The organism is Geobacillus sp. YF-1, from assembly GCF_052692335.1.
Window position 1 is genome coordinate 15,001 of the sequence record NZ_CP199850.1, and the last position, 57,671, is coordinate 72,671.

At 52.6% G+C, this 57,671-nt stretch carries 52 protein-coding genes, 4 tRNA genes, 5 rRNA genes, 1 other RNA gene and 1 other annotated feature (2 of these 63 only partly in view); of the genes, 59 read left to right on the forward strand and 3 right to left on the reverse strand.

All coding sequences use genetic code 11. The features are described from left to right. Both ACTVIM_RS00055 and rrf (ACTVIM_RS00060) read left to right on the forward strand, forming a co-directional pair. Nucleotides 1–364 (forward strand): 23S ribosomal RNA (locus ACTVIM_RS00055); it begins 2,566 nt to the left of the window's first position. A gap of 222 nt (nt 365–586) precedes the next feature. Continuing rightward, nucleotides 587–703: ribosomal RNA gene (gene rrf, locus ACTVIM_RS00060) — 5S ribosomal RNA — on the forward strand. Nucleotides 704–843: 140 nt separating this feature from the next. Here rrf (ACTVIM_RS00060) and ACTVIM_RS00065 read toward each other — a convergent pair. After that, nucleotides 844–1,836 (reverse strand): YaaC family protein, encoded by a 993-nt coding sequence (locus tag ACTVIM_RS00065; RefSeq protein ID WP_033018347.1) that lies wholly within the window; start codon nt 1,834–1,836, stop codon nt 844–846. Nucleotides 1,837–1,961: 125 nt separating this feature from the next. Here ACTVIM_RS00065 and guaB point away from each other — a divergent pair, with 125 nt between their 5' ends. The 5 genes from guaB (at nt 1,962) to serS (ending at nt 8,070) form a co-directional block, all read left to right on the forward strand. Beyond that, nucleotides 1,962–3,428 (forward strand): inosine 5'-monophosphate dehydrogenase, encoded by a 1,467-nt coding sequence (guaB, locus tag ACTVIM_RS00070; RefSeq protein WP_445613311.1) that lies wholly within the window; start codon nt 1,962–1,964, stop codon nt 3,426–3,428. Nucleotides 3,429–3,531: 103 nt separating this feature from the next. Beyond that, nucleotides 3,532–4,890: a D-alanyl-D-alanine carboxypeptidase family protein gene (locus ACTVIM_RS00075; protein ID WP_445613312.1), complete on the forward strand. Its 1,359-nt coding sequence runs from the start codon at nt 3,532–3,534 to the stop codon at nt 4,888–4,890. Nucleotides 4,891–5,018: 128 nt separating this feature from the next. Continuing rightward, nucleotides 5,019–5,903: a pyridoxal 5'-phosphate synthase lyase subunit PdxS gene (pdxS, locus tag ACTVIM_RS00080; protein WP_033018342.1), complete on the forward strand. Its 885-nt coding sequence runs from the start codon at nt 5,019–5,021 to the stop codon at nt 5,901–5,903. Nucleotides 5,904–5,927: 24 nt separating this feature from the next. Continuing rightward, nucleotides 5,928–6,515 carry a pyridoxal 5'-phosphate synthase glutaminase subunit PdxT gene (gene pdxT / locus ACTVIM_RS00085; protein WP_445613313.1) on the forward strand — a complete coding sequence of 196 codons (588 nt, stop codon included), beginning with the start codon at nt 5,928–5,930 and terminating at the stop codon, nt 6,513–6,515. Nucleotides 6,516–6,520: 5 nt separating this feature from the next. Beyond that, nucleotides 6,521–6,740, forward strand: a binding site (T-box leader). Nucleotides 6,741–6,795: 55 nt separating this feature from the next. Continuing rightward, a complete protein-coding gene (gene serS, locus ACTVIM_RS00090) occupies nt 6,796–8,070 on the forward strand; it encodes a serine--tRNA ligase (protein ID WP_445613314.1) in 1,275 nt (424 codons plus the stop codon). A 246-nt stretch (nt 8,071–8,316) separates the two neighbouring features. On the opposite strand, the gene ACTVIM_RS00095 is transcribed toward serS, so the two are convergent. After that, the gene (locus tag ACTVIM_RS00095; protein WP_445613315.1) at nt 8,317–9,609 is read right to left on the reverse strand and encodes a LysM peptidoglycan-binding domain-containing protein; all 1,293 of its coding nucleotides are present in this window, start codon (nt 9,607–9,609) and stop codon (nt 8,317–8,319) included. An 85-nt stretch (nt 9,610–9,694) separates the two neighbouring features. Here ACTVIM_RS00095 and tadA point away from each other — a divergent pair, with 85 nt between their 5' ends. The 20 genes from tadA to rsmI all read left to right on the forward strand — a co-directional run bounded on the left by tadA (nt 9,695) and on the right by rsmI (nt 26,785). After that, nucleotides 9,695–10,192: a tRNA adenosine(34) deaminase TadA gene (gene tadA / locus ACTVIM_RS00100; RefSeq protein ID WP_445613316.1), complete on the forward strand. Its 498-nt coding sequence runs from the start codon at nt 9,695–9,697 to the stop codon at nt 10,190–10,192. 38 nt (nt 10,193–10,230) lie between these two features. Continuing rightward, an RNA gene (gene ffs / locus ACTVIM_RS00105) (signal recognition particle sRNA large type) lies at nt 10,231–10,495 on the forward strand. 111 nt (nt 10,496–10,606) lie between these two features. Then, nucleotides 10,607–12,286, forward strand: coding sequence for a DNA polymerase III subunit gamma/tau (gene dnaX, locus ACTVIM_RS00110; RefSeq protein WP_033842752.1), 1,680 nt, complete (start codon nt 10,607–10,609; stop codon nt 12,284–12,286). 22 nt (nt 12,287–12,308) lie between these two features. Continuing rightward, nucleotides 12,309–12,635: a YbaB/EbfC family nucleoid-associated protein gene (locus tag ACTVIM_RS00115; RefSeq protein WP_033018335.1), complete on the forward strand. Its 327-nt coding sequence runs from the start codon at nt 12,309–12,311 to the stop codon at nt 12,633–12,635. Between the two features lie 9 nt (nt 12,636–12,644). Further along, entirely contained in the window at nt 12,645–13,241 is a 597-nt protein-coding gene (gene recR / locus ACTVIM_RS00120; RefSeq protein WP_033018333.1) for a recombination mediator RecR, read from the forward strand. A 22-nt stretch (nt 13,242–13,263) separates the two neighbouring features. Continuing rightward, complete coding sequence (locus tag ACTVIM_RS00125; protein ID WP_033018348.1) at nt 13,264–13,515, forward strand: YaaL family protein; 252 nt, start codon at nt 13,264–13,266, stop codon at nt 13,513–13,515. A 284-nt stretch (nt 13,516–13,799) separates the two neighbouring features. Then, nucleotides 13,800–14,063 carry a pro-sigmaK processing inhibitor BofA family protein gene (locus ACTVIM_RS00130; RefSeq protein WP_033018332.1) on the forward strand — a complete coding sequence of 88 codons (264 nt, stop codon included), beginning with the start codon at nt 13,800–13,802 and terminating at the stop codon, nt 14,061–14,063. Between the two features lie 467 nt (nt 14,064–14,530). Further along, a 16S ribosomal RNA gene (locus ACTVIM_RS00135) occupies nt 14,531–16,088 on the forward strand. A 228-nt stretch (nt 16,089–16,316) separates the two neighbouring features. Further along, nucleotides 16,317–16,390, forward strand: a tRNA-Ile gene (locus ACTVIM_RS00140). 10 nt (nt 16,391–16,400) lie between these two features. Continuing rightward, nucleotides 16,401–16,476 (forward strand) — tRNA-Ala (locus ACTVIM_RS00145). A gap of 227 nt (nt 16,477–16,703) precedes the next feature. Then, nucleotides 16,704–19,632 (forward strand): 23S ribosomal RNA (locus tag ACTVIM_RS00150). A gap of 222 nt (nt 19,633–19,854) precedes the next feature. Continuing rightward, nucleotides 19,855–19,971 (forward strand): 5S ribosomal RNA (rrf, locus tag ACTVIM_RS00155). The 16S, 23S and 5S rRNA genes sit together here with 2 tRNA genes alongside, the layout of an rRNA operon. A 161-nt stretch (nt 19,972–20,132) precedes the next feature. Continuing rightward, on the forward strand, nt 20,133–20,339 hold the full coding sequence (locus ACTVIM_RS00160; RefSeq protein WP_033017933.1) for a sigma factor G inhibitor Gin: 207 nt from the start codon (nt 20,133–20,135) through the stop codon (nt 20,337–20,339). Between the two features lie 297 nt (nt 20,340–20,636). Further along, complete coding sequence (locus ACTVIM_RS00165) at nt 20,637–22,079, forward strand: aminotransferase class I/II-fold pyridoxal phosphate-dependent enzyme (RefSeq protein ID WP_445613317.1); 1,443 nt, start codon at nt 20,637–20,639, stop codon at nt 22,077–22,079. 16 nt (nt 22,080–22,095) lie between these two features. Continuing rightward, nucleotides 22,096–22,725: a dTMP kinase gene (gene tmk / locus ACTVIM_RS00170; RefSeq protein WP_033017936.1), complete on the forward strand. Its 630-nt coding sequence runs from the start codon at nt 22,096–22,098 to the stop codon at nt 22,723–22,725. A gap of 80 nt (nt 22,726–22,805) precedes the next feature. After that, entirely contained in the window at nt 22,806–23,798 is a 993-nt protein-coding gene (holB, locus tag ACTVIM_RS00175) for a DNA polymerase III subunit delta' (protein WP_033017938.1), read from the forward strand. Nucleotides 23,799–23,812: 14 nt separating this feature from the next. Then, a complete protein-coding gene (locus ACTVIM_RS00180; RefSeq protein WP_033842745.1) occupies nt 23,813–24,640 on the forward strand; it encodes a PSP1 domain-containing protein in 828 nt (275 codons plus the stop codon). Between the two features lie 61 nt (nt 24,641–24,701). Next, on the forward strand, nt 24,702–25,019 hold the full coding sequence (gene yabA, locus ACTVIM_RS00185; RefSeq protein WP_445614278.1) for a DNA replication initiation control protein YabA: 318 nt from the start codon (nt 24,702–24,704) through the stop codon (nt 25,017–25,019). A 56-nt stretch (nt 25,020–25,075) separates the two neighbouring features. Next, a complete protein-coding gene (locus ACTVIM_RS00190) occupies nt 25,076–25,825 on the forward strand; it encodes a tRNA1(Val) (adenine(37)-N6)-methyltransferase (RefSeq protein WP_445613318.1) in 750 nt (249 codons plus the stop codon). A 54-nt stretch (nt 25,826–25,879) separates the two neighbouring features. After that, a complete protein-coding gene (rsmI, locus tag ACTVIM_RS00195; RefSeq protein ID WP_445613319.1) occupies nt 25,880–26,785 on the forward strand; it encodes a 16S rRNA (cytidine(1402)-2'-O)-methyltransferase in 906 nt (301 codons plus the stop codon). Between the two features lie 19 nt (nt 26,786–26,804). On the opposite strand, the gene ACTVIM_RS00200 is transcribed toward rsmI, so the two are convergent. Further along, nucleotides 26,805–27,101 carry an AbrB/MazE/SpoVT family DNA-binding domain-containing protein gene (locus ACTVIM_RS00200; RefSeq protein ID WP_033017948.1) on the reverse strand — a complete coding sequence of 99 codons (297 nt, stop codon included), beginning with the start codon at nt 27,099–27,101 and terminating at the stop codon, nt 26,805–26,807. Between the two features lie 499 nt (nt 27,102–27,600). Here ACTVIM_RS00200 and metG point away from each other — a divergent pair, with 499 nt between their 5' ends. The 32 genes from metG to tilS all read left to right on the forward strand — a co-directional run. Next, on the forward strand, nt 27,601–29,553 hold the full coding sequence (metG, locus tag ACTVIM_RS00205) for a methionine--tRNA ligase (RefSeq protein ID WP_445613320.1): 1,953 nt from the start codon (nt 27,601–27,603) through the stop codon (nt 29,551–29,553). Between the two features lie 127 nt (nt 29,554–29,680). Beyond that, nucleotides 29,681–30,451 carry a TatD family hydrolase gene (locus ACTVIM_RS00210; RefSeq protein WP_445613321.1) on the forward strand — a complete coding sequence of 257 codons (771 nt, stop codon included), beginning with the start codon at nt 29,681–29,683 and terminating at the stop codon, nt 30,449–30,451. A gap of 202 nt (nt 30,452–30,653) precedes the next feature. Continuing rightward, the gene (locus tag ACTVIM_RS00215; RefSeq protein WP_033022411.1) at nt 30,654–31,865 is read left to right on the forward strand and encodes a G5 and 3D domain-containing protein; all 1,212 of its coding nucleotides are present in this window, start codon (nt 30,654–30,656) and stop codon (nt 31,863–31,865) included. Between the two features lie 493 nt (nt 31,866–32,358). After that, on the forward strand, nt 32,359–32,922 hold the full coding sequence (rnmV, locus tag ACTVIM_RS00220; protein ID WP_033022423.1) for a ribonuclease M5: 564 nt from the start codon (nt 32,359–32,361) through the stop codon (nt 32,920–32,922). Next, nucleotides 32,915–33,793, forward strand: a complete 879-nt coding sequence (gene rsmA, locus ACTVIM_RS00225) for a 16S rRNA (adenine(1518)-N(6)/adenine(1519)-N(6))-dimethyltransferase RsmA (protein WP_445613322.1) — start codon at nt 32,915–32,917, stop codon at nt 33,791–33,793. The genes rnmV and rsmA overlap by 8 nt, the downstream gene beginning before the upstream one ends. A gap of 290 nt (nt 33,794–34,083) precedes the next feature. Next, nucleotides 34,084–34,983, forward strand: coding sequence for a sporulation peptidase YabG (yabG, locus tag ACTVIM_RS00230; RefSeq protein WP_033022408.1), 900 nt, complete (start codon nt 34,084–34,086; stop codon nt 34,981–34,983). Nucleotides 34,984–35,164: 181 nt separating this feature from the next. After that, entirely contained in the window at nt 35,165–35,422 is a 258-nt protein-coding gene (veg, locus tag ACTVIM_RS00235; protein ID WP_011229553.1) for a biofilm formation stimulator Veg, read from the forward strand. Nucleotides 35,423–35,856: 434 nt separating this feature from the next. Further along, nucleotides 35,857–36,036: a small, acid-soluble spore protein, alpha/beta type gene (locus ACTVIM_RS00240; protein WP_165570950.1), complete on the forward strand. Its 180-nt coding sequence runs from the start codon at nt 35,857–35,859 to the stop codon at nt 36,034–36,036. 196 nt (nt 36,037–36,232) lie between these two features. Further along, nucleotides 36,233–37,105, forward strand: coding sequence for a 4-(cytidine 5'-diphospho)-2-C-methyl-D-erythritol kinase (gene ispE, locus ACTVIM_RS00245; protein WP_033022404.1), 873 nt, complete (start codon nt 36,233–36,235; stop codon nt 37,103–37,105). Nucleotides 37,106–37,160: 55 nt separating this feature from the next. After that, nucleotides 37,161–37,982 (forward strand): pur operon repressor, encoded by an 822-nt coding sequence (purR, locus tag ACTVIM_RS00250; protein WP_445613323.1) that lies wholly within the window; start codon nt 37,161–37,163, stop codon nt 37,980–37,982. Nucleotides 37,983–38,020: 38 nt separating this feature from the next. Then, nucleotides 38,021–38,395 carry a RidA family protein gene (locus ACTVIM_RS00255; RefSeq protein ID WP_033022396.1) on the forward strand — a complete coding sequence of 125 codons (375 nt, stop codon included), beginning with the start codon at nt 38,021–38,023 and terminating at the stop codon, nt 38,393–38,395. A gap of 124 nt (nt 38,396–38,519) precedes the next feature. Then, a complete protein-coding gene (gene spoVG / locus ACTVIM_RS00260) occupies nt 38,520–38,810 on the forward strand; it encodes a septation regulator SpoVG (RefSeq protein ID WP_033022394.1) in 291 nt (96 codons plus the stop codon). 132 nt (nt 38,811–38,942) lie between these two features. Beyond that, nucleotides 38,943–40,319: a bifunctional UDP-N-acetylglucosamine diphosphorylase/glucosamine-1-phosphate N-acetyltransferase GlmU gene (glmU, locus tag ACTVIM_RS00265; protein WP_144972298.1), complete on the forward strand. Its 1,377-nt coding sequence runs from the start codon at nt 38,943–38,945 to the stop codon at nt 40,317–40,319. Between the two features lie 12 nt (nt 40,320–40,331). Then, on the forward strand, nt 40,332–41,279 hold the full coding sequence (locus tag ACTVIM_RS00270; RefSeq protein WP_144972300.1) for a ribose-phosphate diphosphokinase: 948 nt from the start codon (nt 40,332–40,334) through the stop codon (nt 41,277–41,279). A 76-nt stretch (nt 41,280–41,355) separates the two neighbouring features. Then, complete coding sequence (locus ACTVIM_RS00275) at nt 41,356–41,988, forward strand: 50S ribosomal protein L25/general stress protein Ctc (RefSeq protein WP_445613324.1); 633 nt, start codon at nt 41,356–41,358, stop codon at nt 41,986–41,988. 60 nt (nt 41,989–42,048) lie between these two features. Then, complete coding sequence (gene pth, locus ACTVIM_RS00280; RefSeq protein ID WP_033022381.1) at nt 42,049–42,609, forward strand: aminoacyl-tRNA hydrolase; 561 nt, start codon at nt 42,049–42,051, stop codon at nt 42,607–42,609. Between the two features lie 75 nt (nt 42,610–42,684). Further along, nucleotides 42,685–42,915: an anti-sigma-F factor Fin family protein gene (locus ACTVIM_RS00285; protein ID WP_033022379.1), complete on the forward strand. Its 231-nt coding sequence runs from the start codon at nt 42,685–42,687 to the stop codon at nt 42,913–42,915. Between the two features lie 72 nt (nt 42,916–42,987). Then, a complete protein-coding gene (gene mfd, locus ACTVIM_RS00290) occupies nt 42,988–46,521 on the forward strand; it encodes a transcription-repair coupling factor (RefSeq protein ID WP_445613325.1) in 3,534 nt (1,177 codons plus the stop codon). A gap of 211 nt (nt 46,522–46,732) precedes the next feature. Continuing rightward, nucleotides 46,733–47,269, forward strand: a complete 537-nt coding sequence (spoVT, locus tag ACTVIM_RS00295; protein ID WP_033022422.1) for a stage V sporulation protein T — start codon at nt 46,733–46,735, stop codon at nt 47,267–47,269. Nucleotides 47,270–47,441: 172 nt separating this feature from the next. Next, nucleotides 47,442–48,992, forward strand: a complete 1,551-nt coding sequence (locus tag ACTVIM_RS00300; protein WP_445613326.1) for a putative polysaccharide biosynthesis protein — start codon at nt 47,442–47,444, stop codon at nt 48,990–48,992. A 6-nt stretch (nt 48,993–48,998) separates the two neighbouring features. Continuing rightward, a complete protein-coding gene (gene mazG / locus ACTVIM_RS00305; protein WP_445614279.1) occupies nt 48,999–50,468 on the forward strand; it encodes a nucleoside triphosphate pyrophosphohydrolase in 1,470 nt (489 codons plus the stop codon). Between the two features lie 2 nt (nt 50,469–50,470). Next, nucleotides 50,471–50,752, forward strand: coding sequence for an RNA-binding S4 domain-containing protein (locus ACTVIM_RS00310; protein ID WP_033022369.1), 282 nt, complete (start codon nt 50,471–50,473; stop codon nt 50,750–50,752). A 181-nt stretch (nt 50,753–50,933) separates the two neighbouring features. Further along, on the forward strand, nt 50,934–51,239 hold the full coding sequence (gene yabP / locus ACTVIM_RS00315) for a sporulation protein YabP (RefSeq protein WP_033844726.1): 306 nt from the start codon (nt 50,934–50,936) through the stop codon (nt 51,237–51,239). Beyond that, nucleotides 51,236–51,868, forward strand: coding sequence for a spore cortex biosynthesis protein YabQ (gene yabQ / locus ACTVIM_RS00320; RefSeq protein ID WP_144972311.1), 633 nt, complete (start codon nt 51,236–51,238; stop codon nt 51,866–51,868). Before yabP ends, yabQ begins: the two co-directional genes overlap by 4 nt. A 15-nt stretch (nt 51,869–51,883) precedes the next feature. Further along, nucleotides 51,884–52,255, forward strand: a complete 372-nt coding sequence (locus tag ACTVIM_RS00325) for an FtsB family cell division protein (RefSeq protein WP_445613327.1) — start codon at nt 51,884–51,886, stop codon at nt 52,253–52,255. Nucleotides 52,256–52,373: 118 nt separating this feature from the next. Further along, on the forward strand, nt 52,374–52,772 hold the full coding sequence (locus ACTVIM_RS00330) for a S1 domain-containing RNA-binding protein (protein ID WP_033022363.1): 399 nt from the start codon (nt 52,374–52,376) through the stop codon (nt 52,770–52,772). Nucleotides 52,773–52,952: 180 nt separating this feature from the next. Next, nucleotides 52,953–53,029, forward strand: a tRNA-Met gene (locus tag ACTVIM_RS00335). Nucleotides 53,030–53,044: 15 nt separating this feature from the next. Beyond that, nucleotides 53,045–53,116, forward strand: a tRNA-Glu gene (locus ACTVIM_RS00340). Nucleotides 53,117–53,312: 196 nt separating this feature from the next. Next, the gene (spoIIE, locus tag ACTVIM_RS00345; protein ID WP_445613328.1) at nt 53,313–55,790 is read left to right on the forward strand and encodes a stage II sporulation protein E; all 2,478 of its coding nucleotides are present in this window, start codon (nt 53,313–53,315) and stop codon (nt 55,788–55,790) included. Nucleotides 55,791–55,856: 66 nt separating this feature from the next. After that, nucleotides 55,857–56,597 (forward strand): vWA domain-containing protein, encoded by a 741-nt coding sequence (locus ACTVIM_RS00350; protein ID WP_033022359.1) that lies wholly within the window; start codon nt 55,857–55,859, stop codon nt 56,595–56,597. Beyond that, nucleotides 56,560–57,537: a protein kinase domain-containing protein gene (locus ACTVIM_RS00355; RefSeq protein ID WP_445613329.1), complete on the forward strand. Its 978-nt coding sequence runs from the start codon at nt 56,560–56,562 to the stop codon at nt 57,535–57,537. Before ACTVIM_RS00350 ends, ACTVIM_RS00355 begins: the two co-directional genes overlap by 38 nt. A gap of 79 nt (nt 57,538–57,616) precedes the next feature. Beyond that, a protein-coding gene (gene tilS / locus ACTVIM_RS00360) for a tRNA lysidine(34) synthetase TilS (protein WP_033022355.1) crosses the window boundary here: on the forward strand, nt 57,617–57,671 show its start. It continues 1,340 nt past the right edge of the window; only the first 55 of its 1,395 coding nucleotides appear in the window; it begins with the start codon at nt 57,617–57,619; its stop codon lies beyond the right edge, outside the window.

A 57,671-nucleotide genomic window follows, 5' to 3' on the forward strand; every position in this document is an offset into this window, starting at 1 on the left:
TCCCAAGGGTTGGGCTGTTCGCCCATTAAAGCGGTACGCGAGCTGGGTTCAGAACGTCGTGAGACAGTTCGGTCCCTATCCGTCGCGGGCGTAGGAAATTTGCGAGGAGCTGTCCTTAGTACGAGAGGACCGGGATGGACGCACCGCTGGTGTACCAGTTGTCCCGCCAGGGGCACCGCTGGGTAGCTATGTGCGGACGGGATAAGCGCTGAAAGCATCTAAGCGTGAAGCCCCCCTCAAGATGAGATTTCCCATCGCGTTAGGCGAGTAAGATCCCTCGAAGATGACGAGGTCGATAGGTCCGAGGTGGAAGCGTGGCGACACGTGGAGCTGACGGATACTAATCGATCGAGGGCTTAACCTAGAAAAGCGGAGGACCCCCGCCGATCGGCGAAACGCGCTGGAGGGCCTGCGAGGAGGCTATACCGCCATAGCAGGATCGAAGCGTCGCGAGCCGATGGCGGCCGGAGCTAGACAGTACGAAGCGCGGCTTCTTCCGACGGTTATCTAGTTTTGAAGGAATGAGTTCCTTCTTGACAGGAATTGATTTTCTGGTATAATGATTCATGAAAAACGGAATCGCTTGCCTAGTGGTGATAGCGGAGGGGAAACACCCGTTCCCATCCCGAACACGGAAGTTAAGCCCTCCAGCGCCGATGGTAGTTGGGGCCAGCGCCCCTGCAAGAGTAGGTCGCTGCTAGGAAAAAAATCCCTTGTCGACATGAACATCGACAAGGGATTTTTTGTTTGGTTTGACCGTTATGTTTCGTACTGTAAAGAAATAGTTTGTTCTCAGCCAACGCAGAGTGGCAGCCGTTACTGCGGGTTGGATCATAACGGCATTTACGCATCGGCTGAGCAGCTGTTCCATTTTTGCATCAAGTATTCATTCACGAGCCATGGAACTTTTTTCGCTGACACGGTGAGAAATTCGACAATAAAAATATACGCTTTGCTTGGATAGGAGTGAAGAAGCTCGCACCACCACTCGGTTTCATACCGAGAAATCATGCTCAAATTGTACAACAATAAATAGTGAGCATGTATTTCCGGTAACAAAAAAATTTTTTCTTTCTTGACCGCGATTCGATAGGTGCCATCAAGCTGAAAGAAAAATGGTCCCTCCCCGACCGGGGAAAGCGGCGCTGTCAGTTGAAAACGTAGCCATTCTCCTTCTTCATTGACAAATGTGATCGCCTTTCCTTGCCCCTCTTCCCGTAGGTATTGAAGGAAGCGAGTCAATGGCATGTGATAATAGTCTAAAATGGCTTTTGGGATGGCTACCATTGGAGGGGAGACAGTATGTACAACCGGCAAAGACAACTGCTTTTTTCGTCCACTTAAGAGGAAAAAGGTGTCATGCAATTCGCCGATCCGTTGCAGCAACGCCCCCATCCGAAACTTCTCCCCGGCTTCCTGTTTCACATGAAACATTTTTTCAGAAAAATGAGTGAATAAACCGTTTTTTTGTACTTTTACCTCATCATCAAGAAATTCATAACCTTGCTTTTTCCGTTTCCTTGCTGATACACCGTGGGCGAGGACTGACGTCGACTCAGGATAATCGGGATCAACGGTAAGCAGACATGCTTTTAAAAGCTGCACCATACCATAAAACAACAACACCGGCTTGATTGACAGCGGTGCCTGTTGAGCCGTAGCATAAAAGTTCTGCCCGTGCTCCAAATAATATAAAAACGGGTAGCAGTTCGTATAGCTGCGCTGAACAGCATCTTCGCGATGCAATTGTTTGTAGCATTGCTGCAAAAATTGGCGAGCGGTGTCAGCGGATTGGAAAACGGAAAGGCGGGGTTGTTTGTTGTTATTTCCGAACATTTTATCCCCCCTGTTACTAGATGATGAACAAATAACTGAAAAGTTGAACATTTCCCTGATTCCTTGACAGTAGTTTAACCAGTTGTTAAGCTACTAATAATATTTCCGGACAAGGGGGAGAAAACATGTGGGAAACGAAATTTGCAAAGGAAGGTTTGACGTTTGACGATGTTCTTCTCATCCCAGCCAAATCAGACGTATTACCGCGCGACGTTGATGTGACGACAAAATTGAGCGATACCCTGCAGCTGAACATCCCCATTATTAGTGCCGGCATGGACACTGTGACGGAAGCCGAGATGGCCATTGCCATGGCTCGGCAAGGAGGACTTGGCATTATTCATAAAAATATGTCCATTGAGCAGCAAGCCGAACAAGTTGACAAAGTGAAACGCTCAGAGCGGGGGGTTATTACCGATCCCTTTTTCTTGACACCTGACCATCAGGTGTATGACGCGGAACATTTAATGAGCAAATACCGGATTTCAGGTGTGCCGATCGTCAACAATGCTGAAGAACAAAAGCTTGTTGGCATCATTACGAACCGCGATTTGCGTTTCATTCAAGATTACTCGATAAAAATTTCCGAGGTAATGACGAAGGACCATTTAATCACTGCTCCGGTTGGAACAACGTTGGAGGAAGCGGAGAAAATTTTGCAAAAACATAAGGTTGAAAAACTGCCTTTGGTCGATGAAAACGGAGTGTTGAAGGGGCTCATCACCATTAAGGATATTGAAAAGGTGATCGAGTTTCCTAACTCGGCAAAGGACGCTAAAGGACGGCTTGTTGTCGGTGCAGCCGTAGGGGTGACAGCCGACACAATGATCCGCGTCAAAAAGCTTGTTGAGGCGGGAGTCGACGTCATTGTTGTCGACACAGCGCACGGTCACTCCAAAGGTGTTCTTGAGACGGTAGCGAACATTCGTCGTCAATACCCAGACTTGAACATTATCGCTGGCAATGTCGCGACAGCTGAGGCGACGCGCGATTTAATTGAGGCGGGGGCGAACATTGTCAAGGTTGGAATTGGACCGGGATCCATTTGTACGACGCGGGTTGTCGCCGGGGTCGGTGTTCCACAAATTACGGCGATCTACGACTGTGCGACAGAGGCGCGCAAACACGGCGTTCCCATTATCGCTGATGGCGGGATTAAATACTCCGGTGACATCGTGAAGGCGATCGCAGCTGGAGCGCATGCCGTCATGCTTGGAAGCTTGCTCGCCGGCGTTTCGGAAAGCCCGGGAGAGACAGAAATTTATCAAGGCCGCCGCTTTAAAGTATATCGGGGCATGGGATCGGTCGCGGCGATGGAGCGCGGCAGCAAAGATCGCTACTTTCAAGAAGATGCGAAAAAGTTCGTTCCCGAAGGCATTGAGGGGCGCGTGCCATACAAAGGACCGCTCGCCGATACGATTTACCAGCTCGTCGGCGGACTGCGCGCCGGTATGGGCTATTGCGGGACGAGAAACTTGGATGAGTTGCGGGAGAAAACGCAATTTATCCGCATGACGGGCGCAGGGTTGCGCGAAAGTCATCCGCACGATGTACAAATTACGAAAGAGGCGCCAAACTACTCCGCGTTTTAAGCGCAGTTGCGCCAATCGTCCTAAGTTTGACGGAGATTCGTCCTCCGTCTATTTTTTTGGCTGTCCATATGTTACAATAACGGTTGTGTAAGGAGGGTGCGACGTGAAAACGAAAAAACAAACTTGGTTTTTTTGGCTGCTATCGATTTGTCTTTGTTTGACCGTTTGGCCGTTCCAACGAACGGTGCAAGCGGAAAGCGCGCCGCTTGACATTCGAGCCGATGCGGCCATTTTAGTGGACGCGCAAACAGGAAGAATTTTGTATAAAAAAAATATTGATACAGTGCTCGGCATTGCCAGTATGACAAAAATGATGACCGAATATTTGCTTCTTGATGCGATTAAGGCGAAGCGTGTCAAATGGGACCAAACGTATACGCCGAGCGAGTATGTATATCGGCTTTCCCAGGACCGTGCCTTGTCGAACGTCCCGCTGCGCAAGGACGGCAAATATACGGTGCGGGAACTGTATGAAGCGATGGCGATTTATTCAGCTAATGCCGCAACGGTTGCCATTGCTGAGGTCATAGCTGGATCGGAAAAAAATTTTGTAACGATGATGAACAAAAAAGCGAAGCAGCTTGGGCTCAAAGATTATAAGTTCGTCAATGCGACCGGACTCAGCAATCAAGACTTAAAGGGCTTCCATCCAGAGGGAACGAATACGGATGAGGAAAATGTTATGTCCGCACGGGCCATGGCGATGCTTGCCTACCGGCTGTTGAAAGACCATCCCGAAGTGCTGGAAACAGCGAGTATTCCCCGAAAAATATTCCGGGAAGGAACAGAAGATGAAATTCGAATGGACAACTGGAATTGGATGCTTCCCGGCCTTGTATACGGATACGAAGGGGTTGACGGGCTGAAAACTGGCTATACAGAATTTGCCGGCAACTGCTTTACCGGAACGGCAAAGCGGAACGGGGTGCGCCTCATTTCTGTTGTTATGAACGCGAAAGACGCGAGTGGAAAAACGACAAAAGAGGCGCGCTTTCAAGAGACGGCCAAACTGTTTGATTACGGATTCCATCAATATTCGCTTCAAACACTTTATCCGAAAGGGTATGAACTGAAAGGAAAAAGCACAGTTCCGGTAGTCAAAGGGAAAGAAAAAGAAGTGCGCGTCGCTACGGCGAAAAAGCTGACACTGCTCGTCAAAAACGGTGAGGAAAAACAGTACAAGCCCGTCTATGTATTCGATAAGAAAAAAATGACAAAGGAAGGGAAACTGCTCGCTCCGCTGAAAAAAGGAGAAACTGTCGGGTATATGACGCTCGACTATAAAGGAGATGACTCCCTTGCCTTTTTAAGCCCGGACATGGAGAAAAACATCCGTGTTCCGCTTGTGACGACCGTCGAGGTGGAAAAAGCAAACTGGTTTGTGCTCTCCATGCGTGCGATCGGCGGCCTGTTCGTCGACTTATGGACGAGCGCTGCGAAAACGGTGAAAAGCTGGCTGTGAAGCGACTCCCCTGCTTGGGGAGCTTTTTTCCATTGTGATTTTTGTAAAAATTGAGGTAAAATAAAACAGTGGAATCATCCTTTTGCGTATATGACTAAGCATAAGGATAGGAATAGGGGGAATCAACGTTGGCATTGACAGGCACAGACCGCGTCAAACGCGGCATGGCGGAAATGCAAAAAGGCGGCGTCATCATGGACGTTGTCAATGCAGAACAAGCGAAAATTGCTGAGGCGGCAGGGGCTGTCGCGGTCATGGCGCTCGAGCGCGTCCCGGCGGACATTCGCGCTGCCGGCGGTGTCGCGCGCATGGCGGACCCGACGGTGGTCGAAGAAGTGATGAACGCCGTTTCCATCCCGGTGATGGCGAAAGTGCGCATCGGTCATTATGTGGAAGCGCGCGTCCTTGAGGCGCTCGGCGTTGACTACATCGACGAAAGCGAAGTGTTGACGCCAGCTGATGAAGAATTTCATATTGACAAGCGGCAGTTTACGGTTCCGTTTGTATGCGGGTGCCGCGACTTAGGTGAGGCCGCCCGCCGCATCGCGGAGGGGGCGTCGATGCTGCGGACGAAAGGGGAGCCGGGGACAGGCAACATCGTTGAAGCGGTGCGCCATATGCGCAAAGTCAACGCGCAAATCCGCAAAGTCGTCAGCATGAGCGAGGACGAGCTTGTCGCTGAGGCGAAGCAGCTTGGGGCTCCGGTGGAAGTGTTGCGCGAGATCAAACGGCTTGGCCGCCTCCCGGTCGTCAATTTCGCCGCCGGCGGTGTCGCGACACCGGCTGACGCTGCTCTCATGATGCACTTAGGCGCAGACGGCGTCTTTGTCGGGTCAGGCATTTTCAAATCGGAAAACCCGGAAAAATATGCGCGGGCGATCGTTGAAGCGACGACTCATTACGAGGACTACGAGCTGATCGCCCACTTGTCCAAAGGGTTGGGCGGCGCGATGCGCGGCATCGATGTCGCGACATTGTTGCCGGAGCACCGCATGCAAGAACGCGGTTGGTAAGCCGGACAAAGGAGCTAAGGAACGATGAAAATTGGAGTGCTTGGACTGCAAGGGGCCGTGCAAGAACATATGCGCGCCATTGAGGCGTGCGGCGCCGAGGCGGTCATCGTGAAAAAACCGGAGCAGCTCGCTGGACTCGATGGGCTCGTGTTGCCGGGTGGCGAAAGCACGACGATGCGGCGCCTCATTGACCGGTACGGACTCATGGAGCCGCTGAAGCAATTTGCCGCCGCCGGCAAGCCGATGTTCGGCACGTGCGCTGGACTCATTTTGCTGGCGAAACGAATCGTCGGTTACGACGAGCCGCACTTAGGGTTGATGGACATTACGGTCGAGCGGAACTCGTTCGGACGGCAGCGGGAAAGCTTTGAAGCGGAGCTGTCGATTCAAGGGGTCGGCGACGGGTTCGTCGGCGTCTTCATCCGTGCGCCGCACATCGTCGAGGTCGGAGACGGGGTCGATGTCCTCGCGACATACAACGACCGCATTGTCGCGGCCCGGCAAGGCCAATTTCTTGGCTGCTCGTTCCACCCCGAACTGACCGATGACCATCGGTTCATGCAATACTTCTTAAATATGGTCAAGGAAGCAAAAACGGTATCAAGCGTATAATAAATGCGAACGCGATGAGAGGAACTAGTAGCAGGCATCCCTCCTTTCAGAGAGCCGGTGGGTGGTGCGAACCGGCAGGAGGCGCCTGTGAATCCATCCTCGAGCAAAATGCTGAACACCTAAGCGGTCAGTAGGCGTTTTCGGCAGCCGCCGTTATCGGCATGAGCGGAAGGCATGATTAGCCTTCAATAAGGGTGGCACCGCGGGAACGCTCCCGTCCCTTTTTTTGGGACGGGAGCGTTTTTATGTATAATAAATGGTGGGTAAGGAGGTAAAACAAATGCTGGATGTAAAATTACTGCGCACTCAATTTCCAGAGGTAAAAGAAAAGCTGATGCAGCGGGGCGGGGACTTGGCCCACATCGACCGGTTTGAGCAGCTCGACAAGGAGCGCCGCCGTTTGATCGCGGAAGTCGAAGAGTTGAAAAGCAAGCGCAACAATGTGTCGCAACAAATCGCCGCCTTAAAGCGCGAAAAAAAGGACGCTGAACCGTTGATCGCCGAAATGCGTCAAGTCGGCGACCACATTAAACAATTGGACGAGCAAATTCGCCAACTTGAAGAAGAGCTTGACGGCCTTCTTTTGTCGATGCCAAACGTGCCGCATGAGTCTGTGCCGGTCGGCCAATCGGAAGAAGATAACGTCGAAGTGAGACGATGGGGAGAACCGCGCTCGTTTCCGTTTGCACCGAAGCCGCATTGGGAAATCGCCGATCAACTTGGTTTGCTCGACTTCGAGCGGGCTGCCAAAGTGGCAGGAAGCCGGTTTGTGTTTTATAAAGGGCTAGGGGCTCGTCTTGAGCGGGCCTTAATCAACTTTATGCTCGACATTCATCTCGATGAGTTTGGTTACCAAGAGGTGTGGCCGCCATATTTAGTGAACCGGGCGAGCATGATCGGAACCGGGCAGCTTCCGAAGTTTGCTGAGGATGCGTTTCATTTGGACAGCGAGGATTATTTCCTCATTCCGACAGCGGAAGTGCCGGTGACGAACTTGCATCGCGATGAAATTTTAGCGGCTGACGATTTGCCGCTTTACTATGCGGCTTACAGCGCGTGCTTCCGTGCCGAAGCTGGCTCGGCTGGCCGCGACACGAGAGGGCTCATCCGCCAGCACCAATTCAATAAAGTCGAGCTCGTCAAGTTCGTCAAGCCGGAGGATTCATATGCCGAGCTCGAAACATTGACGCGCCAAGCGGAAACGATCTTGCAGCGGCTCGGGCTTCCGTATCGTGTCGTCGCCTTGTGTACAGGGGATCTTGGATTTTCCGCGGCGAAGACGTATGACATCGAGGTGTGGCTGCCAAGCTATGGCACGTACCGGGAAATTTCGTCGTGCAGCAACTTCGAGGCGTTCCAGGCGCGCCGTGCCAATATCCGCTTTCGCCGCGAGCCGAACGCAAAGCCGGAGTATGTGCATACGCTAAACGGCTCAGGGCTGGCGATCGGGCGCACTGTCGCCGCCATTTTGGAAAACTATCAGCAGGAAGACGGATCGGTCGTCATTCCCGAGGCGCTCCGTCCGTACATGGGGAATCGGGATGTCATTCGCTAAGCGGGGAACAGAGGTGATTCCTCTTCGCCATTGATTGACTTTTCCTTGCGGTCGTGTTATAGTGAATGACGTTGGCAATGAGAAGAAAGGAACGGCAGACGCCAATTCCCCTATTCTCAGCCACGGCGATGAAGAGCCATACTGACGCGCATAAGAGGAGAATTGTCTATTCGGAACGGCTTCCCACTAAGCCGCCGTTTCCGACCATAAAAAAACCCGCCGATTGAAGGCGGGTTTTTTTATCCGTCATCCTCCCCTCTTTCCGACGATAAACTGATCATTGATCAACAACCAATTTTGCGGGAAATCAAGGCCAAGCTTCCAGTAACTCACCCCGCGCAGCCCGAGTTCTTTGACTAACTGGAATTTGGCTTGAATCGACCGGGCGTCTTCAAACCATACTTCATGTTCGCGGCCGTTCTCATCGCGATAGCGAAAGTGTGGCGCCTGCGCCTCGATGTCGTATTCAATGGCGACGTTATACCTCGCAGCGAGGGCGATGGCTTGCTGCGGACTAATCGCTCGGGCGTATGGACCGCCCGGTACGTACGGCAACGTCCAGTCATAGCCATACAAGTTTTGTCCCATTAAAATTTTTCCTGCCGGCATTTCCGAAAGAGCATACTCAAGTACGCGCCGGACCGGGCCGATTGGCGAAACGGGCATTGGCGGTCCGCCGCTGTACCCCCATTCGTACGTCATAATGACGACAAAATCGGCGATTTGTCCGTGGGCACGGTAATCGTGCGCCTCATACCAGCGCCCGCGCTGAGTCGCACTCGTTTTCGGCGCTAACGCGGTCGACATTAGCCACCCTTCTCGTTCAAACCGCCGTTTCGCCTTGCGCAAAAAGGCGTTGTATGCCTCGCGGTCTTCCGGGCGCAAATATTCAAAATCGAAATGAATGTCGCGAAAACCGTAACGTCTGGCGGTCGCGACAATGTTGTCGAGCAAGCGGTTTTGTAGCGTCTCATTCGTTAAAATAAGGGCGCCAAGCTCGTCGCTGAATTGCCCGTTTTCAATGTTGGCAACCACCATAACAAGCGTGACGCGGTTGGCGCGGGCGATGGCCGGAACGTCGTCAAGCGGCGGTTCTTGCAGTGTCGCGTCGCGCCGGATAGAAAAATAAAAGGGGCTTAAATAGGTCAAATACGGGGCGGCCTCGCGGGCGCTCGCTTCCAGTGCCGGGCTGACAGTCGTTCCGCGCGGCTCAATGTATGCGTTAAATTCCGCTCTCCGCTTGGCGCCGGGAGGGATGTACAGCCGCTGACCGACCCGCAGCGGGGCATTTAACGAGAGGCGGTTCACCTCTGCAAGCCGCTGCATCGGAATCGAGAATCGGCGTGCAATCGACCATAAACTGTCGCCGCGCTGCACCCAATAAAAACGGCCAACGATCGGGATCACCAGCGTCTGGCCGACAACGAGTTTATCAGGGTTTGGGAGCTTGTTGGCGCGGACAATTTCCTCGACGGTCGTTCCGTATGCCTCGGCAATCCCGCTCAACGTTTGTCCGCTCTGTATGACATGGATTTGCATACTGGCCCTCCTAGTTGCGTCTTTATTCTCCATATTTTATGATGGAAAGGCAAGAGAAATGACCGTTTGCGCAAAGGGGTATACGATGAACCACGATGAGTATTACATGAGGTTGGCGATTGAAGAGGCAAAAAAAGCCGAACAAATCGGCGAAGTGCCGATCGGCGCCATCATCGTTCAAGACGGCCGCATCATCGCCCGCGCCCATAATTTGCGGGAAACGGAGCAGCGCGCCATTGCCCATGCGGAAATTTTAGCGATTGACGAAGCGTGTCGGTCCATCGGTTCATGGCGGCTTGAGCGGGCGACGTTGTATGTGACGCTTGAGCCATGCGCCATGTGTGCGGGAGCGATCGTCCTTTCCCGCATTGAGCGGGTGGTGTTTGGTGCCAGCGACCCAAAAGGAGGCTGCGCCGGGACGTTGATGAACTTGCTGCAAGAGAGCCGGTTCAATCATCAAGCTAGCGTGACGAGCGGTGTGTTGGCAAGCGAGTGCGGTTTGCTGTTAAGCGATTTTTTCCGCCGGCTGCGGGAACAGAAGAGAAATGTTGGCGGGAGTTCCAATGAAAAATCGGTTCGGTGACATTGCTTTTTTTCTGCAAACGAGCTATACTGATAGTGCCGTGCTAAGCGGGGAGGTAGCGGTGCCCTGTACTCGCAATCCGCTCTAGCGAGGCTGAATTCCTTCTCGAGGTTAGTCTGTTGTGAGGTCTGTCTCAAGCAAGTGGTGTTGACGTCTGGGTCCTGCGCAATGGGATTCCGTGAACCCTGTCAGGTCCGGAAGGAAGCAGCAGTAAGCGGATGCTCCCATGTGCCGCAGGGGTGCCTGGGCTGAGCTAACTGCTTGAGCAACGCTCGGGGCAGCTAATCGACAGAAGGTGCACGGCCTTACATAGCCGAAAAAACCCACTCATAACGAGTGGGTTTTTTGTTATTTCAAATCGAAACGAGAAGTTATATAATAAATAAGATGAGAGGAAGAGGAGGGCCGTTTTCCGTGGCATATCAAGCGTTATACCGTGTTTTCCGGCCGCAGCGCTTCGCTGACATGGTTGGCCAGGAGCACGTGACCAAGACGTTGCAAAGCGCCCTGCTTCACCATAAAATATCGCACGCTTACTTATTTTCCGGTCCGCGCGGGACGGGAAAAACGAGCGCGGCGAAAATTTTTGCCAAGGCGGTCAACTGCGAACGGGCTCCGGCGGCCGAACCATGCAACGAATGCCCTGCTTGCCTCGGCATCACAGACGGAACGATTCCGGATGTGTTGGAAATTGACGCCGCCTCCAACAACCGTGTCGATGAAATCCGCGACATTCGCGAAAAGGTCAAATTCGCTCCGACCTCGGTCCGCTACAAAGTGTACATTATCGATGAAGTGCACATGCTATCAATCGGCGCGTTTAACGCCTTGCTGAAAACGTTGGAAGAGCCGCCGAAACACGTCATTTTTATTTTGGCTACCACTGAACCGCACAAAATTCCGGCGACGATTATTTCCCGCTGCCAACGGTTTGATTTTCGCCGCATCCCGCTATCGGGTCTCGTGTCGCGTCTGAAATACGTAGCCAATGCCCAGGGGGTGCAGGCATCCGATGAGGCACTGTCCGCTATCGCTCGTGCTGCCGATGGCGGAATGCGTGATGCTCTCAGTTTGCTCGATCAGGCCATCTCGTTTAGCGATGGAACGATCGAGCTTGACGATGTGTTGATGATGACCGGGGCGGCGTCATTTGCAGTGTTGGCCGGTTTGATTGAAGCGATTCACCGGAAAGACACGGCCGCAGTGTTGCAACAGTTTGAGGCGATGATGGAGCAAGGAAAAGACCCGAATCGTTTGGTGGAAGACTTGATTTTGTACTATCGCGACTTGCTTTTCTATAAAACTGCCCCTCATGTCGAAGACGCCATTCAAATTGCCATTGTTGATGAAACGTTCGTCTCCCTTGCTGAGACGATTTCGCTCCACGATGTGTACGGGGCTATCGAATTGCTGAACAAAAGCCAGCAAGAGATGAAATGGACGAACCACCCGCGCCTTTTGCTGGAAGTGGCGCTTGTGAAGCTTTGTCATTCGCCATCCGCCGCTTCGGCGCTCTCTGTTTCCGAACTTGAACCGTTGATGAAGCGACTGGACATGCTAGAAGCAGAATTGCGCCGTCTAAAGGAACAATCGTCCGTTTCTTCATCCGCTCCCGCCTCAACGAAAAAACCGGTGAAAGCGGTGAAAGCAGGGGGATATAAAGCGCCAGTCGGCCGCATTTATGAGCTGTTGAAGCAAGCGACGCACGAAGATTTGGCACTGGTGAAAGGCCGCTGGGCGGATGTGCTTGATACGTTAAAGCGGCAGCACAAAGTATCGCACGCCGCGCTCCTGCAAGAAAGCGAGCCTGTTGCGGCAAATGCCTCGGCATTTGTGTTAAAATTTAAATATGAAATCCATTGCAAAATGGCAACCGATCCAGCAAGCTCGGTCAAAGAAAACGTTGAAGCCATTTTGTTTGAACTGACTCATCGGCGCTTTGAAATGATCGCTATCCCGGAAGAGGAATGGGGAAAAATAAGGGAAGAGTTTATCCGCAACAAAGAAGCCAAAGCGGAAAAAAGCGAGGAGGAGCCGTTGATCGCTGAGGCAAAGCGGCTGTTTGGCGAGGAATTGATCGAAATGAAAGAATAACCGACCAAAGGAGGATGTGAAAATGATGCGTGGCGGAATGGGCAATATGCAAAAAATGTTAAAGCAAATGCAAAAAATGCAAAAAGAAATGCAAAAGGCGCAGGAAGAACTGGCGGAAAAAACAGTGGAAGGCACAGCCGGGGGCGGCATGGTAACCGTGATCGCCAACGGCCATAAACAAATTTTACAGGTAAACATTAAAGAAGAAGTGGTCGATCCGGATGACATTGAAATGCTGCAAGATTTGGTTTTAGCAGCGACAAACGACGCCCTCAAAAAAGCGGATGAACTGGCCAATGATATGATGGGGCAGTTTACAAAAGGGCTTAACATTCCAGGATTGTTCTAGGGGGATACGATGCATTATCCAGAACCGCTATCCAAACTGATTGATAGCTTTATGAAACTGCCCGGGATCGGCCCAAAAACGGCTGCCCGCCTAGCTTTTCATGTGTTAGCCATGAAAGAGGATACCGTGCTTGAATTTGCCAAAGCGCTCGTTGACGTCAAGCGACAGATTCGTTACTGCACGGTTTGTGGACATATCACCGATCGCGATCCTTGCTACATTTGCAAAGATGAGCGTCGGGATCGAACAACGATTTGTGTCGTACAGGATCCGAAAGACGTCATCGCCATGGAGAGAATGAAAGAATACAACGGCTTATATCACGTCTTGCACGGCGCAATCTCCCCAATGGAAGGCATTGGTCCGGAAGATATTAAAATCGCCGAACTATTGGCGCGGTTGCAGGACGAAACGATTCAAGAAGTCATTTTGGCAACCGACCCAAACATTGAGGGAGAAGCAACGGCGATGTATATCTCGCGCCTGTTGAAGCCAACGGGGATTAAAGTGACTCGCATCGCTCATGGCTTGCCTGTTGGCGGTGATTTGGAATATGCGGATGAAGTGACACTGTCAAAGGCGTTGGAAGGGCGTCGCGAACTATAGAGAAAAAAAGGTGGGGATCGATTTGCTTTGGCGGCGAAAGGGGAAACTAAAGAGACAGTTTGATGAAAAGCTGCTAGCTGAACTGCAAAAGGCAAGAGACGAATGGCTCGAGCAAAAGCAGCTCATCGAAAAAAGCGTCGACCCGTCACCAGAAGTGTGGAGCGCGCTGCAACTCGCCGAGGCCAAATATTTGTTTCTTCTCCGCGAGGCAAAGCACCGCCGCGTGACAAACGTCCATCGGTTCCATCCTATGCGCGGAGCGGTTCGTCGCTGAGCATAGGAGAAGCCGGTGATGTCGGTGTGGAAATCGTTGGTGATTGTTTCTTCCGGTTAGACGGCTTTGAGCGCCCACTACTAGGGCTGAAATGCAGCCGAGGGGTTAGAAACGCCTGAAACCATGGAAGGCCGGTGATTGAAGGAGAAATACCGCTCTCCAACAGTGTTTCTCAAACCTTCCTTCTGATGAAAAGAATGTGCCCTTCGCTATATTTTTTGTTCTTTTTTCCCCCGCTGTTCATACGTTTGTAGTACAAGCGTAGAAAAAAGGGGGTTGAGTCTTTGGAGCCAAATGTTGTGATTCCTTTGTTATTGGTATTCATCACAATGCTGCTGATTGTTGGCGCCCGCCTTAAAGCGCTCCGCTTGATCGGTTACGCTGCCGTTCGGCTGCTCGTCGGCGCGCTTGCATTGTTTGTCATCAACGCCATCGGCGGACAGTTCAGCGTTCATATACCGATCAATTTCATCACTTCACTCATTTGCGGGTTTCTCGGTCTTCCCGGAGCAGCAGCGTTGATTGTCATTGATCAGTATATTTTGTAGGAGAAAGGCCATTCTTGTAGCGAAAGGGCAAAATCCAATATAAAGAAACGATGGAACACGAATCGTTTTGTGATGGAGAGAAAGAGACGTCTCCTTACTTTTTTAGGGACGTCATTTTTTTATAAAAAACCATTGACTTTTTGATCATTGTTAGGTATATTAAATAACGTCGCTGTCGACAAAAAACATCTTGACAATGACTTGATGGATGTCTATAATAATAAAAGTGTGCGAGATGATATCGCTCATGCTCCTTGAAAACTAAACAAAACCCAAGCGCCAATACGAAAAGCGGAGGCCGCTCGCCTATCGGCGAAACGCGCTGGAGGGCCTGCGAGGAGGCTATCGCCGCCGCAGCAGGACCGAAGCGTCGCGAGCCGATAGCGGCCGAAGCTAGACAATACAAAAAGTGGAGGTCGCTTGACACGTTTGGTGTCGGCGCCGAAGCTTACAAAGCCAATCCACTTTTTTTGGAGAGTTTGATCCTGGCTCAGGACGAACGCTGGCGGCGTGCCTAATACATGCAAGTCGAGCGGACCGAATCGGAGCTTGCTCTGGTTGGGTCAGCGGCGGACGGGTGAGTAACACGTGGGCAACCTGCCCGCAAGACCGGGATAACTCCGGGAAACCGGAGCTAATACCGGATAACACCGAAGACCGCATGGTCTTTGGTTGAAAGGCGGCCTTTGGCTGTCACTTGCGGATGGGCCCGCGGCGCATTAGCTAGTTGGTGAGGTAACGGCTCACCAAGGCGACGATGCGTAGCCGGCCTGAGAGGGTGACCGGCCACACTGGGACTGAGACACGGCCCAGACTCCTACGGGAGGCAGCAGTAGGGAATCTTCCGCAATGGGCGAAAGCCTGACGGAGCGACGCCGCGTGAGCGAAGAAGGCCTTCGGGTCGTAAAGCTCTGTTGTGAGGGACGAAGGAGCGCCGTTTGAACAAGGCGGCGCGGTGACGGTACCTCACGAGAAAGCCCCGGCTAACTACGTGCCAGCAGCCGCGGTAATACGTAGGGGGCGAGCGTTGTCCGGAATTATTGGGCGTAAAGCGCGCGCAGGCGGCTCCTTAAGTCTGATGTGAAAGCCCGCGGCTCAACCGTGGAGGGTCATTGGAAACTGGGGAGCTTGAGTGCAGGAGAGGGGAGCGGAATTCCACGTGTAGCGGTGAAATGCGTAGAGATGTGGAGGAACACCAGTGGCGAAGGCGGCTCTCTGGCCTGTAACTGACGCTGAGGCGCGAAAGCGTGGGGAGCAAACAGGATTAGATACCCTGGTAGTCCACGCCGTAAACGATGAGTGCTAAGTGTTAGAGGGGTCACACCCTTTAGTGCTGCAGCTAACGCGATAAGCACTCCGCCTGGGGAGTACGGCCGCAAGGCTGAAACTCAAAGGAATTGACGGGGGCCCGCACAAGCGGTGGAGCATGTGGTTTAATTCGAAGCAACGCGAAGAACCTTACCAGGTCTTGACATCCCCTGACCACCCAAGAGATTGGGCGTTCCCCCTTCGGGGGGACAGGGTGACAGGTGGTGCATGGTTGTCGTCAGCTCGTGTCGTGAGATGTTGGGTTAAGTCCCGCAACGAGCGCAACCCTCGCCTCTCGTTGCCAGCATTCAGTTGGGCACTCTAGAGGGACTGCCGGCGACAAGTCGGAGGAAGGTGGGGATGACGTCAAATCATCATGCCCCTTATGACCTGGGCTACACACGTGCTACAATGGGCGGTACAAAGGGCAGCGAACCCGCGAGGGGGAGCGAATCCCAAAAAGCCGCTCTCAGTTCGGATTGCAGGCTGCAACTCGCCTGCATGAAGCCGGAATCGCTAGTAATCGCGGATCAGCATGCCGCGGTGAATACGTTCCCGGGCCTTGTACACACCGCCCGTCACACCACGAGAGCTTGCAACACCCGAAGTCGGTGCGGTAACCCTGACGGGAGCCAGCCGCCGAAGGTGGGGCAAGTGATTGGGGTGAAGTCGTAACAAGGTAGCCGTACCGGAAGGTGCGGCTGGATCACCTCCTTTCTAAGGGGAAAAGCGAAGGCCGCCCGCCAATCGGCGAAACGCGCTGGAGGGCCTGCGAGGAGGCTATTGCCGCCGCAGCAGGACCGAAGCGTCGCGAGTCGATGGCGGCCGGAGCTAGCCAATACGAAAAGCGGAAGCAAGACAACGATGGATCGTTCACACAGAGGCGCTTGTGGTTTTGTTTAGTTTTGAGGGAGCATGATTCCTCGACACAACGATATTGGTTATGGGCCTATAGCTCAGCTGGTCAGAGCGCACGCCTGATAAGCGTGAGGTCGGTGGTTCAAGTCCACTTAGGCCCATCTCGATGAAGGGGCCTTAGCTCAGCTGGGAGAGCGCCTGCTTTGCACGCAGGAGGTCATCGGTTCGATCCCGATAGGCTCCACCATTTCCATCGTTCCTTGAAAACTAGATAACCGGAAAAGCTGAGGCGCCGAAATTTCGCCTAAAGGCCGCCCGCGTCCTGCGGGCAACGGCGAAATATCGCCATCCTAGCGATCTCGAAGCCAAATGTTCTTCACCCGCAGGGATGCTTGCATCCCAAGGGGGAGGTTATTTGGCAGAAGAGAGCTAGGCGCCGAAGCTAGACAATAAGGAAGAAGCCGAGACGCTGTAGGTTAAGCTAGAAAGGGCGCACGGTGGATGCCTTGGCACTAGGAGCCGATGAAGGACGGGGCAAACGCCGAAACGCTCCGGGGAGCTGTAAGCAAGCGTGGATCCGGAGATGTCCGAATGGGGGAACCCACTGTCCGTAATGGGGCAGTATCCATGCCTGAATCCATAGGGCATGGAGGGCACACCCGGGGAACTGAAACATCTTAGTACCCGGAGGAGAAGAAAGCAAACGCGATTCCCTGAGTAGCGGCGAGCGAAACGGGAACAGCCCAAACCAAGAGGCGAGTCCTCTTGGGGTTGTAGGACCGCTCACTATGGGAGTGAGAAAGGAACGGGGTAGACGAACCGGTCTGGAACGGCCGGCCAGAGAAGGTGAGAGCCCTGTAGTCGAAACTTCGTTCCCTCCCGAGCGGCTCCTGAGTACGGCGGGACACGGGAAATCCCGTCGGAAGCAGGGAGGACCATCTCCCAAGGCTAAATACTCCCTAGTGACCGATAGCGAACCAGTACCGTGAGGGAAAGGTGAAAAGCACCCCGGAAGGGGAGTGAAAGAGAACCTGAAACCGTGTGCCTACAAGTAGTCAGAGCCCGTTCATGGGTGATGGCGTGCCTTTTGTAGAATGAACCGGCGAGTGACGATGGCGTGCGAGGTTAAGTCGAAGAGGCGGAGCCGCAGCGAAAGCGAGTCTGAACAGGGCGTGAAGTACGTCGTCGTCGACCCGAAACCAGGTGATCTACCCATGTCCAGGGTGAAGGCCGGGTAACACCGGCTGGAGGCCCGAACCCACGCACGTTGAAAAGTGCGGGGATGAGGTGTGGGTAGGGGTGAAATGCCAATCGAACTTGGAGATAGCTGGTTCTCCCCGAAATAGCTTTCGGGCTAGCCTCGGGTGTAAGAGTCTTGGAGGTAGAGCACTGATTGGGCTAGGGGCCCTCATCGGGTTACCGAACCCAGTCAAACTCCGAATGCCAACGACTTATGCCCGGGAGTCAGACTGCGAGTGATAAGATCCGTAGTCGAGAGGGAAACAGCCCAGATCGCCAGCTAAGGCCCCCAAGTGCACGTTCAGTGGAAAAGGATGTGGAGTTGCGAAGACAACCAGGATGTTGGCTTAGAAGCAGCCACCATTTAAAGAGTGCGTAATAGCTCACTGGTCGAGTGACTCTGCGCCGAAAATGTACCGGGGCTAAACGTGCCGCCGAAGCTGCGGGATGACCGTTGGTCATCGGTAGGGGAGCGTTCTAAGGGCAGAGAAGCCAGACCGGAAGGACTGGTGGAGCGCTTAGAAGTGAGAATGCCGGTATGAGTAGCGAAAACAGAGGTGAGAATCCTCTGCGCCGAAAGCCTAAGGGTTCCTGAGGAAGGTTCGTCCGCTCAGGGTTAGTCGGGACCTAAGCCGAGGCCGAAAGGCGTAGGTGATGGGCAACAGGTGGAGATTCCTGTACCACCTCCTTCCCGTTGGAGCGATGGGGGGACGCAGGAGGATAGGGCGAGCAGGCGGCTGGAAGAGCCTGTCCAAGCAGTGAGGCTGGCCAGTAGGCAAATCCGCTGGCCGCAAGGCCAAGCTGTGATGGCGACGGAGTGATCCGGAAGTCCCCGATTTCACACTGCCAAGAAAAGCCTCTAGCGAGGGAAGAGGTGCCCGTACCGCAAACCGACACAGGTAGGCGAGGAGAGAATCCTAAGGCGCGCGGGAGAACTCTCGTTAAGGAACTCGGCAAAATGACCCCGTAACTTCGGGAGAAGGGGTGCTCTTTCGGGTGAAGAGCCTGGAAGAGCCGCAGTGAAAAGGCCCAAGCGACTGTTTATCAAAAACACAGGTCTCTGCGAAGCCGAAAGGCGACGTATAGGGGCTGACACCTGCCCGGTGCTGGAAGGTTAAGGGGAGCGCTTAGCGGAAGCGAAGGTGCGAACCGAAGCCCCAGTAAACGGCGGCCGTAACTATAACGGTCCTAAGGTAGCGAAATTCCTTGTCGGGTAAGTTCCGACCCGCACGAAAGGTGTAACGACTTGGGCGCTGTCTCAACGAGAGACCCGGTGAAATTATACTACCTGTGAAGATGCAGGTTTCCCGCGACAGGACGGAAAGACCCCGTGGAGCTTTACTGCAGCCTGATATGGAATTTTGGTATCGCTTGTACAGGATAGGTGGGAGCCTAAGAAGCCGGAGCGCCAGCTTCGGTGGAGGCGACGGTGGGATACCACCCTGGCGGTATTGAAATTCTAACCCGCACCCCTGAGCGGGGTGGGAGACAGTGTCAGGTGGGCAGTTTGACTGGGGCGGTCGCCTCCCAAAAGGTAACGGAGGCGCCCAAAGGTTCCCTCAGAATGGTTGGAAATCATTCGGAGAGTGCAAAGGCACAAGGGAGCTTGACTGCGAGACGGACAGGTCGAGCAGGGACGAAAGTCGGGCTTAGTGATCCGGTGGTTCCGCATGGAAGGGCCATCGCTCAACGGATAAAAGCTACCCCGGGGATAACAGGCTGATCTCCCCCAAGAGTCCACATCGACGGGGAGGTTTGGCACCTCGATGTCGGCTCATCGCATCCTGGGGCTGTAGTCGGTCCCAAGGGTTGGGCTGTTCGCCCATTAAAGCGGTACGCGAGCTGGGTTCAGAACGTCGTGAGACAGTTCGGTCCCTATCCGTCGCGGGCGTAGGAAATTTGCGAGGAGCTGTCCTTAGTACGAGAGGACCGGGATGGACGCACCGCTGGTGTACCAGTTGTCCCGCCAGGGGCACCGCTGGGTAGCTATGTGCGGACGGGATAAGCGCTGAAAGCATCTAAGCGTGAAGCCCCCCTCAAGATGAGATTTCCCATCGCGTTAGGCGAGTAAGATCCCTCGAAGATGACGAGGTCGATAGGTCCGAGGTGGAAGCGTGGCGACACGTGGAGCTGACGGATACTAATCGATCGAGGGCTTAACCTAGAAAAGCGGAGGACCCCCGCCGATTGGCGAAACGCGCTGGATGGCCTGCGAGGAGGCTATGCCGCCACAGCAGGACCGAAGCGTCGTGAGCCGATGGCGGCCGGAGCTAGACAGTATGAAGCGCGGCTTCTTCCGACGGTTATCTAGTTTTGAAGGAATGAGTTCCTTCTTGACAGGAATTGATTTTCTGGTATAATGATTGATGAAAAACGGAATGGCTTGCCTAGTGGTGATAGCGGAGGGGAAACACCCGTTCCCATCCCGAACACGGAAGTTAAGCCCTCCAGCGCCGATGGTAGTTGGGGCCAGCGCCCCTGCAAGAGTAGGTCGCTGCTAGGCAATTGAAGGCAGCTCATTGCACACAATAAGCAATGAGCTGCTTTTGTTTTTACAGGAACGTGAGAAATCAAGGTAACGTATCTTTTCAACTACTATTTCCAACTGCTAGCAGTATAGAACGGTAGAAATGGGGGAAACATAGAGGATGGGAGGTGGAGAGTGTGAGAGCGTCGGCGGCAGGCGGAAATCAGCGTGAGGCGGTTTGCCTTGTATGTGAACAGGAAAAAAAGGAAGGCATTTTTCTTTTCGGCCATTTTCTTTGTCTAGATTGCAACAAGGCGATCGTACAGACGGATCCCGATGATCCGAATTATTCATTTTATGTGCAGCAGCTGCGAAAAATGTTCATATCGAAAATTTATTCATAACAAGGGCCTGTTTTGTGTATCAGGCCTATTTTTCTTGTATGGGCGTACTAGACTTGTTACTATTATTCTTAGTATTCACCCTCGTTCCTCTTTGGCGAGAACGGTTTCTTCTTGAGAGAACGGCTGCCTTGGTCGGTCATTTTCGGCTAGCATAGAGAACAAAACGTGGTCGCGAACGTTTTTTGAGAAAAGTACGGCCGCTCTTGTTTTCTTCTAAGAAGTGTCCCTGTTGATCAAAGCGGGGGACGGGAAAGATGATGCATTTCATGTTTTTAGATGAAAAGGAAGAGGTTGATGATGGATCAGTCACGAACGCCTTTATATGATGCCCTCATGCATCATTGGACACAGCGTCCGGTTTCCTTCCATGTGCCGGGCCATAAATATGGGACGGTGTTCTCAAAAAAAGCGAAGACTATGTTTCTGCCGTTATTAGCATTGGATGCCACGGAGATTGCTGGACTTGATGATTTGCATCATCCGGAGTCGGTCATTGCCGAGGCGCAGGCGTTAGCAGCTGAGCTGTATGGCGCCCGGGAGACGTTTTTTCTTGTGAACGGATCAACGGCAGGAAATTTGGCTATGATCGCCGCTGTATGTCGGGAAAAGGGACAGAAAGTGATTGTGCAACGCAACTGCCATAAGTCAATTATGCATGCGCTGCAACTGATGGGAGCGACTCCAGTTCTTCTTTCACCGGAAGTTGACACCCATGTGCGTGTCGCCTCCCACGTTCGCACCGATCTCATCAAAGAAGCGTTGGCGTTGCATAGCGATGCGGTTGCCATTGTGCTGACCAACCCGAATTACTATGGAATGGCCGTTGATTTGACAGAGATTGTCCGTTTGGCTCATGAACGGGGCATTCCTGTACTGGTGGATGAGGCTCATGGCGCCCACTTTGTCGCCGGTTGCCCGTTTCCTAAACCAGCGTTGGCATGCGGCGCTGATATCGTCGTACAATCGGCGCACAAAACGCTGCCCGCCATGACGATGGGGGCTTTTTTGCACGTGAACAGTGAACAGGTTGATATCGAGCGGTTGAAATATTTTTTGCAACTGTTTCAGTCAAGCAGCCCGTCCTATCCGATTATGGCGTCGCTTGACTTAGCGCGAAACTATGTGGCGGAACTTACGAAAGACGATGTGGCGGCGATCGTTGCTGAAGTGGAAGAATTGAAGGCTGTCATAGATGACATCGATGGAGTGGCCGTGGTGTCATCGCAGCAGTCTGGCGTGCAGACCGATTTGTTAAAGGTGACGGTGCAGACGCGCTGTCGGTTGACAGGGTATGAACTGCAGCAACAGCTCGAGCGTCAAGGAGTGTTTGCCGAGCTGGCTGATCCGTTCAATGTGTTGCTTGTTTGTCCGTTGGCGGCGACAGGGCGTCTTCGTGAAGCAGCAGAACGAATGAAGCGGGCATGGCGGCAATTGCCTACAGGCGAGGAGCCGACGTTTGGTTCGTTCATGTTGTCCGATTCGCCATTGTCAAGTGTCGTTTCGTACGAGAAATTGCGTCATGCACGGAAAAAGGCGGTGTCTTTAGAGGAAGCGGAAGGGCGTGTGGCGGCGGAAACGGTAATCCCATACCCTCCGGGGGTGCCGCTCGTTTGGATTGGGGAGCGGGTCGGTTCGATCCATATTGCGCAAATTCGTGAACTTCTCCGCCATCGAGCGCATTGGCAAGGAGGAAGCCAGCTCCGGGAAGGGAAGCTCGTTGTATACGAATGGGAAGGGTAGAAAGGAGGCGACGACGATGAACGGATGCTTTTTTTCGTTTGAAGGGCCGGAGGGGGCCGGGAAAACGACAATAATCAGCAAACTCGAACGGTTTTTGCGGGAGCAGGGCAGGGCCGTCTTAACAACGAGAGAGCCTGGAGGGGTCCGCATCGCTGAGGCGATTCGTTCGCTCATTTTAAACCGCGAGTACACGGAAATGGATGGGCGCACGGAGGCACTGTTGTATGCAGCAGCGAGAAGGCAGCACTTGCTGGAAAGGATTGTTCCGGCGCTTGAAGCCGGGTGCATCGTTCTTTGCGACCGGTTCGTTGACAGCTCTCTTGCTTACCAAGGATTTGCCCGCGGTCTTGGCATCGAAGAAGTATGGAAAATCAACGAGTTTGCCATTGACGGGCATATGCCGGACTTGACGATTTACTTTGATCTTGATCCGCGCATTGGACTCGAGCGAATTCGACACAATGCGAGAGAGGTCAATCGGCTTGATCTTGAGGCGTTGTCTTTCCATGATAAAGTAAGGGAAGGGTATCGGCGGTTGGTTGAGCGATTTGCCGATCGGATCGTTGTTATTGATGCGAGCCGCTCGCTTGATGATGTTTTCGCTGAAACGGCAGCAGTGGTGCTCGCTCGCCTGAAAGGAAGATGAAAGCGTGATTTCCATGAATCCGGTCGTGATGATGATGAGCGGACATGATAGAATAGAAAGTGAAAAAGGGGAAAAGAGTGATGACGATGCGGTGGGAACAGTTAGCGAAGCGGCAGCCGGTCGTGGCGAAAATGCTGCAAAGTGGGCTTGAAAAGGGACGGATTTCCCATGCCTATCTGTTTGAAGGGCGGCGAGGGACAGGAAAAAAAGCGGCGAGCCTCCTGCTGGCCAAAAGTTTGTTTTGCCTGTCCCCGTCTGGCGTCTTTCCATGTTTTCAATGCCGCAACTGCCGTCGCATCGATTCAGGCAATCATCCGGATGTGCGGGTGATCAGTCCGGATGGGGAAACGATCAAAAAAGAGCAAATTGAATGGCTGCAGCGAGAGTTTACAAAAACGGCGGTCGAGTCGGATAAAAAAATGTACATTGTGGAGCACGCTGAACAAATGACGACAAGCGCCGCCAACAGCCTGCTAAAGTTTTTGGAGGAACCGCATCCGGGAACGGTGGCGGTGTTGCTGACCGAACAATATCACCGCCTGCTGGAAACGGTGATTTCCCGTTGTCAAGTGTTTTCGTTTCGGCCGTTGCCGCCATCGGAACTCGCCGATCAGCTTGTCGGCGAGGGGGTGCCGTTGCCGTTGGCATTGCTTGCTGCCCATTTGACAAACAGCGATGACGAGGCGTTGGCGCTCAGCCAAGATCGTTGGTTTGCTGAGGCTCGAACAGTAGTGCTACAATTATACGAGATGCTCAGCAAACCGGAGCTACAGCTGCTGTTTTTTGTGAATGACCGCTGGATTCCGCATTTTTCCGAAAAACATCAGCTTGACTTGGGACTTCAGTTGCTTTTCTATCTGTATCGCGATTTGTTGCATATCCAGGCCGGACAGACGGACGGCTTGTTATACAGCGACCAACTTGAACGTTTGCAGCAATGGGCGCTCACTTGCCCGCAGCGTCGGATTTTGGACGGCATGGAAGCCATTTTGCAAGCGAAGGCGCGTTTCCATACAACGAATATGAGCACGGTGCTGCTTGTCGAGCAGCTCGCTCTTCAATTAAAGCGGTAAAGGAGGGAGAACGGTTGTATACAGTCGTCGGCGTCCGTTTTAAAAAAGCGGGGAAAATTTATTATTTTGATCCAGGCGATTTTGTCATTCCCGTCGGCGAATTTGTCATTGTTGAAACGGCTCGCGGGATTGAGTATGGCAAAGTCGTTATCGCCAATAAACAAGTCGATGAAAACGATATTGTGCTGCCGCTTAAAAAGGTGATTCGTGTCGCGAATGAAAAAGACAAATGGATCGTGGAAGAAAATAAAAAGGCGGCGCGGCAAGCGTATGATATTTGCTTGCGCAAAGTGGAAGAGCATGGGCTGGAAATGAAGCTTGTCGATGTGGAATACACGTTTGACCGCAATAAAGTGATTTTCTACTTCACAGCAGACGGACGGGTTGATTTTCGCGAGCTGGTGAAAGATTTGGCATCGATTTTCCGCACGCGCATCGAATTGCGGCAAATCGGGGTGCGCGATGAAGCGAAAATGCTCGGCGGCATCGGACCGTGCGGCCGCATGCTTTGCTGCTCGACATTTCTTGGCGATTTTGAGCCGGTGTCGATCAAAATGGCCAAAGACCAAAACTTGTCGCTCAATCCGACGAAAATTTCCGGATTGTGCGGACGGTTGATGTGTTGTTTGAAATACGAGAGCGAAGAGTATGAAACGGCGAAAGAACAGCTCCCGGATTTAGGGGAATACGTCGAGACACCGTACGGGTTTGGCAAAGTGGTCGGTTTGAACATTTTAGAGCGGGTGCTGCAAATCGAACTGCCGGAACACGGCCGGGTTGTTGAGTATACGCTGGATGAGTTGATGAAGAACGGAACGCTGTCCATTCGAGCGGCAGATTAAGTTGGGGTGGGGCTAGGTGGAAAAAGTAGATAAACAGGAAGTGTTTCAATCGGTAACGAACATGGAAGAGCAGCTCAGCCATTTTTACCGCGAGCTTGTGCAGTTGAAACAACGGGTTGCGGAGCTGTTGGAGGAAAACCATCATCTCCAGATCGAAAATGCCCATTTGCGCCGGCGCCTCGAAGAGCTGTCGGAGGCGTGGGAAGAGGGAAGGCGGAAAGGGGCGAAACATGGCAAAAAGTTGATCGACATTGGTGAAGGATATGACAATTTAGCCCGCCTTTACCAAGAGGGGTTCCACATTTGCCATGTCCATTATGGAAGTGTCCGCACAGATGGTGATTGTTTGTTTTGTTTGTCGTTTTTAAACAAAAAATAAAAGTAACGCCATCCTTTCCGCTTTGGAAAGGTTATTTTTTCAATGGAGGAAGATGTATGACGGTGGAACTGCGCGAAGATGAACGGCTCGATTATTTGTTCAATGAGGAGCTCCGCATCATTCAAAGTCCATCCGTATTTTCCTTCTCCCTTGATGCCGTCCTGCTCGCCCATTTTGTCTATATGCCGATTCAAAAGGGAGAGATTGTCGATTTATGTACCGGCAATGGGGTCATTCCGTTGTTGTTGAGCCGGAGAACAAAAGGGACGATCATCGGCATGGAAATCCAAGAACGGCTTTGCGACATGGCGAGGCGAAGCGTGCGGTACAACGGGCTGGAAGATCGCATTCGCATCATTCATGGCGACATTAAAGAGGCGCCGTCACGCATCGGTTACAGCCGATATGATGTCGTTACGTGCAATCCGCCGTATTTTCCGATGGTCGGCAAAGATGAGCTCAGCAAAAATGAACATATGGCCATTGCTCGCCACGAAATTTATTGTACATTGGAAGACGTCGTTCGTATCAGCAGCCAGTTGTTGAAGCAAGGTGGCAAGGCGGCATTCGTCCATCGACCGGGGCGTCTCCTTGATTTGGTGACGTTGATGCGCCAATACCGGCTGGAACCGAAGAGGCTTCGTTTTGTTTATCCAAAAGCCGGGAAAGAGGCCAACATGATTTTAATCGAAGGAACGAAAGATGCGAGTCCGGATGTAAAGGTGCTGCCACCGCTGGTCGTTTACGGCGAGGATAATGAATATACTGAGGAGATCAAGGGGATCTTATCCGGCATCATTCCGTAACCGGGCTCGATTGACAGGCGGTCTTTCATCACGATGGTAAAGGGGCGGAACAGAATGCTTTGGCGACAAACCAGTTTTGCCGAATCGCCAAAACGGGGAACGCTGTATGTCGTTCCGACGCCGATCGGCAATTTGGAAGATATGACGTTTCGTGCGGTACGAACGCTGCGGGAGGTGGATGTGATCGCTGCGGAGGACACGAGGCAGACGAAAAAGCTGCTCGCCCATTTCGACATTCATACGCCGCTTGTGAGCTATCATGAGCATAATAAGTACGCCAGCGGCCGGCAGCTTGTCGAATGGTTGAAAGAAGGAAAAACGGTCGCGTTGGTGAGCGATGCGGGCATGCCGGGTATTTCCGACCCGGGGTATGAGCTGATCGCGGCGGCGCTCGCCGAGCGCTGTTCCGTTGTTCCGCTTCCCGGGCCCAATGCAGCTTTGACCGCATTGGTCGCCTCCGGGCTGCCGACGGACCGCTTTTTGTTCGTCGGTTTTTTGGGGCGGACAAAAAAAGAGAAGCGAGAACAGCTGCAGTCGTTACAGGCGGCGACGGAGACGCTTATTTTTTATGAAGCCCCTCACCGCTTGAAGGAAACGCTCGCCCTGATGTACGAAGTGTTTGGCGAGCGGCGCATCGCCATTGGCCGTGAGCTGACGAAACGGTTTGAAGAGTTTATCCGCGGCGATTTGAGCGAGGCGGTTGCTTGGGTGGAGACGGCGGACATTCGCGGGGAATTTTGTTTGATCGTGGAGGGAGGAACGGGCGAAAAAGAGGAGGGCCAAGACGGGGAAGCGTGGTGGCAGCCGCTTTCGCTTGTCGAACATGTCGATTATTATATTCGCGAACATCGCCTCTCTCTCAAGGAAGCGGTCAAACAAGCGGCCGATGACCGAAATATGTCGAAACGTGACGTTTACCAAACCTATCACCAACAGCGAGAAAAAAAAGAGTTTCTCTGAAACCAGAGAAACTCTTACCTTATTCTTCTTTGCCAGCGGCCGTTTCCAATTGTTGTTGGATTTCTTGCAGCAAAATTTCTGCGCCTTCGCGGCTCAAAATGATTTTTCCGCCAGCCAGTTTAAAGTTGTCGTCCGACACTTCTCCTGTGACTACACACGTCATGTTTGGTTTGTATTTTTTCAAGATGATGCGGTCATCGTCAACGTAAATTTCCAAGGCGTCTTTTTCGTTAATATCCAAGGTGCGGCGCAGTTCAATCGGAATGACGACACGACCTAACTCATCCACTTTACGCACGATTCCTGTCGATTTCATCGTCTCGGTTCTCCTCTCCAAACAGAATAGTTTTGTCGTTTATTCGTCAATATTCGACAAGTTCCTACACCCTAATCATATCAGTGTTTCCATTAAGCGTCAATCCTTTAATATGTAAAATTTAAAAAAAATGTATTTTGTTATTTCAAAAAAGATTTGCTGATGGAGGAAAGCGCGTTTGCCGAGGCGGGTTGGCATCGGCCCTGATCGTGTCGACAACGAGAAAAGAAGATTGTCCGCGAATTTGGGCGTTGTCCATCTCGGAGCCGCCAAAAAGAGAACGAATGATGCTGGTTGCAAAAATCTTATCTTTCTATAATAAATTCGGGGGTGATGATAGAAAATAGGACGGTATTTTGGAGCGCTCGGGTATATTTTTTTCGTCAAGGAGAAATAGATGTTTTTGTAGCAATGAAAAAATTATGTAAAATAGAAGTAACGCCGCTCCCGTCGCCGGACGGGGGTTTTTGTGCTCAACAGTACGAGGGAGGGCCTGTTGATGGAGAAAAAGACGTTTTACTTGACAACGCCGATTTATTACCCAAGCGATCGCTTGCATATCGGGCATGCGTATACGACGGTGGCGGGGGACGCGATGGCGCGCTATAAGCGGATGCGCGGGTACGATGTCATGTATTTGACCGGCACCGATGAGCACGGGCAAAAAATTCAGCGCAAGGCGGAGGAAAAAGGAGTGACGCCGCAGCAATACGTTGATGAAATCGTCGCCGGCATTCAGGAGCTATGGAAAAAGCTTGATATTTCCTATGACGATTTCATCCGGACAACGCAGGAGCGGCATAAAAAAGTAGTGGAAGCCATTTTTGCCCGTCTTGTCGAACAAGGCGATATTTATTTGGGCGAGTATGAAGGCTGGTACTGTACGCCGTGCGAATCGTTTTACACCGAACGGCAGCTTGTCGACGGCAACTGCCCGGACTGCGGCCGTCCGGTTGAAAAAGTGAAAGAGCAGTCGTACTTTTTCCGGATGAGCAAATACGTCGACCGCTTGCTTCAATATTACGAGGAAAATCCGGATTTCATCCAGCCAGAGTCGCGGAAAAACGAGATGATCAACAACTTTATTAAGCCGGGGCTTGAAGATTTGGCTGTGTCGCGGACAACGTTTGACTGGGGCATTCAAGTGCCCGGCGATCCGAAACATGTGATTTACGTCTGGATCGATGCGCTCGCCAACTACATCACCGCGCTTGGCTATGGTACGGACGATGACGAGAAGTTCCGCAAATATTGGCCGGCCGATGTTCATTTGGTCGGCAAAGAGATCGTTCGTTTCCATACGATTTATTGGCCGATTATGCTGATGGCGCTCGGCTTGCCGCTGCCGAAAAAAGTGTTCGGCCATGGCTGGCTGCTCATGAAAGACGGAAAAATGTCGAAATCGAAAGGCAATGTCGTTGACCCGGTGACGCTCATTGACCGGTATGGGCTCGATGCGCTCCGCTATTATTTGCTGCGGGAAGTGCCGTTCGGTTCGGACGGTGTATTCACCCCGGAAGGGTTCGTTGAGCGCATCAACTACGATTTGGCCAATGACCTAGGCAATTTATTGCATCGCACTGTCGCGATGATTGAAAAATATTTCGCCGGGATCATTCCGCCGTACCGCGGGCCGAAGACGCCGTTTGACGAAGAGCTGACGCAAACGGCGCGTGAGGTGGTTCGACAATATGAAGAGGCGATGGAGCGGATGGAGTTTTCCGTTGCCCTTGCCTCGGTTTGGCAGCTGATTGGTCGCACGAACAAATACATTGATGAGACGCAACCATGGGCATTGGCCAAAGATGAAAGCAAACGGGAAGAGCTCGCCTCCGTCATGACTCACCTCGCGGAGTCGCTCCGCCATACGGCTGTTTTGTTGCAGCCGTTTTTGACGCGCACGCCGGAGCGTCTGTTTGCTCAGCTTGGCATCCATGACCGTTCATTGAAAGAATGGGACAGCTTGTACGATTTCGGCCTCATCCCGGAAGGAACGAAGGTGCAAAAAGGTGAGCCGCTCTTCCCGCGCTTGGACATTGAGGCGGAAGTCGAGTACATTAAGGCGCATATGCAAGGCGGCAAACCGGCCGGTGAACCGGCCAAAGCGGAAACGCCAACCGCTGGGACCGCTGAAATTTCCATCGATGAGTTTGCCAAAGTCGACTTGCGCGTGGCCGAAGTCGTGCGCGCCGAACGGATGAAAAACGCTGACAAGCTGCTGAAGCTCGAGCTGGATCTTGGCGGCGAGAGACGGCAAGTGATCTCCGGCATCGCGGAATTTTACAAGCCAGAAGAACTCGTCGGCAAAAAGGTCATTTGTGTCGCTAATTTAAAACCGGCCAAACTGCGCGGCGAATGGTCGGAAGGAATGATTTTGGCCGGCGGCAGCGGCGCGGAGTTTTCCTTGGCGACGGTTGACCGCCATGTTCCAAACGGAACGAAAATAAAGTGATGGCTGGGGGGTGTCGCGCCTGACACCTCCTTGTCGTTATTTTGTAATGGAAATGTTAACGAATTGTGACGTATGTAACCAATTTCTATGCTACACTTAACATCAAAGTGGAAAAGAGGGTCATCGTATGCTTTTTGACACGCATGCCCATTTGAATGCGGTCCAGTACAAGGAAGATGTCGAACAAGTCATTGAACGCGCCCGCGCTGAAGGGGTTTCCCATATCGTCGTCGTTGGGTTTGACCGGCCGACGATTGCCCGAGCGATCGAGCTGGCTGAACAGTATTCGTTTATTTACGCGGCGGTCGGCTGGCACCCGGTGGATGCGATCGATATGACGGATGACGATTTGCACATGATTGAACAGCTGGCTGCCCATCCGAAAGTGGTGGCGCTCGGCGAGATGGGGCTCGATTACCATTGGGATCGCTCGCCGAAAGACGTGCAGAAGGATGTGTTTCGCCGGCAAATTCGTCTGGCCAAAAGAGTGAAATTGCCGATCATCATCCATAACCGCGAAGCGACAGCGGATATTTTAGATATTTTGCAGGAGGAAAACGCCGCCGAAGTCGGCGGGATCATGCACTGTTTCAGCGGCAGCGTTGAAGTGGCGAAGCGGTGCTTGGACATGAATTTTCTCATTTCCCTTGGCGGACCGGTCACGTTTAAAAACGCGAAAAAACCGAAGGAAGTGGCAAAGGAAATCCCGCTCAGCCATTTGCTGATCGAGACCGATTGCCCATATTTAACGCCTCACCCTTTCCGCGGCAAACGGAATGAGCCGAGCTATGTCAAATACGTCGCCGAAGCCATCGCCGAAATCAAAGGTGTTTCCTTTGACGAAGTAGCAGAAACAACGGCGGAAAATGCCAAAAAATTGTTCGCCATAGACCGATAAAATAAGGCGTCGAATGTTGGGGAGGCTTGTCAAAAAAGAAGGAAAAAGGAATCCGTTCTACATATTCAGCCAAGATGGAACAACGGCGTGTCGACAAGTCTTCCTTCCTTTTTCACTGAATTTTCTGCATAATAGAGTATGCTCGCGCGTACATGTTAAAGGGAGAGGGGAATTTCAGGAGGAAAAGGAGGCGTTTCGTCTGATGTTGCCGAACGGGAGGAAATGGCTGGACTTATGGAGGAAAAACGTGACGGTCACAGCGGGAGGATTTCTCGCCATCTCCGCGACAACAGGAGTGGCCAGCTATGAGATGGCCAAAGATGATGTGACACTGACCGCCAATGGGGAAAAGCAGGAGATTCGCACGCATGCGCAAACGGTGAAGGAGCTGCTTGCTGAGCAGCACATTGAACCGCGCAAGGAGGATTACGTTTATCCATCGCTCGATACACCGATCACTGACGATTTGCACATTATTTGGGAAGCGAGCAAAGAAGTAACGTTGGCGGTCAATGGGGAAAAGAAAACGATTTGGACGACGGCCGATACGGTCGCGGAGCTGCTCCGTTTGCAGCACGTGACGGTCGGTCCGCATGACAAAATTACGCCGTCGCTCTCAGCCAAAATTAAAAAAGGCATGAAGATCGGCGTTGAAAAAGCGTTCCCCGTCCGCATCGATGTCGGCGGCAAACAGCAGCAGGCATGGACCACTTCGACTACGGTCGCTGACTTTTTGAAGCAGCAAGGAATTCAGCTAGGGCAACTCGATCGCATCGAACCCTCCTTGCAGGAAACGGTCAGAGAGCCAATGACCATTCGCATTGTTCGGGTCAAAAAAGTCACCGATGTAGTGGAAGAGCCGATTGATTTTGCCGTGGTGACGAAGCGGGACGATTCGCTGCCAAAAGGAGAGCGGCGCGTCATTGCACCTGGGGAAAAAGGAAAAGTGCAAAAAACGTACGAGGTAACGTTGGAAAATGGAAAGGAAACGGCGCGCCGGCTGGTTGCTGCCAGAACGGTAAAAGAAAGCAAGGCGCGCATCATCGCCATCGGCACGAAAGCCATGCCCCCACGGTGGACGTTATCCGACCGGCCATCCTCGCGCGGCGCGGATGATACCGCTGCGAAGGAGTTTTACGTCACCGCCACCGCCTATACCGCCTATTGCGAAGGATGTTCAGGCATCACAAGCACAGGCGTCAACCTGCGACAAAATCCTTCCGCCAAAGTGATTGCTGTCGACCCGTCCATCATCCCCCTCGGGTCGAAAGTATATGTGGAAGGATACGGATACGCCATTGCCGCTGACACCGGTTCTGGCATCCGTGGATACAAAATCGATGTGTTTTTCCCGGATCGGTCGGATGCGTTTCGTTGGGGCAGAAAACGCGTGAAAATACGGGTATTGCCATAAGACAGGCTGGGGCACAGCGGAGGGGTTTTTCCCCTCTGCTTTTTTTCGTTATAATGGCATTGTGCCAAGACGCCGCGCGCCTTGCTGCTTCTAATGAATTAGACGGTTGATGTGGAAAAAAGTTTCGATGGAATTGAAAAAATAAACATCAAGGAAGAACAAGCAACGGCGCATTCTATTGCTTATTTTACCGGAAAGGAGGCCGTGCAGAAATAGGAAAAAGCTCTTATTCCAAGGTTTTTCACCAACGATCGATCTGGGCATCCACAAGGACACATCATCCGCCCTTACGCCGAATCTAGAAGGCCGGTGAGTTAGTGCTAAACGCACTGATTCCATTTGTTTCTCAATTAGAGAAACCTTGCAGAATCAGTTTTCTTTTCTAAATGAACATACCGCCGATTCGTGTGTGACAGCGGTTTTTTCGCCGCCCTTCTAGAAGGCTGGTGAGTTGTGGTGATGAACCTTATTCCGTCGTTTCTGCCATGATATGATGAAAGTGAAAGAAGTGATTGTCGTAGAAGGAAAAGATGATACGGCGGCCATTCGGCGCGCCGTTGACGCCGATACGATTGAAACCAATGGGGCGGCCATCGGTGCGGACGTGATTGAGCGGATCAGGCTGGCGAAAGAACGCCGCGGCGTGATTATTTTTACCGATCCCGATTTCCCGGGCGAAAAAATTCGCCGCACGATTGCCGAGCAGGTGCCGGGGTGCAAGCACGCGTTTTTGCCGCGCGAGGCGGCGAAAGCGAAAAACGGGAAAGGGATAGGGGTGGAACACGCGTCCCCTGACGACATCCGGCGGGCGCTGGCCAACGTGTATGAGGAAGCAGCGGATTGGAAAGAAGAAATTACGTTCACTGAACTGGTCGAAGCGGGATTGGTCGGCGGCAATATGGCGCGCCGGCGCCGGCAGCGTCTTGGGGAGGAGCTGAAAATCGGCTATGCGAACGGTCGGCAGTTTCATAAGCGGCTCCGAGTGTTCCGCATTTCCCGGGCCGCTTTCTATGACGCGTTGGCACAAGTCATACAGGAGGAGGCAGGCGATGCATAAAGATATTGCCACACCGGGGCGAACAAAAGCGATTTTGGAGCGGTATGGCGTTTCGCTGAAAAAGAGTCTCGGGCAAAACTTCTTGATTGACGCAAACATTTTGCGGAAGATTGTCGATGCGGCCGGCGTTTCCAGCGACACGGGCGCCATTGAAATCGGGCCGGGCATCGGGGCGCTCACCGAACAGTTGGCGCGGCGGGCGAAAAAAGTGATTGCCTTTGAAATTGATGGCCGCTTATTGCCGATTTTGGCCGACACGTTATCCCCTTATCAAAATGTGCGCATCATTCATCAAGATGTGCTGAAAGCGGATTTGCACGCGGTGATCGCGGAACAATTGGCCGATGTCAGCGATCGAATGGTCGTCGCCAACTTGCCGTATTATGTGACGACGCCGATTCTCATGAAGTTGCTCAGCGAACGGCTGCCGATCCGCGGCATGGTTTTGATGATGCAAAAGGAAGTCGCTGACCGGCTTGCCGCCAAGCCGGGAACGAAAGATTACGGTTCGCTGACGATTGCCGTGCAGTATTACACCGAGGCGGAAGTTGTGATGACGGTGCCGCGCACGGTTTTTATGCCGCAGCCGAACGTCGATTCCGCCGTCATCCGCCTGACGAAGCGGTCTGCCCCTCCTGTTGACGTCTCCGACGAAGAGACGTTTTTTCAAGTGGTGCGGGCCAGCTTCGCCCAACGCCGCAAAACGTTGTTCAACAATTTAGTGAACAATTTGCCGGGTGGGAAAGAGAAAAAAGGGCTCATTGAACAGGCGCTTGTCGCTGCGGGCATTGACCCGCGCCGCCGGGGTGAAACGCTCGACATGGCGGAGTTCGCCTCATTGAGCAACGAACTGGCGCCCCTTTTTGCCTAAAAGGCTGGTGAAAAACCGCTGTTTGCCTTGATCGATGATGGAACGCGCGAACATAGAGGTTGAGGCAACAAGTTTTTTTACTTGAGAAACGATTCGGAGAAGCGGTTGCGCGATTCAATCATCAGCCTTCTAAAAGCAGTTCGTTCCCGATTTGGGCCCGCCCGTCGTTTTGCCCTTCCCTTCGTTAGGTGCCGTTAGGCTGGCGCCCGATAGAAGTGCGCGGCTATCACCTATTGTCCGTCCTTGCATATCGTATGGATGACAACGATCATGCATTGGAGTGAGCGGGGATGGACGTCATTCAAATCGGCGATATTGTTGCGCGCAAGTCTTATCAATGCGATGTATTGTTTCGGGTCATCGACATTAAAGAAAAAAACGGCGAACGAGAAGCGATTTTGTATGGCGAAGATGTCCGCCTTGTTGCTGACGCGCCGTGCAGCGATCTCGTTGTGATCGACGAGCGGGAGCAGCAAGAACGCAAAAAACGGGAACGGGAATGGATTGAACAGTCTTACCGTTTGTTTCGCCAAGACTATCAAGCGATGAAGCAAAAAGTGGAGTATCGGGCAACGGGTGGATACCGGGTGGAGAAAGATTTTTTTCAAATTCCAGGGCGCGTTCTCCATTTGGACGGTGACCCGTTATATTTGCGCAAATGTTTAGATTTATACGAGCGGATTGGGGTGCCGGTGCATGGCGTTTACTGCGAGGAGAGCGAAATGCCGGAGGCGGTGGGCCATCTGATTGAGCAGTTTCGCCCGGATATTTTGGTCATCACCGGCCATGATTCATATTCGAAAACAAAAGGAGGCGTAAACGATTTAAAAGCCTACCGCCACTCTCGCCATTTTGTGCAAACCGTCAAAGAAGCGCGCAAAAAAATTCCCCACTTGGACCAGCTGATTATTTTTGCCGGAGCCTGCCAGTCCCACTTTGAGTCGCTCATCCGGGCTGGTGCCAATTTCGCCAGTTCGCCGGCAAGGGTGAACATTCACGCCCTTGATCCGGTCTATATTGTTTCACGGCTTAGTTTGACTCCGTTTACAGAGACCGTCGATGTATGGGATGTGCTTCGCAACACGTTGACCGGGGAGAAGGGGCTGGGAGGTGTTGAAACGAAAGGCGTTCTTCGCACTGGCATGCCGTTTCGCCTTATTGCGAATCGCGAGGAAAACCGCCACGGTTGATGGGCGGTTTTTTCTATCTTTTGTCGCATTTTTTTACAAAAAAGTTCCATGAGGTACATAAAAAGAAGGATATTGTAGAAAAATATGCATTGACAGAAACAAAAATACACTGATATAATCATTATTTTTTGACTTTCAGGACCAATTTTGTTATAATTGCAACCAGTGAGGTGGATGACGAATGCCAAAAACTTTATCCGATATTAAAAAAACGCTGGATTCTAATATCGGGAAACGGTTGACGCTGCGGGCCAACGGCGGACGCAGAAAAATGATTGAGCGTTGCGGCATTTTGGCGGAAACATACCCATCGGTATTTGTCATTGAACTGGATCAAAAAGAAAACTCGTTTGAACGGGTCTCGTTTAGTTACGCTGATGTATTGACAGAGACAGTCAAGTTGACGTTTTGGGATGACGAGCAAGCAGGGGGGCAGTAGACAACATTTGTTTGCTGCTTTTTGTTTTGCCGCGGAAAAAGCGCGGTTCGGCCTAGAAGGCTGCGTTCGATCGGGGAGAAATCACAACGAATGAAATGATGACGTTGCCACGTTTTTCGGTTTGGGAAACACTGTCGAAGAGCAGTATTTCCCCTTACATCACCGCCCTCTTAGAAGGCGGGGGAAAAACCATTCGCTTCATTGACACGAAATCACAACGAACGAATGGACGACGCTGCCACGTTGACACTGTTGAAGCGCAGCAGGTCCCCCTGCCATTGCCAGACATAAAGCGACCCTCTTCTTTTCATACTAAAACTGCCGCAGAAAGCCGTCTTTTTCTCAGCCGTAGGAAATCAGCCGGCGAGTTCGCCTGAGGATTGCGAAACATTTCGTGCCATTGCGCCACTGAACGGAGAAAGGGGTTGCTGACATTGGGTCGACGCCGTGGAGTGATGTCGCAACGCTTAAAGGAAGAGCTGGCGAAAGAGCTAGGCTTTTATGATGTCGTGCAGCGCGAAGGATGGGGCGCCATCCGTGCGAAAGACGCAGGAAACATGGTGAAATTGGCAATTGAACGGGCGGAACGTCAGCTGGCTGGAAAAACGGAATAGCATCGGCGGCGTGCTGCGGCGGGGGTGTCCCCAATCAAAGGGGCGCCCTTTTTTTGCATACATAAATTATGATTTGGCGGCGTCGTCAAGACGTGGTAATATGGTAAAATGGATTGACGGAAAAAGTCGGGGCGGGCGCGGCTCGCAGAGGGTTGACGTCCATTGGTGAATGCGCGTGGAAGTAGGTGAAGATGGAGTGGGATTGTCGATCAAGGCGCCGGCGAAAATCAATTTATCGCTTGATGTTCTATATAAACGGCCGGACGGCTATCATGAAGTGAAAATGGTGATGACGACGATCGATTTGGCCGATCGCATCGAGCTCATTCCGCTGCCCGGGGAAGATGTCATTCGCATCGTTTCCCAAAACCGTTTTGTGCCGGATGATTGCCGCAACTTGGCGTATCAGGCGGCTAAACTTCTGAAGGAGACGTTTTCGATTCGCGAAGGCGTGGCCATTTCGATTACAAAACATATTCCGGTCGCGGCTGGTTTAGCTGGGGGGAGCAGCGACGCTGCCGCGACGTTGCGCGGGCTGAATAAGCTTTGGAGGCTCGGGCTGACGACGCGCGAACTGGCGGAGCTTGGGGCAACCATCGGCTCGGATGTCGCTTTTTGTGTTTACGGTGGAACAGCTGTGGCGACAGGACGCGGGGAAATCATCACCCCGATTCCGTCTCCGCCGCCGTGCTGGGTCGTATTGGCCAAGCCTCCGATCGGCGTGTCAACGGCGGAAGTGTATCGAAACCTAGAGCTTGAGCATGTCGTTCATCCGGATGTCGACGCGATGGTGGAGGCGATTAAGCGGCAAGATTACGCGGCGATTTGCCGATCGGTCGGCAATGTCCTTGAAGAAGTGACATTGAAAAAATATCCGGAAGTCGCGCATATTAAGGAGCAAATGAAGCGCTTTGGCGCCGATGCCGTGTTGATGAGCGGAAGCGGGCCAACGGTGTTCGGCCTGATTGAACACGATTCCAGAATGCAGCGTGTATACAACGCGTTGCGCGGTTTTTGCGATCAAGTATTTGCCGTAAGACTGCTCGGTGAACGGCATTCCCTTGATTAAAAACGTACATTTTTGTTAAAATGTATTTATAATATTCGGTTTCGGGAGGTCGGCTATGAAGCTAAGGCGAAGCGGCCGTTTAGTGGATATGACGCATTATCTTCTTGAACGGCCCCATCAGCTCATTCCGCTGACGTTTTTTGCGGAGCGATACGAATCGGCCAAATCATCGATCAGTGAAGATTTAACGATCATTAAACAGACGTTCGAGCAGCAGGGAGTTGGAACGGTCCGGACGCTGCCCGGCGCAGCTGGCGGGGTACAGTATATTCCGAAAATGGCCGCCGAGGAAGCGGACGAGGTGGTTGCCTATTTATGCGGGCAGTTGTCGCGCCCAGATCGGCTCCTCCCAGGGGGATACTTGTATATGACAGACATTCTCGGCGACCCAAGGATTATGAATAAAATCGGCCGCCTTTATGCATCGATTTTCGCCGACCGTCCGGTAGATGTCGTCATGACGATCGCCACCAACGGCATTCCGTTCGCCTACGCCGTCGCCCATTTTTTGTACGTGCCTGTTGTCATCGTCCGCCATGATAATAAAGCAACGGAAGGGCCGATGGTGAGCATCAACTATGTATCCGGTTCGTCCAAACGCATCCAAACGATGGTTTTGTCGAAGCGGAGCTTGGCGGAGGGGGCGAACGTGCTCATCATCGACGACTTTATGAAGGCCGGAGGCACCATCAACGGCATGGTCAGCTTGCTGCAGGAGTTTCGCGGAAATGTGTCCGGCATCGGTGTGCTCGTCGAATCGGAAGAGGCAAAGGAGCGGTTGGTGGACGAGTACATTTCGCTCGTCAAATTGTCCGAGGTGGATGTGAAGGAAAAGCGCATCGCCGTCAAAGAAGGCAACTACAAATCCTTTGTTTGATCCATCTTATCATCCAAAACAGGAAAGGGGAACAAACGATGAAAAAAGTCGAAACGACAAAAGCGCCACAAGCGATTGGCCCTTATTCGCAAGGCATCATCGTCAACAATGTGTTTTACAGCTCGGGGCAAATCCCGCTTACCCCGGAAGGTGAAATGGTAAAAGGCGATATTCAAGCGCAGACGCATCAAGTGTTTCAAAACTTGAAAGCCGTTCTCGAGGCAGCGGGCGCGTCGCTCGATACCGTTGTCAAGACAACCGTATTTTTGAAAAGCATGGACGATTTTGCGGCCATGAACGAAGTTTACAGCCAATACTTCCCGAATCACAAACCGGCGCGTTCGTGCGTGGAAGTCGCTCGTCTGCCGAAAGACGCCCTTGTTGAAATTGAAGTCGTCGCCCTTGTTCGCTAACGAAATGGTCACCACTTTTTCCCTGTGAAAATTTTATAAAAAATTTTTCGAAAAAGCAGGAAAAGGCTCGGATGCGTGGAATTAATACATCGAGTCTCATATCGGGAAAAGGTGGTGAGCAGATATGGAAGTGACAGACGTAAGATTACGCCGCGTCAATACCGAAGGTCGGATGAAAGCGATCGCTTCCATCACGTTGGACAATGAATTTGTCGTCCATGACATCCGCGTGATTGACGGAAACAATGGGCTGTTCGTTGCCATGCCAAGCAAGCGCACTCCGGATGGGGAGTTCCGCGATATCGCACATCCGATCAATTCCGCTACGCGCGGAAAAATCCAAGAGGCGATTCTTGCTGAATACCACCGCCTCGGGAAGATGGAAGAAGAACTTGAAGAAGCGGGCGCTTCGTAAACATATGAGAGGGAGCTGAGGTGAAATTCACCAAGCTCTCTATTTTTTTGGCAGCCGCATTGTTTCCTTGAAAAGTGAGGCCGATTCATATATATTCAATTATGGATAAAAGGGTAATTGGAGGCCTTTCACATGAATCGATATGCGGTCGTTTTGGCGGCCGGACAAGGAACGCGGATGAAATCAAAGCAGTATAAAGTGCTTCATCCCGTTTGCGGCAAGCCAATGGTTCAGCATGTAGTAGACCAAGTCTCCAAGCTTGGGGTGGAAAAAACGGTTGTCGTCGTCGGATTTGGGGCGGAGCAAGTGAAAGAACAGCTTGGCTCCCAGTGTGAATATGCCTTGCAGGAAGAGCAGCTGGGAACAGCGCACGCGGTGATGCAAGCGGCTGCGCACTTGCGCGGCCTTGAGGGGATCACGATCGTGGTTTGCGGGGATACGCCGCTCATTACCGCCGAAACGATGGAAGCGTTGATCCAACATCACGTCAACGCCGAGGCGAAGGCGACGGTGTTAACGGCCATCGCCGAAAATCCGACTGGATATGGCCGCATTGTCCGCAATAAAGCCGGCCATGTCGAAAAAATTGTCGAACATAAAGATGCGAGCGAAGAAGAAAAGAGCATTTGCGAGATTAACACCGGAACGTATTGCTTTGATAATCAAACGTTGTTTCAAGCGCTTACAAACGTGACCAATGACAATGCTCAAGGGGAATATTACTTAACCGATGTGATTGAGATTATCAAAGCGAACGGCGGCGTGGTGTCCGCCTATCAGGCGCCGTCGTTTGAGGAAACGATCGGCGTCAACGACCGCATCGCTCTTGCTGAAGCGGAGCGGCTCATGCGCCGCCGCATCTGCCGCCATCACATGCAAAACGGAGTGACCATCGTTGATCCGGATGCTACGTACATTTCCGCTGACGCAGTGATTGGGCGCGATACGGTCATTTACCCTGGCACCGTGATCGAAGGCGAAACCGTGATCGGCGAAGATTGTGTCATCGGCCCTTATTCGGAAATCAGCCGCTGTATGATCGGTCATCGCACCTCGATTCGTCATTCCGTCGCTCATGACAGCGAAATCGGCTCCGATGTCACGATCGGTCCGTTCGCCCATATCCGTCCGCTGTCCAAAATCGATGATGACGTGCGAATCGGCAATTTTGTCGAAGTGAAAAAATCGACATTCGGTAAAGGAAGTAAAGCGTCGCACTTAAGCTATATCGGCGATGCCGAAGTCGGCGCTGAGGTGAATCTTGGCTGCGGTTCGATTACCGTCAACTACGATGGGGTCAACAAGCACCTCACGAAAATTGAAGATGGGGCGTTTATCGGTTGCAACGTGAATTTGATCGCACCGGTCACCGTCGGCCGAGGTGCTTACGTCGCCGCTGGATCGACGGTCACCGACGATGTTCCCGGCCGTGCGCTCGCCATTGCCCGGGCGCGGCAGGTCAATAAGGAAAACTATGCCGACCGTCTGCCAGGCAAGAAAAAATCGTGATGGAGGTTTATCATGTCTGACTGCCAGCACCAATTAAAGTTGTTCGCCCTGAACTCCAACATGAAGCTCGCCCAAGAAATCGCTGAAGTCTTGGGAATGGAGCTTGGCAAATGCTCCGTTTCCCGCTTTAGCGATGGGGAAATTCAAATTAATATCGAAGAAAGCATCCGCGGCGATGATGTATTTGTGATTCAATCAACGAGTGTACCGGTCAATGAGCATTTAATGGAGCTGCTCATCATGATCGATGCGCTCAAACGCGCCTCGGCCCGTACGATCAACATTGTGATGCCGTATTACGGTTATGCGCGCCAAGACCGGAAAGCGCGTTCGCGCGAACCGATCACGGCCAAGCTGATCGCCAATTTGCTCGAGACGGCAGGAGCGTCGCGCGTCATTACGCTTGATTTGCACGCTCCGCAAATTCAAGGATTTTTCGATATCCCGATCGATCATCTGATGGGTGTGCCGATTTTAGCCGATTATTTCAAAAGCAAGCAACTGGAAGATATCGTCGTCGTTTCGCCGGATCATGGCGGTGTGACACGGGCGCGGAAGCTGGCTGATCGCTTGAAGGCGCCGATTGCCATCATCGACAAGCGCCGGCCGAGGCCGAACGTGGCGGAAGTGATGAACATCGTCGGGCAGGTGGCGGGGAAAACGGCCATTTTGATCGACGACATCATCGATACGGCCGGCACGATTACGTTGGGCGCCAACGCTCTTGCGGAACACGGGGCAAAGGAAGTGTACGCCTGTTGCACCCATCCGGTGTTGTCCGGCCCAGCGATTGAGCGCATTCAAAATTCCAAAATTAAAGAGCTCGTCGTCACCAATTCAATCGCCTTGCCAGAAGAGAAGAAAATTGATAAAATTGTAGAGCTGTCGGTGGCGCCGCTCATTGCCGAAGCGATCACGCGCGTCTATCAAATGAAGTCTGTCAGCGTCCTGTTCGACTGACAACGAAAACATGTTTATCCCTTCTTGTTTTAGGATAAAGTAATCAATAGATTCTAATTCAGGAAGGTGAGGAAACATGACGATCGTGTTGGAAGCGAAAGAACGCACAGACAAAAAACGTTCGACATTGCGCCGTATTCGTTCACAAGGAGGCATTCCGGCCGTTTTGTACGGCAAGAAAGTCGAAAACAAAATGATCGCAGTCAGCGCCGCTGAGCTGGAAAAAGTGCTTCGCGAAGGCGGACGCACAAGCCTGCTGACGCTGAAAGTCGGCGGCCAAGATTACTCGGTGCTGCTGCGCGAGATGCAGCGCGATCCGCTGCGCAGCGAGCTGCTCCATGCCGATTTTCAAGCCGTCGACTTATCGACTGAGGTGGATATTGACGTTGAAGTGCGTTTAATCGGCGAGGCGCCTGGCGTCAAAGATGGCGGTGTGCTCCAGCAAAACTTGCATGAGCTGTCCATCCGCGTCTTGCCCGCCAACATTCCGCCAGCGATTGAAGTCGACATTTCCGGGCTGCAAGTCGGCGATACCATCACCGTTGGCGACGTGCAAACGAACGGCCAATTTGAAATTAACCATGAACCTTCCGAAGTGATCGCCACGATCTTGCCGCCGCAGCAGGAAGAAGAAATTCACAGCGGCGAACAGCAAGAGCCGGGGCGTCCTGATGCTGAGGAAGGAAGAGAGACAACGCCGGAAGAATGACAGACGTAACCGCTTCGGTTACGTCTTTTGTAGTATCATACAATGGGAGGGGCGCCAAGATTGAAACTGTTTGTTGGGCTTGGAAACCCGGGCAAAGAATACGAACAAACCCGGCATAATATCGGTTTTTTTGTCATTGATGAGCTGGCCAAACGTTGGGGGGTGTCGTTAACGGCCGCCAAGTTTCGCGGCCTGTTCGGCACGGCGGTAGTTAACGGCAAAAAAGTAGCATTATGCAAACCATTGACATATATGAATTTATCAGGGGAATGTGTCCGTCCCCTCATGGACTACTACGGCATTGCCCTCGACGATGTCATCGTCATTTACGATGACCTCGACCTTCCACCGGGGAAAATCCGCCTTCGCCTCAAAGGAAGTTCCGGGGGTCATAACGGCGTCAAATCGTTGATTCGACACCTCGGCACGGAACAGTTTAAGCGCATCCGCATCGGCATCGGCCGGCCAACGAACGGGCAGCCGGTGGCTGACTATGTGCTCAGCCGCTTTACCGACGAGGAACAAGGAGCGGTGGAAACGGCAGTGCTGCGGGCAGCCGACGCGTGCGAACAGGCGTTGTCTGTGCCGTTTGCCCAAGTCATGAACGATTTTAACGAGTGAATATTTTCCTCCGAACTGGTGCACAATGTGAGTATACGATTGTGGCGGAACAGTCCAGTGAGGAGGTTGTCACAGATGGCGCTCCATTACTATTGCCGGCATTGCGGAGCAAAAGTGGGAACGATTGAGCAAATGCCGATCTACAGCGAAAAGTTGGGTTTCCATCATCTCACCGAAGAAGAACGGCTTGACATGATTTCATATGAACCAAACGGCGACATTCATGTCAAAACCATTTGTGAAGACTGTCAGGAAGCGTTGACGCGAAACCCGGAGTGGCATCAATACGAAAAATTTATTCATTAGAGCTTTGGGCGACCAAAGCGTTTTTGCGTTTGCGCCAATTCAAAACAGGCGTTGAGAGGAGGGAGAATAGGGGTGCTTTCGCTGCATCGCTATTTAGCTGAAAATCAGGATGTTCGCACCATTATCGAAGGGATTCGTGTCCGCTTAAAGGAACAGCTTGTCGCCGGGCTGTCGGGGTCGGCCCGGTCTGTTTTTATTTCTGCCCTCTATCGGGAAACGGATCGGCCGCTCTTAGTCGTCGCGCACAATTTGTTTCAAGCGCAAAAAATGTATGATGATCTCGTTGCGCTGCTCGGGCCGGACGAAGTGTTTCTCTATGCGGTCAATGAAGTTATTGCCGCGGAAATGGCGGTGGCCAGCCCGGAACTGAGGGCACAGCGCCTAGAAATTATGAACCATTGGCTGCAAGGGGGAAAAGGGGTCGTCGTCTGTCCGGTGGCTGGGGTGCGTCGTTTGTTGCCGCCGCCGTCGCTTTGGAAACAATATTTGTTCACGTTTTCTATCGGACAAGAGCTTGAGTTGGAACGTTACAAACAGCTGTTTGTCGACATGGGATACAAGCGGGTCGCTACTGTTTCCGCTCCTGGAGAGTTCAGCATCCGCGGCGGCATCCTTGATATTTATCCATTGACCGCCGAGCTGCCGTACCGCATCGAGCTGTTTGATACGGAAATCGAATCGATTCGCACGTTCACCCCTGACGACCAACGTTCACAAGGGCAAATCGAGCGCATCATGGTCGGACCGGCGGAGGAAATCATTCTCGATGGCGAAACGCGGCGCCGCGGCGTGGAGCGGATTGAAGCGCAGCTTGCGGTGAGTTTGGAGAAAGTAAAAGACGAGTCGGCCAAGCAGCGGATGTACGAACAGATTCACGCGGAACTTGAACAGCTGCGCGCCGGGCAAGAAGTCGAACAACAATATAAATATATGTCGCTCTTTTATGAAAAGGCTGCCAGTTTGCTAGATTATATGCCGGAAGATGGCGTGCTCCTCATGGATGAAATGAGCCGCCTTCAAGAGGCAGCGGAGCGGCTGGAACGCGAAGAAGCCGAATGGTATACGAGCCTGCTCGAGAGCGGAAAAATGATCCATGGCGTTCCCCTTTCGCATTCCTTTTCTGAATTATTGCAAAAGCATCGATTGCAACGAGTGTATTTGTCTTTGTTTTTGCGCCATGCGCCGCATACCCATCCGCAAAATGTCGTCAATATTACGTGCAGGCAAATGCAAAACTTTCATGGCCAAATGGCGCTGCTTCAGTCGGAAATCGATCGATGGAAAAAGGCGAACTATGCCGTCGTTTTTTTGGCGCCGACTGCCGAGCGCGTGAAAAAGCTGCAATCATTGCTTCAAGATTATGAGATTGACGCGCTGCCGCTCGCGCGCGATGCAGCGCTGCTATACGGCAAATGTCAGCTCCTCCAAGGCGATTTAAACACCGGGTTTGAATTGCCGCTGCAAAAACTCGCGGTCATCACGGAAGAAGAGCTGTTCAAAAAGCGGGCGAAACGCCCGGCGCGCCGGCAGAAACTGTCCAACGCCGAGCGGATCAAAAGCTATGCCGAACTGCAAGTCGGCGACTACGTCGTCCATGTGAACCACGGCATCGGAAAATATTTAGGCATCGAGACGTTAGAAATCAATGGAGTGCATAAAGATTACATCCATATCCAGTACCAAGGCGGCGATACGCTGTACGTTCCGGTCGACCAAATGGATCAAGTGCAAAAATACGTCGGCTCGGAGGGAAAAGAGCCGAAAATTTATAAGCTTGGCGGCACGGAATGGAAAAAGGTCAAAAAGAAAGTGGAATCGTCCGTCCAAGACATTGCCGAAGACTTAATTAAGCTGTACGCTGAGCGCGAAGCAAGCAAAGGATATGCGTTTTCCCCGGATACGGAGATGCAGCGCGAATTTGAAGCGGCGTTTCCGTATCAAGAGACGGAAGACCAGCTTCGCTCGATTGAGGAAATCAAGCGTGATATGGAGAGCGACAAACCGATGGACCGCCTCCTTTGCGGCGATGTCGGCTACGGGAAAACGGAAGTGGCGCTGCGGGCGGCGTTTAAAGCCATTATGGACGGCAAACAAGTCGCCTTCCTCGTGCCGACGACGATTTTGGCCCAACAGCATTACGAAACGGTGCGCGAACGGTTTCAAGGGTTTCCGATCAACGTCGGACTGTTGAACCGCTTCCGGTCGAAAAAACAGCAGGCGGAGACCATTAAAGGGTTAAAAGACGGCACGATCGACATGGTCATCGGCACGCACCGGCTGCTGTCGAAAGACGTGAAATTCAAAGATTTAGGCTTGCTCATTATCGACGAAGAACAACGGTTTGGTGTGGCGCATAAGGAAAAAATCAAACAGCTGAAGGCGAACATTGACGTGCTCACCTTAACGGCGACGCCGATTCCGCGCACGCTCCATATGTCGATGATCGGGGTGCGCGATTTGTCGATCATCGAGACGCCGCCGGAAAACCGATTCCCGGTGCAAACGTATGTCATGGAATATACCCCGGAGCTCGTCAAAGAGGCGATTGAACGCGAGCTCGCCCGCGATGGGCAAGTGTTTTTCCTTTACAACCATATTGAAGACATCGACTTGAAAGCGGAAGAAATCGCCCAGCTTGTCCCGGAAGCGCGCGTCACTTACGTGCATGGCCGCATGTCGGAAACGGAGCTCGAATCGACGATTTTGGCGTTTTTGGAAGGGCAATACGATGTGCTGGTGACGACGACGATCATCGAAACGGGCATCGATATACCGAATGTCAACACGCTCATCGTCTATGATGCCGACCGGATGGGACTGTCGCAGCTGTACCAGCTGCGCGGGCGCGTCGGCCGCTCCAACCGCGTCGCGTATGCGTATTTCACCTATCGGAAAGATAAAGTGCTCAACGAAGCGGCGGAAAAGCGGCTGCAAGCCATCAAAGAGTTTACCGAGCTCGGCTCCGGGTTTAAAATCGCCATGCGCGATTTGTCGATCCGCGGCGCGGGCAACATTCTCGGCGCCGAACAGCACGGCTTTATCGACTCGGTCGGATTCGATTTGTATTCGCAAATGTTGAAAGAGGCGATTGAAAAACGGCGCGGCATCAAGCGGGAAGATGAGCAGCCGGATGTCGTCATTGATATCGAAGTCGACGCCTATATTCCGGGCACATACATTGCGGATGAGTTGCAAAAGATTGAGATGTACAAGCGCTTCAAGGTGGTCGAAACGCTTGAGGATGTCGAAGCGTTGCGAGAAGAAATGGTCGACCGCTTTGGCGATTATCCGGATGAGGTCGCCTATTTGTTCCAAATCGCCGAGATGAAAGTGCTGGCCAAGCAGTTGGGCGTTGAGTCGCTGAAGCAGCATAAGCAGCAAATTGACATCATCTTTACAGAAGAGTCATCGAAAACGGTGGAGATTCAGCGTCTGTCGGATATCGGCCGCCAACATGGGCGCCTGTTCGGGTTCGGCATGGACGGAGGAAAGCTGAAAATCGTGCTCTATATTAAGGGGATGAAGACGCACGAATGGCTGTTGATTTTAGAACAAACGCTGCGGCGGCTGTCCGGGATGGAACAAGAAAAGTCGGTGACGGCATAATCAAGAAAAAGTTTTCACATGTTTATCGTTTTCTGCATGTGGCGATAATGAAGGATGGGCAATTTTATCTAAAATGGCCAAAATCACTTTCATCACGTATAGAACGCGGATGATGAAGGATACTAATGACAGCAATGGTGAATTCCCCATGATCAAGGGTTCATCGGAGTATCCTTCAAATCCTATGATGAAAGTGAGGTCATATGAAGGCATGAAAGCAACCGGTATTGTTCGTCGCATCGACGATTTAGGAAGGGTTGTCATTCCGAAAGAAATTCGCAGAACACTGCGCATTCGTGAAGGGGATCCGCTCGAAATATTTGTTGACCGCGATGGAGAAGTCATTTTGAAAAAATATTCGCCGATCAGTGAATTAGGCGACTTTGCCAAAGAGTACGCTGAAGCGCTGTTTGACAGCCTCGGGCAGCCTGTGCTCATTTGTGACCGCGATGTGTATATCGCTGTCGCCGGTGTTTCGAAAAAGGAATATATGAACAAAAGCGTCAGCCCGTTGGTGGAAAAAGCCATGGAAGACCGTCATTCCATCCTTCATACCGAGGAAGGGGAAGTCGAGCTTGTGGATGGGATGACAGAAACGTTGAAATCATACACGATTGGCCCGATTGTCGCCAACGGCGATCCGATTGGAGCGGTCATCATTTTATCGCGCGAGAAAACCATTGGTGAAGTGGAACATAAAGCAGCTGAAACGGCGGCCAGCTTTTTGGCTCGACAAATGGAGCAATAAATGAACTGTGAGGGAAAGGCGTCCCCAACCTCGGTTGGGGCGCCTTTTTTTGCTTCCTGCTGCGCTTTTCGGCCTTCGCTTTTGTCTGTTGGACGAAAGTTGCGCTATAATATCGAGCGTAGCCGTGGCATTGGGCGGTGTCGCTCGCCCGTTGCCATCGAGGAGGAGAAAAGTGGGAAACGCATGGAAAGGAGCGGCCGTTTTGACCGCGGCTGCTTTGGTCACCAAACTATTGAGCGCCTTGTATCGCATTCCGTACCAAAATATGGTTGGCGATATCGGTTTTTATATTTATCAACAAATATACCCGATTTATGGCATCGTCGTCGCCCTCTCGCTGACCGGCTATCCGGTCGCTGTCTCCCGGCTCATTGCCGAACGAAGGGCGGTGCCGGATGCGGCGGGGGCGGCCGCTGTCGGTCGCGCTGCCTTATTCGTGCTCGGGGCGATCGGGGCGGCGCTGTTTGCTTTGTTGTATATCGGGGCGGAGACAGTGGCTTTATGGATGGGGGACCGGCGGCTGGAACCGCTTTTGCGGCAGCTTTCTTTTTCCTTTTTGCTCTTTCCACCGCTCGCTTGGCTGCGCGGATATTTTCAAGGCCGGCACGACATGGCGCCGACGGCGATGTCCCAGGTGGTGGAGCAGTCGGTGCGGGTGACGGCGATTTTAGGGTTGTCGTATTGGGTGTTGCGGCGCGGCGGCGACGATTACGCCTGCGGCATGGCGGCTATAGCTGGCACGCTCGCCGGCATGGTGGCGGCGCTGTTCGTTTTGCTTTGCTTTCTCGTCCAGCGCAGGCCGCAGGGCTGGAGAGAGCCCGCGCCGCCGGCTTTGACCCGACGTTTTGCCCGCCATCTGTTAACGGCCGGCTCGCTCGTCTGTTTGACGAATATGGCGTTGACACTCATTCCACTTGTTGATTCGTTTTTGTTCGTCCCGCTTCTCAAAGAGGCGGGGACAAAGCTGAATGAGGGGCAATGGCTGAAAGGAGTATACGACCGCGGACAGCCGCTCATTCAGCTCGGCACGGTGGTCGGCACGTCGTTTTCATTGGCGCTCGTTCCGTTGATTTCGGGCGCGCGCCGGCCGGACGACGCGACCGCTCATGGAGCGTTGGCGATCCGGATTGCCGCCGTCATCGGCGCCGGTGCTTCGCTCGGGCTCGTTTGTCTTATTCGCCCGATCAATCAAATGTTGTTTGAAAACACTCACGGCTCGCTGCTTCTTGCCGTGCTGTCCGCCTCTGTCTTTTTCACCACCATTGCGCTGACCGCTTCAGCGCTCCTGCAAGGAATCGGAAGGGAGCGGATCGCGGCTGTTGGAGTAGCGATCGGGGTGGCGGGAAAAATGGCGCTCATGCATTGGTTTGTGCCGCTGTGGGGGGCGCTTGGTGCGGCTGCCGCTACGACGGGGGCCTACGCGCTGATGGCCGCCTTTTTGTACGCGGCGTTGCCGCGTGAGTACCGGGCGGCCGGCTATCGCTGCGCGTTTCCGATCGTGAAGGCGGCAGCGGTGATGGTCATTGTGCTCCGAGGTTATCTATGGGTGTTGACGTCTGCTTTTGGAGGACGTCTATGGGCGGCGGTCGCAGCGCTTGGCGGCTCGGCCATCGGCGCGGCCGTGTATGTGGCGTGCATCGTGAAAAGCCGCGCGTTTTCTGAACGGGAATGGTCGACGCTACCGTTTGTCAGCTCATTTCGCTTACGGATAGGAGGAAAGTGAGTGGCGATGAATACGATTCATGTTTTCGGGCTCGGCGCCGGGGATTTTGAACAGCTCCCGGTCGGCGTTTATCGAAAGCTGAAGCGGGCGCATCCGCTCTTTTTGCGAACGAAGGAACACCCGGCTGTCCAAGGGCTGAGAGAAGAAGGAATCGCGTTTGTGTCATTTGATGATGTGTATGAAAAGCACGGGCAGTTTGCCGATGTGTATGCAGAAATCGCCAAGCGATTGACGGACGAAGCGAAGCGCGGCGATGTGTTTTACGCCGTCCCCGGCCACCCGCTCGTTGCCGAACGGACGGTACAGCTTCTGTTTGAAGCGGAACAGAGCGGCGCCTGCCGGGTGGTCATTGAAGGCGGGCAAAGCTTTTTGGATGCTTTGTTTGCCGCGTTGCGCATTGATCCGGTTGACGGATTTCAATTGCTTGACGCGACCGCTTTCCGCGGTGACGAGTGGTCGCCATCGCTTCACGCCGTCTTTTGCCAAGTCTATGATTCGTTCGTCGCTTCGAATGTGAAGCTGTCTTTAATGGAACAGCTTCCCGACGAGTATCCGGTCTATATCGTCACCGCAGCGGGAACGAAAGCGGAGCAGGTGAAACGCGTGCCGCTCTACGAACTAGACCGGCAGACAGCGCTCGACAATTTGACAAGCGTTTATGTCCCGCCGGTCCAAGATGAATCCCTTCTTTATCACCGGTTTGAGACGCTGCGCCGCGTCATCGCTGCACTGAGGGGGCCGAACGGCTGTCCGTGGGATCGGAAGCAGACGCATGCCTCATTGAAACGTTATTTGCTAGAGGAAGCGTATGAACTGCTGGAAGCGATTGATGAAAACGACGATGACCATATGGTCGAAGAGCTCGGCGACGTGTTGCTGCAGGTGATGCTTCATGCGCAAATCGGCGCTGACCGTGGACAGTTTTCCATCGATGACGTGATCCGCACGTTGACGGCCAAAATGATTCGTCGCCATCCGCACGTATTTGGCGATGCGACGGCCGAGACGGCGGAACAAGTGGTTGAGAATTGGGAAGCGATCAAGCAGAAGGAAAAAGGGAGCGAGAGGGCGAAATCGATCTTGGATGATATTCCAAAAAGCTTGCCGGGGACGATGCGGGCGTACGAACTGCAGAAACAGGCAGCCAAAGCCGGATTTGACTGGGACGATGCCGCTCCGATATGGAAAAAAGTCGAAGAAGAAATGGCTGAATTCCGCGCGGCAGCGTCCGGCGCCTGCCGGAACGAGCTGATCGGCGAATTCGGCGATTGGCTGTTTGCGCTTATCAATCTTGCCCGCCACTATGACATTCAGCCGGAAGAAGCGTTGCAAATGGCGAATGATAAATTTGCTCGCCGCTTTGCTTACATCGAGGAACAAGTGCGGAAAAGCGGCCGGCCGATCGCTTCATTTTCGCTCGCTGAGCTCGATCGTTTTTGGGATGAAGCAAAAGAACAAGAACGGCAGGAGGGATGATCATGCGCTTGGATAAGTTTTTGAAAGTCTCCCGGCTCGTAAAGCGCCGCACGCTCGCCAAAGAAGTGGCAGATCAAGGGCGGGTATGGATTAACGGCCATGTCGCCAAGGCGAGTTCGGACGTCAAAATTGGCGATGAACTGACGATTCAATTCGGGCAAAAACGGGTAACAGTAAAAGTGACCGCAGTCAAAGAAACAGCGAAAAAAGAGGAGGCTGCCGAACTGTACGAACTCATTCGCGAAGAGCGGACCGCCCCCGAACCGGAACAGGATGATGTCTAATTTGGTTTGAAGCTGAAACGCCTTGACGGAATTGACGAACGAGCCGCCCGAACCGGAACAGGATGGCGTCTAATTTGGTTTGCAGGCTTGTTCTAAACCGTCCCCCGCTGACATACATATGGTACAAACAGCGAATGTGCCGGCTTTCATGACCAATACGGAAATGCGGGGGATGATGAGCATGAATCGACATGATGAATTTAGCACAAGCGCGAATAAAGGTCCGGTCCAAGAACATGATGTGATCATGCGCGGCCGGCGTCTTCTTGACATCACTGGGGTGAAACAAGTCGAGAGCTTTGACAATGAAGAGTTTTTGCTTGAAACCGTCATGGGCTTTTTGGCCATCCGCGGGCAAAACTTGCAAATGAAAAATTTGGACGTGGAAAAAGGCGTCGTTTCGATCAAAGGCCGCATTTTTGACCTTGTGTATGTAGACGACCATCAGGAGAAGGCTAAAGGGTTCTTTAGCAAGTTGTTCAAATGAGCATAAGCATCCAGTTTTACACCATGCTGGCGATGATCGGCATGGGGGGCTGGATCGGCATGGCGTTCGATACGTACAGCCGCCTTTTCAAGCGGCATGAGCGGGCGCATTGGCTCGTGTTTGTGAACGATGTGCTGTTCTGGGTCGTGCAGGCGCTGTTCGTGTTTTACGTGCTGCTGCTCGTCAATGAAGGCGAGCTTCGCTTTTATTTGTTTCTTGCTCTTTTGTGCGGGTATGCCGCCTACCAAAGCTTGCTCCGTTCATCGTATGTTCGACTGTTGGAGCGGCTCATTTGGTTGGCGGCAAGGGTTGGACAGGCGCTTGCTGAACTGTTCCGCGCCGTCGTCGTTCGCCCGCTCGTTTTCGTTGGACAGATCGGACTTGCGCTGCTTTTGTTTGTCTTTCGGCTGCTCGTTTGGGCGACCCGGTTCGGCCTGCTCGCCGTCTGGAGGACGATTCGGTTACTGCTCGCCCCGTTCGTTTGGGCGGCCATGAGCATTTGGCGCCGCATGCCGCCTCCCCGACGGGCGATGGTGGCAAAAATTTTGCGCCCCTTCAAAGGATTTGCTGGACAAATCGAGAATACAAAAGAGAAAATAGGCATGTGGCTTGCGAAATGGCGAAAGTAAAGAGGTGCAAAGGCAATGAACGTGCCCCGAAACATGAATGTGACAAAGCTCCCATCGATGTACACGGCTAAGCAGGAGGAGAAAAAGCAGCGGGCGGCAAGAAGGCGGCGGGCGGTGGCCGTGCGCTTGGCCTTTTGGTCCGTATTGTTGGCATTGCTCGCTTCCAGTCTCATGTATTTGTTGCACTCCCAAGCGAAAGCGATCGATGCGAAACGGACGGAAGAGCGAAAGATGCAAGAGCAGCTGGCGGAGCTTCAGCGGCAGGAGCAGCAGCTGAAAAAAGAGATAAAAAGGCTGCATGATGATGACTATATCGCTGAGCTAGCGCGAAAAAAATATTACTTATCGAAAGACGGAGAAATCATTTTCGTCTTGCCGGAAAAATAATGGTGTTCATCCATGCCCGTTTTATACGGGCGTTCGTCATATTGACACGCATTTTTCCCATTCGCTATAATGAAAGAAACATCATATTTCAAGCGTTTTAAGGAGGAGCACTTTTTTTATGTCGATTGAAGTAGGCAGCAAGTTACAAGGCAAAGTCACAGGCATTACGAAATTTGGGGCGTTTGTGGAGCTGCCGGAGGGGGTCACGGGACTCGTTCACATTAGCGAAGTGGCCGACAACTATGTCAAGGACATCAACGACCATTTAAAAGTCGGCGATCTCGTGTACGTGAAAGTGATCAACGTCGGTCAAGATGGAAAAATCGGCTTATCGATTCGCAAAGCCAAAGACACGCCTTCTTCGCAGCGGCCGCGCCATCGAGGCCACGATCGCTCCGCAGCGGACAGCCTTGAACAAAAAATCAGCCGTTTTTTGAAAGAGAGTGAAGATCGGTTGGCATCGCTGCGCCGTCATACCGAATCAAAGCGGGGAGGTCGTGGGGCGAGACGAGGGTAACTTGCTGCTGAAAGACTGCGATGGGAACGATCACGAAACGCGGAATCTACAAGCATCCATCGGATATGGATGCTTTTTGTTTCGCATGGCCAACAACAGGATGTATTTTCCGCTCGTCTTTTTCGCTTATGTGTATTGACAACGGTCGTCTTCTTCGTTATGATAGTAACTGTTGCACGAGGCGGTGTAGCTCAGCTGGCTAGAGCGTACGGTTCATACCCGTGAGGTCGGGGGTTCGATCCCCTCCACCGCCACCAAATCTCATACAAAACGGCCCGTTGGTCAAGTGGTTAAGACACCGCCCTTTCACGGCGGTAACACGGGTTCGAATCCCGTACGGGTCATAGAAAACGAGCATGCGCTAGCAAGCGACATGCTCGTTTTCTTTTTTGTCTTCTGCTGTCGGAAGAGGGGCATCGGCGGCGGTTTTCCGTAGAAAACGTCGAACGATTTTTCATTTTTCTCTTTTGTTTTGACAAATTTCTGACAATTGAAGCGATATAATAGGGGGTAATAGAAAGGAAAAGGAGAGGATCGGAAATGGAAAGAGCGGAAAGAGGGACGGTGCGTCGCATTTCGGAAGTGCCGATGAGCGAAACGCAGGCGACGGTGTCGCGTTGGATGCGTCATGTGAAGTTGCGTCTTGGCCATCTGTTCGTTCATCAAGGTTTTTTGCTTCTTCTTGTCGGCTTTTTGCTTGGACGAGCCCTCATCTTATCAAAACTGACACCGTTTGCCTTGCCGTTTTTTGTGTCGGTCTATATGCTGCGCCGTGACAAGGCGGCTTTTGCTTTCGTTTCCTTGCTGGCCGGCGCTTTGACATTGTCGTTTGACGCTGCGCTGTTTGTCGGCTTGTCCATGTTTGCGTTCCTGCTGATTTATGGCTGGGTGCGAAAGGTGATTAGCGAGTCGCTGAAAATCGTTCCGTTTGTCGTATTTGTGCTGTCGCTTTCCGCCAAATGGCTCATCTCTTATTATTGGCTTGGGGAGCGGACGGCTTACGACGTGGCGATGGCTGTGGTCGAAGCCGGGCTGTCGCTCGTCTTGACATTGATTTTCATGCAGAGCATTCCGCTATTGGCTGCGCGGAAACATCGACATACGCTGCGAGCGGAAGAGATCATTTCCTTGATTATTTTGCTCGCCTCCATGCTGACGGGAATGATCGGCTGGACGCTGTCGGGGTTGGCGCTCGAGCATGTGGCATCGCGCTATCTCGTGTTAGTATTTGCGTTTGTAGCTGGAGCGGCGACCGGCTCGACCGTCGGTGTGGTCACCGGTCTCGTTTTGAGCCTAGCCAATGTCGGCAATTTGTCAGAAATGAGCTTGCTGGCGTTTGCGGGGTTGCTTGGCGGGCTGTTGAAGGAGGGGAAAAAGCCGGGGGTTGCGCTCGGCTTACTCATTGCCACCTTATTGCTCGGCTTGTACGGATCAGGGAAGGCGGAGATCATGCCGACGCTTTTGGAGTCGCTCATCGCTGCCGCGCTGTTTTTCGTCACCCCCCGTTCGCTGACGGAGAAAATGGCGAAACACATCCCTGGTACCGCCGAATATGTGAACGAACAGCAGCAATACGTCCGCAAAATTCGCGATATGACGGCACAGCGCGTTTATCAGTTTTCGAACGTCTTTCAGGCGCTGGCGGAAAGTTTTTCCCCCGAGCCATTAAGGGAGGCGGCTGAATATGAGGAGCGCGAGGTCGATTACTTTCTCAGCGACATTACGGAAAAGACATGCCAAACGTGCTTTAAGAAAGTGCAATGCTGGGCCGACAACTTTCCTACGACGTATACCTATATGAAACAAATGATGCGTGAAGCGGATGAACAAACGATCGGACAAAACCAGTCGTTGATGCGCGAGTGGGAGCGGTACTGCGTCAAGGCGGGTAAAGTCGTTGATGCCATTGAAAAGGAAATGGTCACCTATCAGGCGAACCGCAGGCTCAAACGGCAAATCCATGAAAGCCGGAAACTAGTGGCGGAGCAGCTGCTAGGCGTTTCACAGGTCATGGATGATTTCGCCAAAGAAATGCAAAAAGAACAGGAAAATCATTACTTGCAGGAAGAACAAATTTATCACGCGCTGCAAGAGTTTGGCGTCGAAGTCGGACATGTTGACATTTACAGTTTAGAAAAAGGAAATATCGACATTGAAATGAGCATTCCGTATTGTGAAGGGCGCGGCGAGTGCGAAAAGCTGATCGCCCCGATGCTGTCCGATATTCTCGGCGAGACGATCGTTGTCAAGCGCGAGGAGTGCGCCGCCTATCCGAACGGGTATTGCCGCGTCGCTTTCGGTTCGACAAAGGCGTTCGTCGTCGAAACGGGCGTCGCGTTCGCGGCAAAAGGCGGAGGGTTCATTTCCGGTGACAGCTATGCGACGATTGAGCTTGCGACCGGCAAATACGCGGTCGCCATCAGCGACGGTATGGGCAACGGCCAGCGGGCGCATTATGAAAGTCGCGAAACACTGCGCCTGTTGCAAAAAATTTTGCAGACGGGAATGGATGAATCGATTGCGATTAAGTCGATCAATTCAATCTTAGCGTTGCGGACGACCGAAGATATGTATGCGACGCTCGATTTGGCAATCATCGACTTGCAAGACGCAACGACCAAGTTTTTGAAAATCGGTTCGACACCAAGCTTCATTAAGCGCGGCAACAAAGTGATGAAGGTGGAAGCGAGCAATTTGCCGATGGGGATTATTAAAGAAGTGGAGTTTGACGTGGTTACCGAGCAGCTGAAATCCGGCGATTTGCTCATTATGATGAGCGACGGCGTGTTCGAAGGGCCGATCAACGTGGAAAACCACGATCTATGGATGAAGCGGAAAATTCAAGAATTGAAAACGAACGATCCGCAGGAAGTGGCCGATGTGATTATGGAGGAAGTGATCCGGCAATGCGGAGGGGAAATTGAAGATGACATGACGGTCGTCGTTGCCAAAGTCCGACACAACACCCCGAAATGGGCGACCATTCCCGCTTATATGTACATGAAAAAGGCGCAGTAGTCGGGGTATAAAAACCGTTCCCCGCGGCGATGATGGTAATACATTCGTCAAGGAGGGGGAACGAACGTGCGAACAGGAACATTGCGGCAAATTTTGCTCATTACCGATGGTTGTTCCAATCATGGCGAGGACCCGGCCGCCATGGCAGCGCTCGCCCGCGAGCAAGGGATTACCGTGAACGTGATTGGCGTGTTGGATCAAGATACCATCGATGAAAACGGCCGCCGGGAAATCGAGGCGATCGCGGCCGCCGGCGGCGGGATGAGTCAAATTGTATATGCGAAGCAGCTGTCGCAGACGGTGCAAATGGTGACGCGCCAAGCGATGACCCAGACGCTGCAAGGGCTCGTCAATCGCGAGCTGAAGCAAATTTTAGGCTCGAACGCTTCGCTCGAGGATTTGCCGCCGGACAAGCGCGGCCAAGTGATGGAAGTCGTCGATGAGCTCGGGGAAACGGTCGCGCTTGAGGTGCTGATTTTAATTGACACAAGCGGAAGCATGAAAACGAAACTGCCGACCGTCAAGGAGGCGCTCGTCGATTTGTCGCTCAGTTTAAACGCGCGCATGGGCGCCAATCGGTTTTCGGTCTTGATTTTCCCGGGAAAACGATCGCATGTGGAAAAACTGGTCGACTGGACGCCGAGAATGGAGGAGTTATCGGCGATTTTTCCGAAGCTGGCATCGGGAGGACTGACGCCGACCGGGCCGGCGCTGCGCGAAGCGATCGCCTATTTTGAGCGAAAACGGTCGCTAAGGAGCTGGATCGGCCATGGCGATGAGCCATACGTGGAAGAGTCATCTTTGTAGCTTGCCGCCGGGTACGATCATCACCGGCAAATGGCACGGCCATTCGTATCGGCTGCTGCGGCGGCTTGGCAGCGGGGCCAACGGCGTCGTCTATTTGGCGGAGAACGGGCGGAATCGGGTCGCTGTCAAATTGAGCGATGATTACGCGTCATTGGCGTCGGAAATGAATATATTGCGCCGCTTTTCCAAGGTCCAGGGAGCCGCCCTCGGGCCTTCTTTGCTGGAAGCCGATGACTGGCCGAGCCCATTCGCCCGAGGCACGATTCCGTTTTACGTTATGGAGTATATTGAAGGAGAGCCGTTCGCGGTTTTTGTCCGCCGCCACGGAAAAGAGTGGGCGCCCGTGCTGCTCGTGCAGCTGTTGTCGGTGCTCGAGCGGCTGCATGAAGAAGGCTGGGTGTTCGGTGATTTAAAGCCGGACAATGTAATGGTCACCGGCCCTCCGCCTTCGGTTCGGCTGTTGGACGTAGGAGGAACGACGCTGCAGGGCAGGGCGGTCAAAGAGTTCACCGAATTGTACGACCGCGGCTACTGGGGGCTTGGATCACGCAAAGCCGAACCGTCGTACGACTTGTTTGCCGCCGCCATGGTGATGATCGTTTCTTGTTCCCTAGGTCCGATAGAAAAAAAGGGGAACGGACGGGCGCAGCTTGTTGCCCTCATTGAAGCGGACCGTTTTCTTTCACGCTATAAGGAAGTGCTGCAAAAGGCGCTTGACGGCCGATATGCAAGGGCGGCCGAGATGCGCCGCGACTTATTGGCCGCTTCCGCGCATCGGCCAACCACCCACAACGTTCGTCGCCAGACAGCGCCGAGCCGCCGACCTAGCCGGCGAACGAATAGGCGCCGCAAAGCGAGAGGGGTAGTGGAGACCGTCCTGATTGCCGCCTTATTGCTTGGCCTCTATGGCTTTTATATTTATCGGCAGCTGTCGATGTAACGATCAGCAAACGGAAGTTTTGAGAAAATAAGATGAACGTGTTACGATGAAGCTAAAAGGGTGAAGAAGGGTTTTATCGATGATCGAGAAAGTGCGTGCGTTTATCGACAAGCATCGGCTGCTTGCCGAAGGAA

Coding starts and splice junctions, on each gene's coding strand:
- ACTVIM_RS00065 (WP_033018347.1), bottom strand. CDS start 1,836: ATGTTCGGAAATAACAACAAACAACCCCGCCTTTCCGTTTTCCAATCC.
- guaB (WP_445613311.1), top strand. CDS start 1,962: ATGTGGGAAACGAAATTTGCAAAGGAAGGTTTGACGTTTGACGATGTT.
- pdxT (WP_445613313.1), top strand. CDS start 5,928: ATGAAAATTGGAGTGCTTGGACTGCAAGGGGCCGTGCAAGAACATATG.
- serS (WP_445613314.1), top strand. CDS start 6,796: ATGCTGGATGTAAAATTACTGCGCACTCAATTTCCAGAGGTAAAAGAA.
- ACTVIM_RS00095 (WP_445613315.1), bottom strand. CDS start 9,609: ATGCAAATCCATGTCATACAGAGCGGACAAACGTTGAGCGGGATTGCC.
- tadA (WP_445613316.1), top strand. CDS start 9,695: ATGAACCACGATGAGTATTACATGAGGTTGGCGATTGAAGAGGCAAAA.
- ACTVIM_RS00115 (WP_033018335.1), top strand. CDS start 12,309: ATGATGCGTGGCGGAATGGGCAATATGCAAAAAATGTTAAAGCAAATG.
- recR (WP_033018333.1), top strand. CDS start 12,645: ATGCATTATCCAGAACCGCTATCCAAACTGATTGATAGCTTTATGAAA.
- ACTVIM_RS00165 (WP_445613317.1), top strand. CDS start 20,637: ATGGATCAGTCACGAACGCCTTTATATGATGCCCTCATGCATCATTGG.
- tmk (WP_033017936.1), top strand. CDS start 22,096: ATGAACGGATGCTTTTTTTCGTTTGAAGGGCCGGAGGGGGCCGGGAAA.
- holB (WP_033017938.1), top strand. CDS start 22,806: ATGACGATGCGGTGGGAACAGTTAGCGAAGCGGCAGCCGGTCGTGGCG.
- yabA (WP_445614278.1), top strand. CDS start 24,702: ATGGAAGAGCAGCTCAGCCATTTTTACCGCGAGCTTGTGCAGTTGAAA.
- ACTVIM_RS00190 (WP_445613318.1), top strand. CDS start 25,076: ATGACGGTGGAACTGCGCGAAGATGAACGGCTCGATTATTTGTTCAAT.
- rsmI (WP_445613319.1), top strand. CDS start 25,880: ATGCTTTGGCGACAAACCAGTTTTGCCGAATCGCCAAAACGGGGAACG.
- ACTVIM_RS00200 (WP_033017948.1), bottom strand. CDS start 27,101: ATGAAATCGACAGGAATCGTGCGTAAAGTGGATGAGTTAGGTCGTGTC.
- metG (WP_445613320.1), top strand. CDS start 27,601: ATGGAGAAAAAGACGTTTTACTTGACAACGCCGATTTATTACCCAAGC.
- ACTVIM_RS00210 (WP_445613321.1), top strand. CDS start 29,681: ATGCTTTTTGACACGCATGCCCATTTGAATGCGGTCCAGTACAAGGAA.
- ACTVIM_RS00215 (WP_033022411.1), top strand. CDS start 30,654: ATGTTGCCGAACGGGAGGAAATGGCTGGACTTATGGAGGAAAAACGTG.
- rnmV (WP_033022423.1), top strand. CDS start 32,359: ATGAAAGTGAAAGAAGTGATTGTCGTAGAAGGAAAAGATGATACGGCG.
- rsmA (WP_445613322.1), top strand. CDS start 32,915: ATGCATAAAGATATTGCCACACCGGGGCGAACAAAAGCGATTTTGGAG.
- yabG (WP_033022408.1), top strand. CDS start 34,084: ATGGACGTCATTCAAATCGGCGATATTGTTGCGCGCAAGTCTTATCAA.
- veg (WP_011229553.1), top strand. CDS start 35,165: ATGCCAAAAACTTTATCCGATATTAAAAAAACGCTGGATTCTAATATC.
- purR (WP_445613323.1), top strand. CDS start 37,161: ATGAAGCTAAGGCGAAGCGGCCGTTTAGTGGATATGACGCATTATCTT.
- ACTVIM_RS00255 (WP_033022396.1), top strand. CDS start 38,021: ATGAAAAAAGTCGAAACGACAAAAGCGCCACAAGCGATTGGCCCTTAT.
- spoVG (WP_033022394.1), top strand. CDS start 38,520: ATGGAAGTGACAGACGTAAGATTACGCCGCGTCAATACCGAAGGTCGG.
- glmU (WP_144972298.1), top strand. CDS start 38,943: ATGAATCGATATGCGGTCGTTTTGGCGGCCGGACAAGGAACGCGGATG.
- ACTVIM_RS00270 (WP_144972300.1), top strand. CDS start 40,332: ATGTCTGACTGCCAGCACCAATTAAAGTTGTTCGCCCTGAACTCCAAC.
- ACTVIM_RS00275 (WP_445613324.1), top strand. CDS start 41,356: ATGACGATCGTGTTGGAAGCGAAAGAACGCACAGACAAAAAACGTTCG.
- ACTVIM_RS00285 (WP_033022379.1), top strand. CDS start 42,685: ATGGCGCTCCATTACTATTGCCGGCATTGCGGAGCAAAAGTGGGAACG.
- spoVT (WP_033022422.1), top strand. CDS start 46,733: ATGAAAGCAACCGGTATTGTTCGTCGCATCGACGATTTAGGAAGGGTT.
- mazG (WP_445614279.1), top strand. CDS start 48,999: ATGAATACGATTCATGTTTTCGGGCTCGGCGCCGGGGATTTTGAACAG.
- ACTVIM_RS00310 (WP_033022369.1), top strand. CDS start 50,471: ATGCGCTTGGATAAGTTTTTGAAAGTCTCCCGGCTCGTAAAGCGCCGC.
- yabP (WP_033844726.1), top strand. CDS start 50,934: ATGAATCGACATGATGAATTTAGCACAAGCGCGAATAAAGGTCCGGTC.
- yabQ (WP_144972311.1), top strand. CDS start 51,236: ATGAGCATAAGCATCCAGTTTTACACCATGCTGGCGATGATCGGCATG.
- ACTVIM_RS00325 (WP_445613327.1), top strand. CDS start 51,884: ATGAACGTGCCCCGAAACATGAATGTGACAAAGCTCCCATCGATGTAC.
- ACTVIM_RS00330 (WP_033022363.1), top strand. CDS start 52,374: ATGTCGATTGAAGTAGGCAGCAAGTTACAAGGCAAAGTCACAGGCATT.
- spoIIE (WP_445613328.1), top strand. CDS start 53,313: ATGGAAAGAGCGGAAAGAGGGACGGTGCGTCGCATTTCGGAAGTGCCG.
- ACTVIM_RS00355 (WP_445613329.1), top strand. CDS start 56,560: ATGGCGATGAGCCATACGTGGAAGAGTCATCTTTGTAGCTTGCCGCCG.